This window comes from Paraburkholderia sp. UCT31, assembly GCF_014397655.1.
Taxonomy (GTDB): domain Bacteria; phylum Pseudomonadota; class Gammaproteobacteria; order Burkholderiales; family Burkholderiaceae; genus Paraburkholderia; species Paraburkholderia tuberum.
This window is the reverse complement of sequence record NZ_VZQP01000012.1, coordinates 57,672-113,918: the sequence shown is the minus strand read 5'-3', so window position 1 is coordinate 113,918 and position 56,247 is coordinate 57,672. Positions and strand designations below refer to the sequence as shown.

54 protein-coding genes and 2 pseudogenes (2 of these 56 running past the window's edge) are annotated in these 56,247 nt (G+C 65.6%); 42 read left to right on the top strand and 14 right to left on the bottom strand.

Annotation, left to right across the window (positions count from 1 at the left end):
• Positions 1-620, bottom strand: partial view of a precorrin-8X methylmutase gene (locus F6X40_RS12850; protein ID WP_090809844.1) — the 5' portion only. Its footprint begins 7 nt before the window's first position; 620 of the gene's 627 nt are visible here — the first part of the coding sequence; its start codon is at positions 618-620; its stop codon lies off the left edge, out of view.
• Entirely contained in the window at positions 613-2,052 is a 1,440-nt protein-coding gene (gene cobG / locus F6X40_RS12845; RefSeq protein ID WP_187628117.1) for a precorrin-3B synthase, read from the bottom strand. The genes F6X40_RS12850 and cobG overlap by 8 nt, the downstream gene beginning before the upstream one ends.
• A gap of 307 nt (positions 2,053-2,359) precedes the next feature.
• Here cobG and cbiE point away from each other — a divergent pair, with 307 nt between their 5' ends.
• From cbiE to cobM, 4 genes are read left to right on the top strand one after another with little or no spacing between them, the layout of a single operon-like run.
• Positions 2,360-3,583: a precorrin-6y C5,15-methyltransferase (decarboxylating) subunit CbiE gene (cbiE, locus tag F6X40_RS12840; RefSeq protein ID WP_187628116.1), complete on the top strand. Its 1,224-nt coding sequence runs from the start codon at positions 2,360-2,362 to the stop codon at positions 3,581-3,583.
• Positions 3,583-4,683 (top strand): cobalt-precorrin-5B (C(1))-methyltransferase, encoded by a 1,101-nt coding sequence (locus F6X40_RS12835; RefSeq protein ID WP_187628115.1) that lies wholly within the window; start codon positions 3,583-3,585, stop codon positions 4,681-4,683. The genes cbiE and F6X40_RS12835 overlap by 1 nt, the downstream gene beginning before the upstream one ends.
• Complete coding sequence (locus F6X40_RS12830) at positions 4,680-5,420, top strand: cobalt-precorrin-6A reductase (RefSeq protein ID WP_187628114.1); 741 nt, start codon at positions 4,680-4,682, stop codon at positions 5,418-5,420. The genes F6X40_RS12835 and F6X40_RS12830 overlap by 4 nt, the downstream gene beginning before the upstream one ends.
• Before the next feature lie 20 nt (positions 5,421-5,440).
• Positions 5,441-6,169: a precorrin-4 C(11)-methyltransferase gene (gene cobM, locus F6X40_RS12825; RefSeq protein ID WP_187628113.1), complete on the top strand. Its 729-nt coding sequence runs from the start codon at positions 5,441-5,443 to the stop codon at positions 6,167-6,169.
• A gap of 319 nt (positions 6,170-6,488) precedes the next feature.
• On the opposite strand, the gene F6X40_RS12820 is transcribed toward cobM, so the two are convergent.
• Complete coding sequence (locus F6X40_RS12820; RefSeq protein ID WP_187628112.1) at positions 6,489-7,982, bottom strand: MDR family MFS transporter; 1,494 nt, start codon at positions 7,980-7,982, stop codon at positions 6,489-6,491.
• Between the two features lie 205 nt (positions 7,983-8,187).
• Between F6X40_RS12820 and F6X40_RS12815 the strand changes: the two genes are divergently transcribed.
• The gene (locus F6X40_RS12815; protein WP_008923225.1) at positions 8,188-8,463 is read left to right on the top strand and encodes a DUF1488 domain-containing protein; all 276 of its coding nucleotides are present in this window, start codon (positions 8,188-8,190) and stop codon (positions 8,461-8,463) included.
• 319 nt (positions 8,464-8,782) lie between these two features.
• Positions 8,783-9,418 carry a carbonic anhydrase gene (locus tag F6X40_RS12810; protein ID WP_184062347.1) on the top strand — a complete coding sequence of 212 codons (636 nt, stop codon included), beginning with the start codon at positions 8,783-8,785 and terminating at the stop codon, positions 9,416-9,418.
• Positions 9,419-9,528: 110 nt separating this feature from the next.
• On the opposite strand, the gene F6X40_RS12805 is transcribed toward F6X40_RS12810, so the two are convergent.
• Complete coding sequence (locus F6X40_RS12805; RefSeq protein WP_187628111.1) at positions 9,529-9,810, bottom strand: PA14 domain-containing protein; 282 nt, start codon at positions 9,808-9,810, stop codon at positions 9,529-9,531.
• Positions 9,811-10,082: 272 nt separating this feature from the next.
• Here F6X40_RS12805 and F6X40_RS12800 point away from each other — a divergent pair, with 272 nt between their 5' ends.
• Positions 10,083-10,880, top strand: a complete 798-nt coding sequence (locus F6X40_RS12800; protein ID WP_187628110.1) for a DUF4148 domain-containing protein — start codon at positions 10,083-10,085, stop codon at positions 10,878-10,880.
• Positions 10,881-10,911: 31 nt separating this feature from the next.
• On the opposite strand, the gene surE is transcribed toward F6X40_RS12800, so the two are convergent.
• Positions 10,912-11,691 carry a 5'/3'-nucleotidase SurE gene (surE, locus tag F6X40_RS12795; protein ID WP_187628109.1) on the bottom strand — a complete coding sequence of 260 codons (780 nt, stop codon included), beginning with the start codon at positions 11,689-11,691 and terminating at the stop codon, positions 10,912-10,914.
• A 116-nt stretch (positions 11,692-11,807) separates the two neighbouring features.
• Between surE and F6X40_RS12790 the strand changes: the two genes are divergently transcribed.
• The 4 genes from F6X40_RS12790 (at position 11,808) to F6X40_RS12775 (ending at position 15,740) form a co-directional block, all read left to right on the top strand.
• Positions 11,808-12,983 carry an epoxide hydrolase family protein gene (locus tag F6X40_RS12790; protein ID WP_187628108.1) on the top strand — a complete coding sequence of 392 codons (1,176 nt, stop codon included), beginning with the start codon at positions 11,808-11,810 and terminating at the stop codon, positions 12,981-12,983.
• A gap of 263 nt (positions 12,984-13,246) precedes the next feature.
• Positions 13,247-14,206 carry an aldo/keto reductase gene (locus F6X40_RS12785; protein ID WP_187628107.1) on the top strand — a complete coding sequence of 320 codons (960 nt, stop codon included), beginning with the start codon at positions 13,247-13,249 and terminating at the stop codon, positions 14,204-14,206.
• Between the two features lie 172 nt (positions 14,207-14,378).
• Positions 14,379-15,323, top strand: coding sequence for a metallophosphoesterase family protein (locus F6X40_RS12780; RefSeq protein WP_184035353.1), 945 nt, complete (start codon positions 14,379-14,381; stop codon positions 15,321-15,323).
• A 36-nt stretch (positions 15,324-15,359) separates the two neighbouring features.
• On the top strand, positions 15,360-15,740 hold the full coding sequence (locus tag F6X40_RS12775; protein ID WP_184063319.1) for a cupredoxin family copper-binding protein: 381 nt from the start codon (positions 15,360-15,362) through the stop codon (positions 15,738-15,740).
• A 78-nt stretch (positions 15,741-15,818) separates the two neighbouring features.
• On the opposite strand, the gene F6X40_RS12770 is transcribed toward F6X40_RS12775, so the two are convergent.
• The 3 genes from F6X40_RS12770 to F6X40_RS12760 form a co-directional block, all read right to left on the bottom strand.
• Complete coding sequence (locus F6X40_RS12770) at positions 15,819-16,124, bottom strand: hypothetical protein (RefSeq protein WP_090809877.1); 306 nt, start codon at positions 16,122-16,124, stop codon at positions 15,819-15,821.
• Position 16,125: 1 nt separating this feature from the next.
• On the bottom strand, positions 16,126-16,872 hold the full coding sequence (locus F6X40_RS12765) for a hypothetical protein (protein WP_187628106.1): 747 nt from the start codon (positions 16,870-16,872) through the stop codon (positions 16,126-16,128).
• A gap of 254 nt (positions 16,873-17,126) precedes the next feature.
• Complete coding sequence (locus F6X40_RS12760) at positions 17,127-18,194, bottom strand: FUSC family protein (RefSeq protein ID WP_187628105.1); 1,068 nt, start codon at positions 18,192-18,194, stop codon at positions 17,127-17,129.
• A 574-nt stretch (positions 18,195-18,768) separates the two neighbouring features.
• Between F6X40_RS12760 and F6X40_RS12755 the strand changes: the two genes are divergently transcribed.
• Together F6X40_RS12755 and F6X40_RS12750 are read left to right on the top strand one after the other, a co-directional pair.
• Entirely contained in the window at positions 18,769-19,536 is a 768-nt protein-coding gene (locus F6X40_RS12755; protein ID WP_187628104.1) for a hypothetical protein, read from the top strand.
• Positions 19,493-20,689 (top strand): GGDEF domain-containing protein, encoded by a 1,197-nt coding sequence (locus tag F6X40_RS12750; RefSeq protein WP_222946056.1) that lies wholly within the window; start codon positions 19,493-19,495, stop codon positions 20,687-20,689. Before F6X40_RS12755 ends, F6X40_RS12750 begins: the two co-directional genes overlap by 44 nt.
• A gap of 12 nt (positions 20,690-20,701) precedes the next feature.
• On the opposite strand, the gene F6X40_RS12745 is transcribed toward F6X40_RS12750, so the two are convergent.
• The 3 genes from F6X40_RS12745 to F6X40_RS12735 all read right to left on the bottom strand — a co-directional run bounded on the left by F6X40_RS12745 (position 20,702) and on the right by F6X40_RS12735 (position 23,205).
• Positions 20,702-21,352 (bottom strand): glutathione S-transferase family protein, encoded by a 651-nt coding sequence (locus F6X40_RS12745; RefSeq protein ID WP_187628103.1) that lies wholly within the window; start codon positions 21,350-21,352, stop codon positions 20,702-20,704.
• Between the two features lie 165 nt (positions 21,353-21,517).
• The gene (locus F6X40_RS12740; RefSeq protein ID WP_184062327.1) at positions 21,518-22,993 is read right to left on the bottom strand and encodes a sodium:solute symporter; all 1,476 of its coding nucleotides are present in this window, start codon (positions 22,991-22,993) and stop codon (positions 21,518-21,520) included.
• Positions 22,990-23,205 (bottom strand): DUF3311 domain-containing protein, encoded by a 216-nt coding sequence (locus F6X40_RS12735; RefSeq protein WP_187628102.1) that lies wholly within the window; start codon positions 23,203-23,205, stop codon positions 22,990-22,992. Before F6X40_RS12735 ends, F6X40_RS12740 begins: the two co-directional genes overlap by 4 nt.
• A 348-nt stretch (positions 23,206-23,553) precedes the next feature.
• On the opposite strand from F6X40_RS12735, the gene F6X40_RS12730 reads away from it, so the two are divergent.
• Positions 23,554-24,231, top strand: coding sequence for a MarC family protein (locus tag F6X40_RS12730; protein ID WP_187628101.1), 678 nt, complete (start codon positions 23,554-23,556; stop codon positions 24,229-24,231).
• Here the strand turns inward: F6X40_RS12730 and F6X40_RS12725 are convergent.
• A complete protein-coding gene (locus tag F6X40_RS12725; protein WP_262421449.1) occupies positions 24,148-24,516 on the bottom strand; it encodes a hypothetical protein in 369 nt (122 codons plus the stop codon). The two genes, F6X40_RS12730 and F6X40_RS12725, sit on opposite strands and share 84 nt — an antisense overlap.
• A gap of 179 nt (positions 24,517-24,695) precedes the next feature.
• On the opposite strand from F6X40_RS12725, the gene F6X40_RS12720 reads away from it, so the two are divergent.
• A complete protein-coding gene (locus tag F6X40_RS12720; protein ID WP_090809892.1) occupies positions 24,696-24,941 on the top strand; it encodes a DUF6723 family protein in 246 nt (81 codons plus the stop codon).
• Positions 24,942-24,988: 47 nt separating this feature from the next.
• Here the strand turns inward: F6X40_RS12720 and F6X40_RS12715 are convergent.
• Positions 24,989-25,225 (bottom strand): annotated as a pseudogene (locus tag F6X40_RS12715) (hypothetical protein).
• 195 nt (positions 25,226-25,420) lie between these two features.
• On the opposite strand from F6X40_RS12715, the gene F6X40_RS12710 reads away from it, so the two are divergent.
• The 5 genes from F6X40_RS12710 to F6X40_RS12690 all read left to right on the top strand — a co-directional run bounded on the left by F6X40_RS12710 (position 25,421) and on the right by F6X40_RS12690 (position 29,551).
• The gene (locus F6X40_RS12710; RefSeq protein ID WP_187628100.1) at positions 25,421-25,747 is read left to right on the top strand and encodes a hypothetical protein; all 327 of its coding nucleotides are present in this window, start codon (positions 25,421-25,423) and stop codon (positions 25,745-25,747) included.
• Positions 25,748-25,807: 60 nt separating this feature from the next.
• Complete coding sequence (locus tag F6X40_RS12705) at positions 25,808-25,984, top strand: hypothetical protein (RefSeq protein ID WP_184047024.1); 177 nt, start codon at positions 25,808-25,810, stop codon at positions 25,982-25,984.
• A 53-nt stretch (positions 25,985-26,037) separates the two neighbouring features.
• Entirely contained in the window at positions 26,038-26,583 is a 546-nt protein-coding gene (locus tag F6X40_RS12700) for a cupin (RefSeq protein WP_187628099.1), read from the top strand.
• A 265-nt stretch (positions 26,584-26,848) separates the two neighbouring features.
• Positions 26,849-28,930, top strand: a complete 2,082-nt coding sequence (tkt, locus tag F6X40_RS12695; RefSeq protein WP_187628098.1) for a transketolase — start codon at positions 26,849-26,851, stop codon at positions 28,928-28,930.
• Between the two features lie 162 nt (positions 28,931-29,092).
• Entirely contained in the window at positions 29,093-29,551 is a 459-nt protein-coding gene (locus tag F6X40_RS12690) for a bacterioferritin (RefSeq protein ID WP_018425186.1), read from the top strand.
• On the opposite strand, the gene F6X40_RS12685 is transcribed toward F6X40_RS12690, so the two are convergent.
• On the bottom strand, positions 29,548-30,612 hold the full coding sequence (locus F6X40_RS12685) for a DMT family transporter (RefSeq protein WP_410452415.1): 1,065 nt from the start codon (positions 30,610-30,612) through the stop codon (positions 29,548-29,550). The two genes, F6X40_RS12690 and F6X40_RS12685, sit on opposite strands and share 4 nt — an antisense overlap.
• A 124-nt stretch (positions 30,613-30,736) precedes the next feature.
• Here F6X40_RS12685 and F6X40_RS12680 point away from each other — a divergent pair.
• The 22 genes and pseudogenes from F6X40_RS12680 to F6X40_RS12575 form a co-directional block, all read left to right on the top strand.
• A pseudogene (locus F6X40_RS12680) lies at positions 30,737-31,106 on the top strand (Chromate resistance protein ChrB); the annotation flags it as partial.
• The gene (locus tag F6X40_RS12675; protein ID WP_262421454.1) at positions 31,045-31,446 is read left to right on the top strand and encodes a porin; all 402 of its coding nucleotides are present in this window, start codon (positions 31,045-31,047) and stop codon (positions 31,444-31,446) included. The pseudogene F6X40_RS12680 and the gene F6X40_RS12675, both read left to right, overlap by 62 nt.
• Positions 31,447-32,452: 1,006 nt before the next feature.
• Positions 32,453-33,409: a sigma 54-interacting transcriptional regulator gene (locus F6X40_RS12670; RefSeq protein WP_187628097.1), complete on the top strand. Its 957-nt coding sequence runs from the start codon at positions 32,453-32,455 to the stop codon at positions 33,407-33,409.
• Between the two features lie 443 nt (positions 33,410-33,852).
• Entirely contained in the window at positions 33,853-34,113 is a 261-nt protein-coding gene (locus F6X40_RS12665; protein ID WP_187628096.1) for a hypothetical protein, read from the top strand.
• 105 nt (positions 34,114-34,218) lie between these two features.
• The gene (locus F6X40_RS12660; protein ID WP_187628095.1) at positions 34,219-35,967 is read left to right on the top strand and encodes a phage tail sheath family protein; all 1,749 of its coding nucleotides are present in this window, start codon (positions 34,219-34,221) and stop codon (positions 35,965-35,967) included.
• Between the two features lie 20 nt (positions 35,968-35,987).
• Positions 35,988-36,518 (top strand): phage tail protein, encoded by a 531-nt coding sequence (locus F6X40_RS12655; protein WP_262421446.1) that lies wholly within the window; start codon positions 35,988-35,990, stop codon positions 36,516-36,518.
• A gap of 32 nt (positions 36,519-36,550) precedes the next feature.
• On the top strand, positions 36,551-37,264 hold the full coding sequence (locus F6X40_RS12650) for a phage baseplate protein (protein ID WP_187628094.1): 714 nt from the start codon (positions 36,551-36,553) through the stop codon (positions 37,262-37,264).
• On the top strand, positions 37,261-38,334 hold the full coding sequence (locus F6X40_RS12645; RefSeq protein WP_187628093.1) for a hypothetical protein: 1,074 nt from the start codon (positions 37,261-37,263) through the stop codon (positions 38,332-38,334). Before F6X40_RS12650 ends, F6X40_RS12645 begins: the two co-directional genes overlap by 4 nt.
• Positions 38,331-39,569, top strand: a complete 1,239-nt coding sequence (locus F6X40_RS12640) for a DUF4255 domain-containing protein (RefSeq protein WP_187628092.1) — start codon at positions 38,331-38,333, stop codon at positions 39,567-39,569. Before F6X40_RS12645 ends, F6X40_RS12640 begins: the two co-directional genes overlap by 4 nt.
• Positions 39,566-41,614 (top strand): ATP-binding protein, encoded by a 2,049-nt coding sequence (locus F6X40_RS12635; protein ID WP_187628091.1) that lies wholly within the window; start codon positions 39,566-39,568, stop codon positions 41,612-41,614. Before F6X40_RS12640 ends, F6X40_RS12635 begins: the two co-directional genes overlap by 4 nt.
• Positions 41,611-41,889, top strand: a complete 279-nt coding sequence (locus F6X40_RS12630; RefSeq protein WP_187628090.1) for a hypothetical protein — start codon at positions 41,611-41,613, stop codon at positions 41,887-41,889. The genes F6X40_RS12635 and F6X40_RS12630 overlap by 4 nt, the downstream gene beginning before the upstream one ends.
• Positions 41,886-42,548, top strand: coding sequence for a hypothetical protein (locus F6X40_RS12625; protein ID WP_187628089.1), 663 nt, complete (start codon positions 41,886-41,888; stop codon positions 42,546-42,548). Before F6X40_RS12630 ends, F6X40_RS12625 begins: the two co-directional genes overlap by 4 nt.
• 11 nt (positions 42,549-42,559) lie before the next feature.
• Complete coding sequence (locus tag F6X40_RS12620) at positions 42,560-42,865, top strand: hypothetical protein (RefSeq protein ID WP_187628088.1); 306 nt, start codon at positions 42,560-42,562, stop codon at positions 42,863-42,865.
• Positions 42,866-42,871: 6 nt separating this feature from the next.
• The gene (locus tag F6X40_RS12615) at positions 42,872-44,029 is read left to right on the top strand and encodes a hypothetical protein (RefSeq protein ID WP_187628087.1); all 1,158 of its coding nucleotides are present in this window, start codon (positions 42,872-42,874) and stop codon (positions 44,027-44,029) included.
• Positions 44,026-44,553, top strand: coding sequence for a phage baseplate assembly protein V (locus tag F6X40_RS12610; protein WP_187628086.1), 528 nt, complete (start codon positions 44,026-44,028; stop codon positions 44,551-44,553). The genes F6X40_RS12615 and F6X40_RS12610 overlap by 4 nt, the downstream gene beginning before the upstream one ends.
• A gap of 34 nt (positions 44,554-44,587) precedes the next feature.
• On the top strand, positions 44,588-44,911 hold the full coding sequence (locus tag F6X40_RS12605; protein ID WP_187628085.1) for a hypothetical protein: 324 nt from the start codon (positions 44,588-44,590) through the stop codon (positions 44,909-44,911).
• Between the two features lie 3 nt (positions 44,912-44,914).
• Positions 44,915-45,271: a GPW/gp25 family protein gene (locus tag F6X40_RS12600; protein WP_187628084.1), complete on the top strand. Its 357-nt coding sequence runs from the start codon at positions 44,915-44,917 to the stop codon at positions 45,269-45,271.
• A gap of 1 nt (position 45,272) precedes the next feature.
• Entirely contained in the window at positions 45,273-48,140 is a 2,868-nt protein-coding gene (locus F6X40_RS12595) for a putative baseplate assembly protein (RefSeq protein ID WP_187628083.1), read from the top strand.
• Positions 48,137-51,265: a putative baseplate assembly protein gene (locus F6X40_RS12590; protein ID WP_187628082.1), complete on the top strand. Its 3,129-nt coding sequence runs from the start codon at positions 48,137-48,139 to the stop codon at positions 51,263-51,265. Before F6X40_RS12595 ends, F6X40_RS12590 begins: the two co-directional genes overlap by 4 nt.
• The gene (locus F6X40_RS12585) at positions 51,262-53,421 is read left to right on the top strand and encodes a hypothetical protein (RefSeq protein WP_187628081.1); all 2,160 of its coding nucleotides are present in this window, start codon (positions 51,262-51,264) and stop codon (positions 53,419-53,421) included. The genes F6X40_RS12590 and F6X40_RS12585 overlap by 4 nt, the downstream gene beginning before the upstream one ends.
• 48 nt (positions 53,422-53,469) lie before the next feature.
• On the top strand, positions 53,470-54,909 hold the full coding sequence (locus tag F6X40_RS12580) for a DUF6519 domain-containing protein (protein WP_187628080.1): 1,440 nt from the start codon (positions 53,470-53,472) through the stop codon (positions 54,907-54,909).
• 414 nt (positions 54,910-55,323) lie between these two features.
• A protein-coding gene (locus tag F6X40_RS12575) for a hypothetical protein (RefSeq protein ID WP_187628079.1) crosses the window boundary here: on the top strand, positions 55,324-56,247 show its 5' portion. Its footprint extends 132 nt past the window's final position; only the first 924 of its 1,056 coding nucleotides appear in the window; it begins with the start codon at positions 55,324-55,326; its stop codon lies off the right edge, out of view.

Genomic DNA, 56,247 nt, shown 5'->3' with positions numbered 1-56,247 from the left:
ACCTCCGTCGCAAGCGCGTTGACCGCGGCGGCGGCCATCGCGCTGCCGCCGCGCCGTCCGTGCACGACCACATAGGGGACGCCGCGGCTGTTTTGCGCGAGTGCCGCTTTCGATTCCGCCGCGCCGACGAAGCCGACCGGAAAGCCGAGAATCAGCGCCGGCTTCTGCGCGCCGGCATCGAGCATGTCGAGCAGATGAAACAGCGCGGTCGGCGCATTGCCGATCACGACGACGCTGCCCGCCAGATGCGGGCGCCACAATTCGAGCGCGGCGGCCGAGCGCGTGTTGCCGATTTCGCGCGCGAGCGCGGGCACGTCCGGGTGCGTGAGCGTGCAGATCACTTCGTTGTTCGCGGCCAGCCGCGCGCGCGTGATGCCTTGCGCGACCATGCCCGCATCGCACAGGATCGGCGCGCCTTGCGCGAGCGCGCGGCGGCCCGCGCTGCCGGCGCCGTCGGAGAACGCGAGGTCGTCGATCACGTCGACCATGCCGCACGCGTGGATCACGCGCACCGCGAGCTTTTCGAGGTCGGCGGGGATGCGCGCGAGGTCGGCCTCCGCGCGGATCGTCGCGAACGATTGGCGATAGATCTCCTGACCGTCGCGAATGTAATCAAGCATGTGGAGTACTCCGGGCGAGGCGCGCGAGCAGCGCGGCGGCCTCGTCGATCGTCAGTTGGGGCGCAACGCATTGGCCGAAGCCGGGGTGGCCGTCGCGTCGATAAAGGTCGTAGAGGCCGGGCGCGGCGGCGAGCAGCGTGTAGGGCGCGCGATGGGCGGCCGCGCAGGAGCGCGGACAGCCCGTCAGATGCACGTCGACGCCGGCGGGTAAGCGCTCGGCGAGTTGCAGCGCGTCGGTCTTGGTGTCGGCGAGGCCCTTCGCGCAGCCGGCCGAACCGGCGCAGGCGATCACGTGCGTGATGGCCTGCGCGGGATCGCACGCGAGACCGAGTGCGATCAGCTTCGCGAGCACGGCGGGCACCGCCGTCGTCGCGATGTCGGGCAGCAGCACGCTTTGCCATGGCGTCGCGTGCAACCTGCCGTTGCCGTGTTTTTGCGCGAGCGCAGCCAGGGCGCGCAGCGTGGCCGCATCGATCCGGCCGAGCGGTGGTTGGCCGCCGACATGCGACGTGCCGTCGCCGCGCTGCGCGTGCGCGCCGAGCCGCAGCGATGGGTCGGCGGCGATGTGTCGTTGCCAGTGGCTCAGCGATGCGTCGCGCGCGAGCGGGAAATCGACATAGCGCTGCGCGTGCAGCAGCAGCGCGTCGGCGCAATGCGTGGCGAGCAGGTCGCGCATGCGGGTCGCGTCGGCTGCGGCGAGGTCGAGGAACGTGTGCAGCAACGCGCGCAGGAGCGCGGGCACGCGCGACGGCGGCACCGCCGCGAGCGCGCCCGTGCCGTTGGAATCGCGATGGTCGCGCGGGTTCGAGTTCTCGCCTGCCGGAGCCGGGCACCCCGCGAGGCCGAACACGAAGCGCACGCCTTCTTCGTCAGCCGACGCCGCGAGCCACACGTCATGCGGATGATCGACCCGCGCAAGCTGTTCGCCGCCGTCGAGCAGCAGCGCGAATTTCGGCGACAACGCTACGAAACGCGCATCGCCTTGCAGCAGCGTCAGCAGTTCTCCGCACAGCGGCGTCGTGTCGATCAGCGCGTGCGGATCGCGGCCGGCGGCGGGGCTGATCATCACGTTGCGGACGTCGTCGGCGGAACTGAGCGCGCCGGCCGGTCCAAGCCCCGCGCCGATCAGCGCCGCGCTCAACGCCGCTTCGTGTCCGTTACGCACGCCGCGCAGTTGCAGATTCGCGCGATTGGTCAGCTCGGCGACGCCGTTCGCGTGCCGCGTGCTCGCATCGGCGATCGCGCGTGCCTGCGCCGCGCTCAGCACGCCGCCGGGCAGTTTGATGCGGCAGATGCCGCCGTCGCGCGCGGGGACGATGCGCAGCAACCCCGGACATGCCGAGGACCGCGGTGTCGTGACCGCGTGGGACGAAACGGTGGGAGGCGAAGCTCGATTCAAAGGGGCACCGGGTTTAGCGTCGCGCGACGGCATGGCTGCGTCCTCGCTGCATGCTGCCCGACGAGGGCCGGCGTGAACTGTGCGGCCGAAAGGCGCTTCGGGCTGACCGTGGGCAATGAAAGCGGCCATTATATCTTTACGCTGTGGCCGCAGCGCCTGTTTGCCGGCCATCGCGCGATGCCGGTGATCCCGGCAGCATGGCGCTCCGCCGCGAAGCCGCGGGCCGCATGGCGGCGGTATCATGCGGACTTTCGCAACCCGCGCTCCGAGCCTGCGCAAAGCCGCATGCGTGAGCCGGTGCAATTGCTAAAGAATCGACGCAACTGATGAGGATGGATGCATGCCGGCATGGCTGACCGTAGTGGGCATTGGCGACGACGGCTTCGCCGGTTTGGGGCGGCCCGCGCGGCGTGCGTTGCTGGGCGCGTCGGTCGTGTACGGCGGCGAGCGCCATCTGGCGATGCTGCCCGCGCGGCTCGCCGCGCGCCGTGCCGCATGGCCGCGTCCGTTCGATCTCGCGCCGTTGCTCGCCGAGCGTCCGCACGCGGTGTGCGTGCTCGCGAGCGGCGACCCGATGCTGTTCGGCGTCGGCGCGACGCTCGCGCGGCAGTTGCCGGCCGGCGAGTTGCGCGTGCTGCCGGCGCCGTCGTCGTTATCGCTCGCGGCCGCGCGGCTCGGCTGGCCGTTGCAGGATGTCGCGACCGTCTCGCTGGTCGGCCGACCGCTTGCCGCGCTGAATGCGCATCTGCGTGACGGCGCGCGCCTGTTCGTGCTGAGCGCGGACGGGCGCACGCCCGCGGCACTGGCGGCCTCGCTCGATGCGCGCGGTTTCGGCGCGACTGCCATGACCGTGCTCGAACATCTGGGCGGTGCACGCGAACGGCGTGCCGATGGCCGCGCGGATCAATGGCCGGCCGGCGAGATGGCCGCGCTCAATCTGATCGCGCTCGAGTGCCGCGCGTCGGCGCATGCGCCGCGTCTGCCGCTGACCTGCGGTTTGCCCGACGACGCCTTTATCCACGACGGCCAGTTGACCAAGCGCGACGTGCGCGTCATCACGCTCGCGCGCCTCGCGCCCGCGCCCGGCGAGTTGCTGTGGGACGTCGGCGCGGGCAGCGGTTCGATCGGAATCGAATGGATGCGCGCGCATCCCACGTGTCGCGCGATCGCGATCGAAGCGAACGAAGCGCGGCAGCGCTTCATCGAACAGAATCGCGATGCTTTGGGCGTGCCCGGGCTGCAACTCGTGGCCGGCCGCGCGCCCGACGCGTTGCGGGGACTGCCGGCGCCGCACGCGGTGTTCATCGGCGGGGGGGTGACGGAGCCCGACGTGCTCGACACCTGTTGGACACAACTGCGCGACGGCGGCCGGCTCGTCGCGAACGCGGTGACGCTGCAAGGCGAGGCGGTGCTCGCCGCATGGCGCGAGCGGCATGGCGGTACGCTGACGCGCATCGGGCTCGCTCACGCGCAACCGCTCGGCGGCTTCGATACGTGGCGTCAGGCGTTGCCGATCACACTGCTCGACGTGACCAAACCCGCCAAACCATCGGCCGATTCGTGATGCGCGACGAGACTCCCGAGCAGCCGGCGCCGCTGCGCAGCGGCTATACGACCGGCAGTTGCGCGACCGCGACGTCGCTCGCGGCCGCTCGTCTACTGCTGGCGGGCGAGGTCAGTGAGGTCGCGGAGATCGTGTTGCCGAAGGGCCAGCATGTGCCGATGCGGCTCACGTTCTGCCGGCTTGCCGCGCTGGACGGCGAGCGGATCGCCGAAGCCGGCACGATCAAGGACGCCGGCGACGATCCCGACGTGACCCACGGCGCGCTCGTGTTCGCGCGCGTGCGCCTCGTGCCCGGGCCCGGTGTGATCTTTCGCGCGGGGCCGGGCGTCGGCACGGTCACGCGCGCGGGGCTCACGCTGCCGGTCGGCGAACCGGCGATCAATCCGGTCCCGCGCCAGATGATCACGCAGCACCTCGTCGAACTCGCCGCGCGCCACGCGTATCGCGGCGGCTTCGAAGTGACGCTCGGCGTCGAAGGCGGCGAAGCGCTCGCGCTGAAAACGATGAACCCGCGACTCGGGATTGTCGGTGGGCTGTCGATACTCGGCACCACCGGCATCGTGCGGCCGTTTTCGTGCTCGGCGTATATCGCGTCGATCCATCAGGGCATCGACGTCGCGCGCGCGAACGGCTATACGCATGTGGCCGCCTGCACCGGCAACGCGAGCGAGGACGCGATGCGCGCGCACTACGGCCTGCCCGATATCGCGCTGATCGAAATGGGCGATTTTGTCGGCGCGGTGCTCAAGCATGTGAAGCGCGCGCCGGTCGAGCGACTGAGCATTTGCGGCGGCTTCGGCAAGCTCAGCAAGCTCGCGGCCGGCCATCTGGATCTGCATAGCCGCAACTCCAGCATCGATCTCGAACAACTCGCCGGCTGGGCTGCCGCGCATGGCGCCGACGCCGCGCTGCAAGCGGCGATGCGCGCGGCCAACACGAGCCAGCAGGCGCTCGCGTTCGCTCACGCGCGGCAGGTGCCGCTCGGCGATATCGTCTGTCAGCACGCGTTGGCCGTTGCTCGCGATATCGTGCCGCCGCAGGTCAGCGTCGAAATCTTCGCGATCGACCGGCAGGGCAACATCGTCGGAGTCGCGCGGTGACGCGCATCCTGCTGCTCGGCGGCACCGGCGACGCGCTGAAGATCGCGCGCCAACTCGGTCCCGCGCATGTGTACAGTCTCGCGGGACTCGGCAAGGTCCCCGACGACTTGAAGTGCGCGGTGCGCGTCGGCGGTTTCGGCGGCAGCGCGGGTCTGGCGCGTTACCTCGCGAGCGAAGCGATCGGCCTCGTGATCGACGCGACGCATCCGTACGCGGCGCGGATCAGCGCGAATGCCGTAGACGCGTGCCGCGTGGCGAAGGTGCCGTGCTGGGCGCTGCGGCGTCCAGCGTGGCAGCCGCAAGCCGGCGACGACTGGCGCATGGTCGATGACTGGAACGAACTGATCGACACGCTCGCGCCGTTCAGGCGGCCGCTTTTCACGCTCGGGCGCGAACCGCTCGCGCATCTCGACGAGATTGCGCCGCATCAATTCTGGACCGTGCGCGTGCTCGATTCGCATCCGGACACCGCGCGCTCGCGCGTCCTCGCGGCGCGCGGACCGTTCACGCTCGACGGCGAACGCGCGCTGTTCGCGCTGCAGGCGTTCGACGTCGTCGTCAGCAAGAACAGCGGCGGCGGCGCGACCGAGGCGAAGCTCGAGGTCGCGCGCGAGCGCGGCTTGCCGGTGATCATGCTGCGACGGCCGGTGTTGCCCGAGGTCGATCGCGAGTTCGCCAGCGTTGCCGATCTTCTCGATGCGTTGCCCGCGCAGGCGAATGCGGATTCGGGTAAGTGAGCAAATAATTGGAGTACTGAATGACAGTGTTTTTTATCGGCGCGGGTCCGGGCGACCCGGAACTGATCACGGTCAAAGGGCAGCGTCTCGTGCGCAGTTGTCCGGTGATCCTGTATGCGGGGTCGCTGGTGCCGGCCGCGGTGCTCGAAGGTCATAGCGCGCAACAGGTGATCAACACCGCGGAGCTCGATCTCGACCAGATCGTCGCGCTGCTCGCGGCGGCGCACGCGAAGGGCCAGCATGTCGCGCGCGTGCATTCGGGCGATCCGTCGCTGTACGGTGCGATCGGCGAGCAGATCCGCCGTTTGCGCGAGCTGGCCATTCCTTACGAAATCGTGCCCGGCGTGACCGCGACGGCCGCATGCGCGGCGGCGCTCGGCTGCGAGTTGACGCTGCCCGGCGTGTCGCAGACGCTGATCCTCACGCGCTACGCGAGCAAGACGTCGATGCCCGAAGGCGAGCAGTTGGGCGCTCTCGCGCGGCATCGCGCGACGCTGGCGATTCACCTCGGCGTGCGGCATCTCGCGTGCATCGTCGATGAGTTGCGGCCGCATTACGGCGGCGCGTGTCCGATCGCGGTGATCTATCGCGCGAGCTGGCCCGACGAGGAAAAGATCACTGGCACGCTCGACGATATCGTCGCGAAGGTGCAGGGCAGCGCGATCGAGCGCACCGCGCTGATTCTGGTCGGCCAGGTGCTGGCCGCCGAGGGGTTCGCCGATTCGACGCTGTATGCGAAGGGCAGTTGACGGCGCCGTGAAAGCCTTTCTGGCGTCAGGAAGCGGCGTGGATTGTCGATCATAATGTGACGCAGCGCGCGAGCCTGGCCGCCCGTCGGCTGGCAAAACGCGAAGCGCGAAAACGCGAAAATCCGCAAGTTCTGCACCGCCTCGCGGCGCGCAGACCGCCTGCGTCACCGATCTGCTGATCCCCATTTGCGAGAACTAACCATGATGCGTCGAAGCTGTGCCGCGCTGTCGAGCGCGGTGCGTGATTTCTTCGCGGCGACGCTGCCGGCGGGCGGCTCGTAGCGCTCGCGAACGCAAGTGGTTCGCGACGCCGCGCGACTCAGTCCTCGAGCGGCGACAAGGCCTTGAGTGGTGCCGGCTGGTCGTCGCCGAATCGGATCGTTGGGACCAGCGCGAGCAGCGCGACCACGAATAGCGCGATCACGAACATCGACACGAAGGTCAGATGCAGCGACTGGTGCAGCACGAGCCGGACCAGATCGCTGTCGCCGAGATCGGCGGCGCGGTTCTGCAGCAGCGCCTTCAGCTGATCCGACGTGACCGTCGCGACGCCCTGCGAATGACTGAGCCCGAAGTTCAGCACCGCGCCGAACAGCGTCGCGCCGAGCGTGCTGCCGAGATTGCGCGAAAACAGGTTCGACGCGGTCGCGCTGCCGCGTTCGTCCATCCTGACGATCTCCTGGATCAGCACGAGCGAACTGACGCTCGACGTCCCCATGCCAAAGCCCATGATCAGCGACGCGAACCCGGCGACGAGCGGCGACGCGCCCGGCGACAGCAACAGCAGCAGCACCGCGCCGAGCGGCACGAACGCGCTGCCGCAGATCAGGATGCGCCGCAAGCCGAGCCGGTGAAACGACTTCGCCGCGAACGTCGCGCCGGTGGGCCAGCCGACCATCATCATCGTCAGCGCGAGGCCGGCCACCACGGGCGAACGATGCAGCACGCCCTGCACGTACATCGGCAGGAACGTGGTCGCGCCCATCAGGATCATGCCGGCCAGCACCGTCGCGCTGTTGCATGCGGCGATCGGGCGGCGGCTCCATAGCGCGAACGAGATCATCGGTTCGGCCGCGCGACGCTCCTGCAGCACGAACAGCAGCACGCACAGCACGAAGACGCCGCCTGCGAACGAGGCTGGTGCCAAGGCGTCGTCGCCGGCGTAGGTCAGCGCCATCATCAGCGCTGCGATCGCGGCCATGAACAGCGCGGCGCCGGCGAAGTCGATGGACGGCCGCGCGTGCCGTTCCGATTCGCGCAGGAACGCGATGAAGCCCGCCGCCGACGCGAGCCCGATCGGCACGTTCATCCAGAAGATCCACGCCCACGACAGGTTGTGAATGATGAAGCCGCCGACCATCGGACCCACGACCGCCGAAATCGCCCACACGCTCGCGAGATAACCCTGCACCTTGCCGCGTTCGCGCGCCGGGTACAGATCGGCGACGACGGTCAGCGTGACCGGCTGGATCGCGCCCGCGCCGATCCCCTGGATCAGGCGGAACACGATCATCGCCGGCATCGACCACGCGAAGCCGGCGAGCACCGAGCCGACGAGGAAGATCGCGATGCCCGCGAGGATCACGGGCTTGCGCCCATAGAGGTCGGCGAGCTTGCCGAACACCACGGTCATTGCGGTCTGCGTCAGCAGGAACGACGAGAACACCCAACTGTATAAATGCAGGTCGCCGAGTTGCGAGACGATCTGCGGCATCGCGGTCGACACGATGGTCGCTTCGATCGCGACCATCGCCATCGAGGCCATCACGGCGGCGATCACGAGCGGGCGCGAAGATTGAATATTGCGGGACATGAAGGGCGTAGTATCGATATGTTGAATGCGTCGACAGCCCGGAGGAGGCCTTGCTGCGACGCATCGGCGCGGCCGCGCGTGGCGGCCGCTCAGGAGTATGCACCTTGCGCAGAATGCGTGCTCGCGCCCGGGCAGCCGGCGAGCCGGCCGGATTGGGCACGACCGTTGCGTATTCGGATTTCCCTTTGACACACGGAGGACAATCATGAGGATCGAATTCACCGGACGCCGGGAAGTGGTGGCTGCTGCGCGCGTCGCCTACGAGGCCAATGTGGACGGGAAGGACGTATGGTGCAGCGTGTCGCTCGACGCGCTCAATGACCATTTCGGCAATGGCAGCCTCGGCAACGGCGCCCCGTCTGCTCACGATCTGGTGGGAGCGTTCGAGGCGAACCGCGCCCGCATTGAAAATGCTACGCGGCGGGTGCTCGAACGCAACGGGGGACGGTCCGTGGAGCTCGAGACGCGCGACTTCGATTAAGCGACCCGCTTGCTTGTATCGGGTCAAGCGATTCGTGCCGCGGTGGAAAGGACTCTTCCATCGCGGCGACTATATCCGCGATGTCGGCGCGGCTACCGTATCGACGCACACACCGCTTAACGCGTGTGAGCGAGAGAGTTGGACCCGGCTGCCGGCAACCGGGTCTTTTTTTATGGCGCGTGCGAGCACGCCATTATTTCGCTGGCAATTCGCCGCAGGAGCGTGCGACGATTAGCACGGTGATTCGCGCGACGATTGAAAGGCTGCGGTATAGTCGCGGCAACTTTAAATCCGTCTCTTCGATTCTCTGGAGAATATCGTGCAGGAAATCATCGAAGGTCTGATCCGCTTTCAACGCGAGGTCTTTCCACAGCAAAGCGCGCTCTTCAAGCGTTTGTCGACCGCGCAGAATCCCAGCACGCTCTTCGTGACGTGTTCGGACAGCCGCGTGGTGCCGGAATTGCTGACGCAGACCGAACCGGGGTCGCTGTTCGTGATCCGCAATGCGGGCAACATCGTGCCGTCGTACGGTCCGGAGCCGGGCGGCGTGTCGGCGACCGTCGAATATGCGATTGCCGTGCTCGGCGTGACCGACATCGTGATCTGCGGCCATTCGAACTGCGGCGCGATGACGGCGATCTCGTGCTGCACGAATCTGGAGCACATGCCGGCGGTCGCGAGCTGGCTGCGTCACGCGGATGCGGCGAAGGCGATCAACGCGTCGCGCCACTACGGCTCGGATGCGGAGCGTCTCGAGGCGCTGGTCAAGGACAACGTGATCGCGCAGCTCAGCAACATCCGCACGCATCCGTCGGTGGCGGTCGGACTCGTGAACAAGACGCTGCGGCTGCATGGCTGGATCTTCAATATCGAAAGCGGTGAAATGCTTGCGCTCGATGGCAAGACCGGTAACTTCTTGCCGCTTGCGGATAATCGGGAAATTTGTGCGGGTTAAAGCGGCATTAAAACGGGTTTTTAGTTTGAAGGATTAACACTCGGCTTGCTAAAAGCCGGCGCGGCGGCGCGGTTTCAACCCCACCGCGCCGCCCGCCACAACCACCTCTATCAGCTCGACGTCACCAGCGAATCCGACGGCACGATCTTCAACACACCAGGGCTCTTCGCAGCCGGGTTCGACCACAGCAGATGCATGCTCGCCGCGCCCGTGCCGTGCACGTACTCGACCTTGATCGACGCGCTCTGGTTCGCGGCGAGATGGACCTTCCCGGTCGCGCTGCCTGGCGTCGTGCTCGTCTTGTCGATCACCTTCACGCCGTCGATCCACAGACGCGCGACGTTGTCGCTGTTGATCGTCGGCAGTTCGATCGGCGTCGCGATGCGCCGCAAGCCGGAGGAAGGGCCGCTCGTCTGAGCTGCGCTTGCGTCGCTGAAAACAGGGTCGAAGGCGGCGCCGGAAGAATCGCTTGGGACTCCGATTAAGGCGCGCGTTTGAACGGAAGAATACCCGTCGATTTCGGACACATCCCCGACCAGATCCGCCGATTCGTCGGTTGTTGGGTCTAAAAGGGAAAACACTGTCATTCGTATGGACCAAACTTTGACCAATGGGTCGGTCGATCGGTTGGAATGGGGAGCGTGCCTTGTATAGCGAACCGAGAATGATCGTGTTGATGGGCCTCGTCTTCGGCGCGGTGACGATTGGGGCCTATGTGTCACAGCTGGACAACGACTGGTCGTCCGGTCGGGACGTGAGTCTCGTCGCCGACGGCGGACGGGGTGTCAGCGCGACGGCGGCGGCGGGGCAGAGCGAAGGCCGGCCCGGCGCGGCGACGGTCGCGCCGGCAACGCGCCGCCATGCGCTGCGCGACGACGTGGCGGCCTTGCGGGCTCAGCCGGCCGCGTCGATTGGAGCGCAGGCGGGCGATGCTCTGGCCATCGCGGCGCTACAGTTCGCGCGGGAGTCGAACAAGGCGCAGCAACAGCAGCTCCCGCACCCGCAGCCGCAGCCGCAGCCGACGAGTTTGCCGCCGCAGCCTGCGGTGACTTCGAACCGGACCCAGGCGCCACCCACGGCAAAGACCGGGCACGCACACCATAGCCGCGTTGCGTCGGGTACCACGACGAAACCTCGCTCAGCGCAAAGTGTTGCGACGACATCGGGTAGTCATGCGCGGGGCGGCAGCCACCGGAAAAGTTCTACTGCCGAGCGGTCTGGGAAGAAAGCGGCCAGCGTCGTGCCAGAGGCGCGGCCGTTGCCGCAATATGCAACGCAAGGCGTCGAGTCGCCATGGTCGATGTCGCGCGCGGGGCTGACCAGCCAGTCCGCAAATCAAGCGGTCGCCAGCAACGGCCCCAAAACCCGCGCCGAAGTAGAGGCCGAACTCGTGCGCGCGCGTGAGAACGGCACGATGCCCGCGTTCGGCAGACCCGAGCCATCGGGACCTGGGGCGCACTGAAGCGGGCCTCGCGCCGTGTCCCCGGCAACCGTTAGATCAACGACGCGGCGAGCCGCGCGAAGGTGGCTTCGTCGGTGCGATCGAACGCAAGCGGCGTGACCGATACGAGCCCCGCCGCGACGGTTGCCGTTTCGCTGTCGGCATCGTTCTCGCGCGGGCCACGATCGAAGCGCAGCCAGTGATACGCGATGCCGCGCGGATCGACTTCCGGCAGCACCTCGATGTCCCTGACGAGCCCGACGCCCTGGCGCGTCGGCGTCAGCGGACCTGCGTCGGCGGCATCGACGTCGGGAAAGTTGATGTTCAGGCAGGTCGGCGCCGCATGCTCGATCGCGAGCAATTGACGGATCACGCCGGGTGCGAGCGTGCGCGCGGTGTCCCAGCGCACGCGCTCGCGATCGCTGAACGCCTGGCTCAGCGCGAACGACGGCAGCCCGAGCAGCAGACCCGTCATCGCCGCGCCGACCGTGCCCGAGAACATCGTTTCGATGCCGAGGTTGCCGCCGCGATTGACGCCGGACAGCACCAGCGACGGCGGCGCCTCGCGCATCAGATGACGCACGCCCATCACGACGCAATCGCCGGGCGTGCCGGTCACGCCGAAACGGCGTTCGCCCTGGCGGCTCACGCGCAGCGGCGAATGCAGGCTGATGGAATGCGACGTACCGCTCTGGTCGTGCTCGGGCGCGACCACCCAGACTTCGTGCGCGAGCTCGGCGGCCACGGCTTCGAGCACGGCGAGGCCGGGCGCGTCGATACCGTCGTCGTTCGTCAGCAGCACTCGCGGCAGCTTGGATTCGTAAGCGGACATCGCGTCAATCTCCTGTGGCTCGGTGAATGAATCGTAGGGAAGGGACGCCCATTATCGGGCTTTCGTCGGACGCGCGTACGATGACGGTGAGCCGCCAATGACCCAGGACGACCCCCATGCAGATCGACCCGTTTGAGATTGCGATCGCCGATCAGGACATCGACGATCTGCGCCGCCGCATCCACGCCACCCGCTGGGCGCCCGCGACGCCCGCGCCCGCCTGGCAGCAGGGCGCCGACCAGGCCTGGCTGCGCGAACTCGCGACCTATTGGGCCGGGCAATTCGACTGGCGCGCGGCCGAACGCAGGTTGAACCAGCTGCCGCAATTTCTCGCCGACGTGAACGGCCAGACCGTGCACTTCGCGCATCGGCGCGCCGCCAGTGTCGCGCCCGGCTTTCGGGCTTATCCGCTGTTGATCACGCACGGCTGGCCCGGTTCCTTCTTCGAGTTTCACGCGCTGCTCGATCAGTTGTGCGATCCGGTCGCGTTCGGCGCCGATCCCGCCGACGCCTTCGACGTCGTCGCGCCGTCGCTGCCGGGCTTCGCGTTTTCGCCTGCGCCCGCGCAGGCCGGCATGTCCGCGTTCCAGGTCGCGGACCTGTGGGTGTTACTGATGCGCGGGCTCGGCTACGAGCGCTTCGGCGCGCAGGGCGGCGATCTTGGCGCGGGCGTGTCGATCGCGTTGGCCGCGCATCATCCGCGTGTGGTCGACGGCATCCATCTGAACTTCCTGCCGAGTTCCTATGAGCCCGCGATCGGGGCGGCGCAGCGGGAGCTGACGCCGGCCGAGCAGGACTATCTGCGCGAGAAGAACGACTGGGCCGCACTCGAAGGCGGTTACGCGCATCAGCACGGCACCAAACCGCTGACGGTCGCCGCGTCGCTGAACGATTCGCCGGTGGGACTCGCCGCATGGATCGGCGAGAAGTTTCGCGCGTGGAGCGATTGCGGCGGCGAGGTGGAAAGCGTGTTCTCGAAAGACGATCTGCTGACCAATATCTCGCTGTACTGGTTCACGCAGTGCATCGGCCCGGCGATGCAGACGTATTGGGAAAACCGCCTGCAGCCGATGCGTTTCTCCGACGGCGAGCGCATCGACACACCAGTCGGCTTCGCGCTGTTTCCGAAGGAGATCAATCATCCGCCGCGAAGCTGGCTCGAACGAACCTTCAACGTCGCGCAGTGGAGCGAAATGCCAGCCGGCGGGCACTTCGCGGCGATGGAGAAACCCGCGTTGCTCGCGGCCGAGATTCGAAAGTTCTTCAGGCCGTTGCGGCAGAAAGCGCGCTAGGCCGCGTCGATCACTAACGGCGAAGGCGGCTCATGCCACCTTTTTTATTCATTCGGCGCGCGTCGAACGCCTCGGCGCGGCCGCAACGGACACGCTATTCATCGACGACAGCCAGGCCAGCGTGGACGGCGCGCTCGCGGCCGGTTTTCAGTGCTTCCGGTGCGTCGACGCGGCGAGCTTGTCGATCGAACTCGCGCGGCGCGGTGTGTTATAGCAGTTGCGATGACGGTCGAACTTTCATGCACGAGGGCACCATACACGCTATGGCACATTCGTCGAACCACGATCACCGCCGCCGTTTTCTGCGCACGGCGCTCGGGCTGCCGGCGGCGCTTACGTTGTCGCGCGTCACGTCGGCGCAAACCGAGGCGCACGCGCAATCCGGCACCACCTTACCCCGCATGAGCCGCCGCGCGATCCCGTCCACCGGCGAAGCGCTGCCGGTGATCGGCTGCGGCACGTGGCGCACCTTCGACGTCGGCGACGATGCCGCCGCCCGCGCCCAACTCGCCGAGGTGCTGCGCATCCTGTTCGAAGCGGGCGGCTCAGTGATCGATTCCTCGCCGATGTACGGTTCGTCAGAAGCGGTCGCGGGCGCGCTGCTCACGCAGCTCGACGCGCATCGCAAGGCGTTCGTCGCCACCAAGGTCTGGACCGAGGGACGCGAAGCCGGCATCGCGCAGATGGAGGAATCGCTGCGGCGTTTTCAGCAGCCGCATGTCGATCTGATGCAGATCCACAATCTGCTCGACTGGCGCACGCAGCTCGCGACCTTGCGCGACTGGAAAGCGCGCGACCGGATTCGCTATCTCGGCATCACGCATTACACGTCGAGCGCGTTCGACGAAGTCGCGGCGGTGATGCGCAGCGAGAAGCCCGACTTCGTGCAGATCAACTACGCCGCCGACGATCGCGCGGCCGAGCAGCGCATCCTGCCGCTCGCGGCCGATCTCGGCATCGGCGTCGTGATCAATCAGCCGTTCGGCGGCGGCGGTTTGCTCGCGCGCGTGATGAAAATGCCGTTGCCCGCATGGGCCGGCGAAATCGGCTGCACGAGCTGGGCGCAGATTCTGTTGAAATTCGTGCTCGCGCAACCGTCGGTGACGGTCGTGATTCCGGGCACCGGGCGGCCGCAATACATGGCGGACAACGTACGCGCGGGATCGGGACCGCTACCCGACGACGCGATGCGCGCGCGGATCATCGCGGCGGTCGGCGGCTGACTTGATGCGCAATCCAGGGCGCAATCCGCCACGGCGATTACTTGCCGCTTGCTATTCGCATACAGGTGCCGCCTCCCACCAACGCCGCACGACACGGGAATAAATCCCGCCACACGCCAGTCATGCCTCACGAACCGGGTTCGGTTCGGCGAATCCTTATCGTGAGGTCATCATGTCGTCACATCATTCATTCGATCCGGCGCGTCGCGGCGCGCTGAAGTGTCTTGCGTTCGGTGGCCTCGGCACCGTGTTCATGCTGTCGGGCGGCGTGCTGACGCCGGTCGAACTCGCGCTCGCGGCCGACGCGAACACCGCGACGCCAGCGGCTGGCACGCCGCTTTTCCTGCAGATCAGCGACACGCATATCGGCTTCAACAAGGAGGCGAATCCCGACGTCGCGGGCACGCTGAAACAGACGATCGATTACGTCAACGCGATGCCGGCGCGTCCGCCGCTCGCGATTCACACCGGCGACATCACGCATCTGTCGAAGCCCGCGGAATTCGATCTGGCCGCGCAGCTGATGTCGGGACTGAAGATCACCGAGCTGCACACGGTCCCCGGCGAGCATGACGTCACCGACGGCCCCGGCACGGAGTACTTCAGCCGCTTCGGCAAGGCTTCGGACAACCGCGGCTATTACAGCTTCGATCACCAGGGCGTGCATTTCGTCGGGCTCGTCAACGTGATGCATTTCAAGCCGAACGGCCTCGGCGGTCTCGGCGACGAGCAGCTCGAATGGCTCGAAAACGATCTGAAAGGCCGCTCGTCGAGCACCCCGGTCGTGGTGTTCGCGCACATGCCGATGTGGACCATCTACGAGCCGTGGGGCTGGGGCACGGGCGACGCGGGACAGGCGATGAGCTATCTGAAGCGCTTCGGTTCCGTGACGGTGTTGAACGGCCACATTCATCAGATCGTGACGAAGGTCGAGGGCAACGTGACGTTCCATACCGCGCGCTCGACCGCCTATCCGCAGCCGAGCGCCGGCCAGGGCGATGGCCCTGGGCCGCTGAAGGTCGCGAGCGACCAGCTGCCGAAGATGCTCGGCGTGACGAGCGTCAGCATCGCGCGTCATCCGCTGAAGGCGACGCTCGACGACACGACGCTCGCCTGACGACACGCGCTACTTTTACGCTTGAGGAGATCAATGATGCTAACCAGGATGATGGGCCGCGCGCTCGCGATTCTGCTCGGCAGTGTCGCGATTCTGGCGGTGTCGGGGGGGCCCGGTTTTGCGCAAACGACGATGCCGATGCAGGTGCAGAAACAGACCGTCGCGTCGACGCCTAACGCGATCGTCATCAAGAACTTCATGTTCTCGCCGATGGAACTGACCATCAAGGCGGGCACGACGGTCACATGGAAGAATCTCGACGGCGAGCCGCACAGCGTGGTCAACGACGCGGGCCTGTTCCGCTCTGCCGCGCTCGATCAGGACGACACCTATCAGTTCAAATTCGATAAACCGGGCGTGTACAAGATCTTTTGCGGCATCCATCCGAACATGAAGGCGACCATTACCGTGCAGTGATCCGATTGTCGCCAAGCCCTTGCTCGGCAAGGGCAGTTCGGATTTTGCTCCGAACTCAACCCTGGATCGCGAGCACTGTTATTCCGTAGGCGGCTTGGCCTGTCCCCAGTCGACGGGGTGGTGCAGCGAAATCTGCAGACGATCGCGCAATTCGGGATGGACAGACGCTTGGTTGAGAACAGCCATGCCTCCGATTTGACGCAAGGTTTCGTCCGTGATCGGCGCGCGGCAATCGTCCGAACCCAGAGGCACAGTCATTGCCATTCCGCGCGCGATCTGCCGATCTATTGCCCCCTCGACTTCCTCGCGCGACACGGTACATACCTGGATTTCACAGGCATCCTCGTTATAAAAAATCACGGTGGCACGCTGGCGCTTTGTCATCTCAGAAACCTCTGCAGCTCTGGTAATTTTGAAATGCCGTCTGTTTGCACATGGCATAAGCACGGGGGTCTTGGGTCATCGCTCGTACGAAGTTGCATTGCTCCAAATCAAATTCGTACTCGGCAAAACAATTTGCCTCATGCACTTCACTGACGCCACGCGCGGCCAGTTCCTGCACATCGCCGAACTGCGGATCTTCAGTGTACTCAAACGGCCGCTCATTGCCGAGTGGCGTTGATACTGGCGTAGCGATGGTTCCGTCCGGCAGCACGTCGCCGGGGCGGGCATACCAGATCGCCAGGCCATCTTCGGCTGGCAGCCGCGGCAATTTGGGGCGCTCGAACGAGCGCGCGGCACGCACTACGGGCAGTGCGCCTCGCACGAGCTGTGACGGCGTGATGGTTGGGTAGTACGGCCGGATCTGCTGCTGGATGGGTGCGCTCCCTCCGCGCGAGGTCCGGAGCGTGGGCGCGACCGCAATCACATCGCCGCGCTCGACGGCGGTCTGTAGCGTGCGGGCGATCTGCTCCGGAGCAGCGCCGCTCGCATATGCGCGGCCCGGCGAATTGCGCATGAACTCGGCGAGCTGCGCTAGCTGGCGCGTGTTGTGTGTAAGCTCCCATGAACTTGCCGAGATAATGAGACGGCGCCCGGTATCCACCTCGTCGCTAAAGACGTTGCCGCGATATTCCTGCCGAGTATGGAGCGTGCAGCTCCGGTGGTTTCCGACTTTGAAATCGATCGCCATCTGTCTTCCATGTACATGTCAGATCCGCCAGCGAACCTATCATGGCGTCGAATTGCGTACCGCAAGAAGAATGAGTCGCTGAGGCCGCCGCGAATGCGAGAGCAAGCCTTGGCCGGTACGGGAGGGCACCGCTCGACGAATTCCTGCACCCTGGAACATCGTGGAAAACTGTCAACACAGGTAGTGCGCGACTGGAAGTTGTCCATCGTGCATCGTGTTGCGGCCCTGGTAGTTCTGACTGTGCGGAACGCCGCTCACGCGGTATGCAGCTCGCTCAACCGGCACAGCAGAATCCCATAGCCGGTCAGATGCCCGAGGTACACGCTCGTAAACACGTCCGACGCGGGCAGGTCCTCGGTCAGCTGACGCAGGTCCTCCAAATGCAGCGGCGGCGCCTCGAGCGGCGGGCGCTCGACGCGCAGGTCCGCCGCCTCGGCCAGTTGCCGGTGCGCGTTGACGAGCCGCGCGAGCCGCGCGAGAAACATTTCGCGCCACGCGGCGTCGAGCGCGGCGAACTGATCGTGAAACGTGTCCATCGTTTCAAGAAAATTGACCAGCGAATCGAAGGTCTCCTGATAGCTCGCGAACACCGGCAGCCGTGCCGCGTTGCGCTTCAGATGTGGCGACACCCACGCCTGCTCGAGGTCGGTCTTCAGCAGCAGGTGCGCCTGCTTCAGGTTCGTGCTCAGCGTGCGCAGCCTGGAGGCCGCCGGCTTGATCTGCGCTTTGTCGAGCTGTCCCGCGGCCAGCTGCGCGACGACATCGGTGGCCTGTTCGTTGCCGTCGTTGACGAGCGTGTTCGCCCAGTAGCCGTGATCGGGCGGAAACGCGATCTGCTGGATGACGAAGCCGAGCAACATGCCGAGTACCACGCCAATCAGGCGCTGTTCGAGCAGCGGAAGATGTTCGCCGGTATAGAGCACGAGCGTGATCGGCACCGTGATGCTGGTCATCTGGAACAGCGACGGCCGCAGCGCGACGATGCCGAAGATCACGACCGGCAGCAGCGCCGCGCCCATCCACAGGTGCGGCGCGGTCAGCCAGATCAGCAGCGTGCCGATCGGCATCGCCACCACGTTCGAAAACACCCGCTTGTAGAAGTAGCTTCGAGCCGCCGAAATCGAGCTACCGAGCGCCAGCGTCAGCATCGTCGAACCGGCGAGCGGCACGGCCGCGTCGGGAAAGCCGAGCAGGTATGGGATGCCGAAACCGATCCACAGGCCGAGCGTCAGCTTCGTGTACTTGGCGGTTTCCGACAGAGAAAAGCGCGCGAGCGCGCGGTGCAACGGCGTGAGTGGCTGGTGCTGATACCTGTTCGACATAATTTTTATGCTGAGCGATGACGTTGGGCCGGGCACCGTTGGGCCCGGCACGGCGCGGCGTTCGCGACATGCGCGCACGTGACCTTATCATCCGGAGCGGACGGCTTCGGGAATTCGCACGGCAGCAGGTTCGCGGAATGCTGCTCGAAGCGCGCGGCGCGCGCAGTCCAACGCGGGTTTCAAGCGGCGGTTTCGGCGTCGCGCGCGCGTTCGTCGCCAGGCCCGCTTGTTGCATGCGAAACGGCGACCGCGTTGGCGCGTTTCGCAGAATCCGCGTCGCATCGGGCGTAGCGGCCTACGGCAGGTGCACGGCTGACTGTCGGGCTCTGTGCCGGGTTGGAGTTTTTACCGGCTTTGCACGCTTTTTTGCCAACTCACACGGCATCAGGCAGCGTCGTTTGAAGCACCGCCGAAGCGAGGCGGAAACGCAACGCTGCTATGTTGTCGGCCGTTCGCGACAGGATTACATTCATTGAGCATTGCGTGCAGCGGCAGCCTGCGAGTTCGGTTTGCGCGCCGGCTCGTCAGCGCGCCAGTTTGTCTGCAAGAAGTGGCATACCCGGAGCGTATTGCGATGGCTACCGATCCCGACGATATCGACTTGCGTCATTCCACAACGGACGGCCGGGCCTCCTTCGAACCCGACGGCCCTGACGAATCGGGCGTGCCGCCCCCGCGCTTCGGCCGCCTCGCCCTGTGCCTCGCGGCGGCCGGCGCGCTGACCTTCGGTGTGATCGGCACCGTCGCCTACGGCGTCTGGTTCAACCAGGATCAGCAGACGTACGCGGATGCCATTGCGGGCGCGCGCCGGGCGCTCGGCTCATCGGCATCGGCCCGGGTGCCGACGGTGGCCGTCGCGCACGCGCCGGAGGAGGCCGCCGCGCCCTTCGCCATGCCGTCAGCCAGGCAGCCCGCCGCGCCAGACGTCGCGCTCGAAGCGGCCGGCGCGAGCGGCGGCTTCGAGGACACCAACCCGGCTGTGTGGTCCGGGCAGATCCACGCGAGTACGCCTGCCCCGAATCTCACCGCCACGCTGGCCGATACGCCGGTCGATACCTCGGCGGATATGTCGGCGGATATGTCGGCCAACCCACCCACAGCCCCCATTGTTCCCACGCCACCGCCGGGCTACACGCGGCACGTCGCCAATGCCGCCAATTCCACCGCGAAGCCCGCGGCCGGTCACGACGCGAAAGAAACGCGGCTCGCACAGCAGGAGCGGCGCGCGCCGTCGCAGCACAAGGGCAGTCTGTTTGCGCGGATCGGACAGTTCTTTCGACGCGTGAGCTATCGTCAACATGACAACGGCCGACGGCAACAAGATACCTACTCCCATCCCTGAGCACGCGGTCGTCGGGCCAGCGGGGCGAGCGGGGCTGCGCGGCGCCGCACGCGCGCGCGTGCCGGTGTGGCGCTTCCGGCCGGGGCCCGCGAGCGTCGCCGTGGCCGCGCTGTTGTGTCTGCTGTTCGGCCTGCTGTATGTAGCGATGCAGATCCGCACGGTGTTTTCCGATCAGTTGAAGCAGGAGTACGCGGGTCTCGTGCTCGAAGCCGCCGGGCGCGTCGACAGCGCGCGCGAACAGTTGGCCGCGTGGCAGCGTATGGCCGACACCCCGGCGAGTCACGACGCGTCGTTCGTGCCGGCCTATGACGCGGCGCGCGCCGAACTCGCGCGGCGTTTCGCGGCGCTCGCGGCGCTCGTCAACGCGAGTCCGTCGCCGGCGCCGCCCATTCCGTCGATGTCACCGACACAGGCGACGCCCGAAGCCGTCGCGGCGGCGCTCGGCAGCGTATCGGCCTATTGGCGCGCGCAGCGCGACGCGTCGAGCGCCGACGTGCGGCTGCGCGTCGCGCACGTCGCGCGCACGCTGATCGCGCTCGCCGCGCTGCTGTTCTGCATGCTGATCACGGCGCTCGGCATGTACGCGAAGCGCAACCGCCAGCTCGCGGGGCAGTCGCACGAGTTCGAGCTGGCGTCGCTGCACGATTCGCTGACGGGCCTGTCGAACCGCCGCAAGCTGCTGGCCGCGCTCGACTCTGCCGCCAGGCACGCGCGGACCGCGGCCGTCGAGCGGCGTCTCGCCGTGCTGTATATCGACCTCGATGGCTTCAAGCAGGTCAACGATTCGTTCGGGCATCGCACCGGCGACGAATTTCTCGCCGCGGTATCCGCCCGGTTTCGCGCGTCGGTGCGCAAAGGCGATCTGGTCGCGCGCATTGGCGGCGACGAGTTCGCGGTGCTGGTGCGCACCTTTGCGGGCGATGACGAGCTCGCCGAGATCGCGCGCCGGCTGATGGCCTGCGTGGTCGACACCGACGCACAGATGGGAATCGGCGGCGTGCGCGCGAGCGTGGGCATCGCGAGTTATCCCGACGACGTCGAGGATCACCGCCGTCTGGTCGCCGCCGCCGATGCCGCGATGTATCAGGTCAAGCGCGACGGCAAGAACGGCTTCGCGTTCGCGGCGCAGACGGGCAGGGAAGCGACGTTGTGAACCGCCTGAACGTCACTGGCCTTCGTTGCGCCACTCCGTCAGCTTTTCGCGCTCGTTGAGTTCGATGAACGCCGGCCGTGCGCGCAGCCTGCGGATATAGCTCGCGAGATGCGGCCAGCCCACCGTCGCGGGGTTAGGCATGTTGCGGGTCCAGCGCATCAGCACGAGCGCGAGCAGATCGGCGGTGCTGAGCTTGCCGCCCGCGAGGTATGCGTGGCCGTCGGCGAAATGCCCGTCGAGCCGCGCACACGCTTGTTCGATGCGGCGTTGCGCGAGCGCGCGCACCGCCTCGGCGCCCGCGGGGTCGCCGTCGCTGCCGGCGTAGAACCAGTCGCGCATCGCGGGCAGCAGCGTATTCGCGAGGTAGATCATCCATTCGAGCCATTCCGCGCGTGCGGCCGAGCCGGGCGCGGGCGCGAGGTCGGCCTCGGCGTGGCGCTCGGCGAGCAGCATCAGCAGCGCGGCCGATTCATGCCGCGGCACGCCATCGACGACCAGCGTGGGCACGCGCCCGGCCGGATTCAGACGCAGATACTCGGGATCGTGCTGCTGGCCCGCGTCGATATCGACGAGGCGCGCTTCGAACGGCACGCCCATTTCGAGCAGCATCCAGTGCACGGGCATGCTGGCCGCGCCGGGCGAGTAGTAGAGAACGTAGGACATTCGGGGCTCCGTGGATCGTTGAGAGCGCGGTCGAGCCGTGAACAGAAAGAATCAGGGGCTGTCGCCGAAACGAACAGCCCCTTCAGATGCGTCAGGCGCCAGCGTACGCAAATGCGGGCGCTTCGAAACATCAAGCCTCGAATCACGCCCGCGGCCAGGTCTCTTTCAATGCGCCGACGCGTGCTTCTCCTGCTCGGCTGCGCTCGGCTGCGTCACCGCGCTGACGATCACGAACACGATCACGTTGACCGCGAGCGCAAGGAAGCCGATGTTGACGTCCTTCAGCGCATCGGGCAGGAACGGCATCAGTTGACCGACGCTCCAGTGCAGCGTCGTGGTCAGTGTGACCACCGCGACACCCGCGACGATGCCGCAGAACGCGCCTTGCCTGGTCGCGCGGTTGTGCGGGAACAGGCTGCAGAGCACGGCCGGGAACAATTGCGTGACGAAGCTGTAGCCCATCAGCAGCAGCGCGACGATGGTTTCGCCGCCGTTCAGCGTGAAGGTGACCGCGACCAGCGCCACGACCGGTACGAGGAAGCGCGCGATCACCGCGACCGACGCATCCGACGCGTTGCGGTTCACCATGCCGCGATACACGTCGTTGGCGAGCAGCGTCGACGCCGAGGTCAGGATCATCGAGCCCGGCACCAGCGCGGTCAGGATACCGGCCGCGCCGATCACGCCGACGAACCACGGATCGAACGTCTGCAGCGACAGGCGGAACAACGACAGGTCGATGTCGGCGCCCTTCAGGCCCGGCACGCGCAGCGTCGCCGCGAAGCCGACGAAGAACACGAACAGCAGGATCAGTTGATAGAGCGGCAGAATCGCGGCATTGCGGCGGAAGATTCGCTCGTCCTTCGCCGTGAAGATCGAACCGAACGTGTGCGGCCACATGAAGAAGCCGAGCGCGGTCAGCAGCACCGTCGACTGGAACCACACGACGCTCGAACCGCGCGCCGGGAAGGTCAGGAAGCCGGGACGGGCGGCGTCGATCGTGCGGAACATCGCGCCGATGCCGCCGTAGTAATGCAGCGGCAGATAGATGCCGAGGAACAGCACGATCGCGAGAATCAGCAGATCCTTGGCCACCGAGTTCCAGGCGGAGCCGCGCACGCCCGACACGATCACGTAAGAGGTCACGACGATCGCGCCGATCCAGATCGCCGCCGTCGACGAGATCGCACCGTACGACGCGGTCGAGACGATGATGCCGAGGCCCTTCAATTGCAGCACCAGGTACGGGATCAGCGCGGCCACGCCGACCAGCGCGACCAGCGTGCCGAGCGCCGGGCTCTCGTATTTGCGCGTCAAGAAGTGCGGCTGCGAGACCAGGCGGTGCGTCTTCGCGTAGCGCCAGATCGGCGGCAGCATCCAGTACGACAGGATGTACGCGAGCGTGCCGTACGCGAGGATGTAGTAGACCGGCGCCCCCTTGCCGTACGCGAAGCCGCTGCCGCCGAGGAACGTGAAGGTCGTATAGATTTCGCCGGCCATCAGCAGGAACACGAACGCGGTGCCGAAGCTGCGGCCGCCCACGCTCCACTGCTCGAGGCTCATGTCGTGGCCGCGCCTTGCGCGCACGCCGAGGAACAGCGCGAATAGCGTAACGGCGGCGATGATGACGAGTGCGCTCATGGGCGAACCTCCTCGCCATCGGCGACGACGTGTCGGTTGGACGGATCGAGGTTGTAGATGATCGCCATGATGATCGCGCTCAACACCACCCACATGACGATCCAGGCCAGCACGAACGGCATGCCGAGCACGATCGGCTCGACACGATTGACAAACGAAACGCCGACCAGGATGCCGACGAACGGCAACGCGGCAAGTACACGAAGCAGCATGTGGACAACTCCTCGAACCAGTAGGTATGTGTCGTTGAAATTCCGGCTTCGCTGAGGACTGTATGCCGGATCCTTCGGTCCCGTAAAGCAGGTCAAAATAAATGTCGGAGTTTCGACCGCTGCAATTGCATCTTTCCAGCCCGGATTGCTGCAGTGCAAAGCGGGACGCGCCGTGGCGCGCAAGGTGTCGCGCGGCTTTTCTGCAGGCCGACTGGCGCGCCGCGATATGATCTGCGAGCATTGCAGCATTTTCCGGACCGCGCGATTCCAGCCGGGTTATGACCGGCGGCGCGCCCAGGCGCGAACTCGCGCGAGCACACGCAGACAAGCAGGCACACGGACACGCACATGGTCGAAAGTCTGATCTCGGACATCATGTTTGGCTTTATCGGCTTAATCAGCATCATCAATCCGTTCAGCGGCGCGTTTGTGTTTCTGGACCGGACCGCGTCGTTGACCCTCGACGAGCGCACCGTACTCGCCCGCAAGATCGCGATCAACGCCGCCGTTGTGCTGCTGGTGGCATTCTTCATCGGCACGCCGATCCTGCATTTCTTTGGTATCTCGATGGAGGCGCTGCGCATCGGCGGCGGGCTCGCGCTTGCCGTGGGCGGCTGGCAAATGCTCAATGCGCCGGACACGCCGGCGGTCGAGCAGACGGAAGTCAAGCGCGTCGACGCCGAAACCGCGAAATCGCGCGCGTTCTTTCCTCTGACCGTGCCGCTGACCACTGGCCCCGGCTCGATCGCGACCGCGATCGCGCTGTCGGCGAATCGCACGCACAAGCTGTCGGCGTTCGTGATGTCGGGCATCGCGTCGGTCGCCATCACGTTCGCGGTGGCCGTCTGCGTGTATCTGATCTACAGCCGCGCGACGATCCTCGCGCGCTATCTCGGCGTCGATGGCACCAAGGTCGCGTTGCGGGTGTCGGCGTTCCTGCTGCTATGCATCGGCGTGCAGATCATTCTGACCGGCGTGTCCGAATTCCTGATTCCGATCGCGACGATGCGCCCGCCGGCGGGCTAGCGCCGCATGCCGGCGCCATGCATGCTGTGGCGGCGGCGCCGCCGGTGGATCGCCTTCGGGTGGTTCGTGCGGAACGTCGACCGGATCGTCCGGGATCGGATCGGGGTCGATCTTCGGCGGCGGCGTGTTCGGCGCGATGTCGGGGTCGACTTCGGGCGGCATCGGCGCATGCGGATGCAGCGGCAGTGGCAGCGACTGCAACGAAATTTGCGCGTGGGTTGGCGCGTTCAGGTCGAATGTGCCGATTGCACCGGGCGCTTGCCGGCTCGTATCAGGTAAATCCATCAGTCCTCTCCACATAGTCTTGGTTCAGAGGCGCAATGCTCGTGCCGCATGCCGACGGATGTCGTTCGCGTGGAACGCCAATTGCTGGAACCCGGCACGCGCGCCGCATCGCGATGACTGCGCGCGCCCGGCTCACACATTGGACATCGCCCACGCAAAGCACTGGACGAGGAGCGCATATGGCGCGACACAAGGCCGACGTTGCCGACGACGACTTCGAGATTTTCGCCAGCTATCACGGAACAGGTGACGGCCGATACATAGGTGGGCTGAAGGTTGTGAGGAAAGCGGACAGGCGGATTCTGTTCCCGTTCGAGGGCGCACCGCAGATCGGCCCCTATGCGACCGCCGACGAAGCACGCCGCGCCGCGATTGCGTACGGCCGCAAGCTCGTCGCGGCCGATCGTGCCGCGCCCGAAGGCTGAGCGGGCGCAGCCGGCTTGGCCGTGCTTCCGTGAGAGGCGCAGAGCCATCAAGGCAGACCGCCGAGCGACGGTGAAATCGTGCTGCCGCGCGCGGGATCGTCCGGATGTTCGTCGGGCACGGTAGGGCGCGCCGACAGCGGCGGATGATCGCGATAGCAGGTGTCGACCGAACCGTCGACGAGGCAGTTCTGGAACGCATCGGCTCGCTCTTTTGCGCGAACGTGTACAGCGTGCGCTCGACCTGCACCTCGGGTATCGGATACGCGAATTGTCGTAATGCTCATGAGGTTCTCCTTCGGGGGCGCTTTTTTACAAAGCGAACGTGCCGCGCTACCGCCTTCGAGATCGCAATGGCCGTGCCTGTTGCGCTGCGCGCGGACTTCTCCGGCAAGGCTCGAATGTTGCTGCATGAACCAGATGCCCGTTCGAGATGGCGCGTGATGACGCGAATCGACGGCAGAACAAACGAGGAGGGCGCGATGCAAGATCCCCAATCGACCGACACCCCGCAGCAGAGCGCGACGCCAGGCGGCGAGCAGTCCGCGAGGCCAGATAACCGCGCCGCGCCCACGATGTCCGACGAAGTCAAAGCCCGCAACAAGCCGAGCGGTACGCACTACGTCGAGCCGAGTCCGCTCGGCATCGAACCGGTCGTGCAGACCGGCGTGGACCAAGCGACCAATCCGCCACGGTCGAGCGAGCGGCCGCGCCAGGGCGCCGAAGTGCCGCTCGGCAGCGGCGAGCACGCCGAGCCGCCGGGCGGCGGCGGGCGCGAATCGCATCACAAGCAGCCGGGCGAGCAATGACGCGGCGCGTTGCGTGCCAGCCGTGCATCCAATCCGTCAGCACCCAACCGGAGAAAGCGCATGCAACCGGACAATCCAACCCAATCGATGAACCCCGGCGACGAAGCGCCGCCCAACACGCCGGGCGCTGGCGAAGACCTGTGCGCCGCCTGCCACGGCACGGGCAAGGTCGAGGGCGCTCGCTGCGCGGTGTGCGGCGGCACGGGCAAGGTGCTGCAGGGCATCGGCGGAGGCTAGCCGGCTGCTGGTCCGCAGGTTCGCGGCAACCGCATCACAAGCCAGGAGCAACCATGTTCAACGAGTCCAGGCACGGCTTCGACGCCGCGCAGACCGAATACGAAGCGTTCATGCTGGAGCCGCACGACTGGGTGCCGAACAACGGCAAGCTGCCGGTCGTGCTGTACCGGCGCGCGCTGTCGCCCGGCAGCGGCAATCTGCCCGCCGCGTTCGAAATCCTCTTCGAGCGCAATGCATGGCCCGCGCAGTGGCGCAACGGCATCTTCGACTTCCATCACTTTCACGCGACCGCGCACGAGGTGCTCGGCGTGACAGACGCGAGCGCCGAGGTGATCGTCGGCGGACCGGGCGGACGCGTGGTGACGGTGCACGCGGGCGACGTGCTGCTGCTGCCGGCCGGCACCGGCCATTGTCTGCAATCGTTCGAGCGGCATTTTCAGGTGGTGGGGGGCTATCCGTTAGGGCAGCAATGGGACATTCGCCGCGAAGCGCTGACGCCGCAGGAACTCACCGAGATGCTGGCGTTGCCGTTTCCGCCGCTCGATCCGATCGACGGCAAGCATGGTCCCGTCATCGAGTTTTGGCTGCAGTCGGCCTGAACTTCGTCGTTCGCGAAGCAACCGACCTGCCGCGGCGTGGCGTGCAGAGTTGCGCGGTTAGGCGCATCATCTGTGGGCTTTGCCGCGATTTTCCCGCGCGCTTTCGGCGCTGACGCTGGCACGTGGGCGGTTCCACGTGCGGCTTGGCGTCCTTATCGACATGCCCGGACGCGCGCGATTCCATGTCGACACGATGCGCCGATCCGTCCGCGCGCTCCGCGGCGCGCGTCGGCCGTCTTCCGAATTGCCGAACAAGGAGCGTCCCATGCAAAACGATTCCGCCCTCGATCAGTTGTGCATCAACACGATCCGCACGCTGTCGATGGACGCCGTGCAGAAAGCCAATTCCGGCCACCCCGGCACGCCGATGGCGCTCGCGCCGGTCGCCTATCACCTGTGGCAACACCATCTGCGTTACGACCCTGACGAGCCGCTGTGGCCGAATCGCGACCGCTTCGTGCTGTCGGCCGGGCATGCGTCAATGCTGCTGTATTCGCTGCTGCATCTGGCCAACGTGAAAGCCGTCGACGAACACGGCAAGCCGACCGGCGCGCCGGCCGTGTCGCTCGACGACATCGAGCATTTCCGCCAGATCGACAGCAATACGCCGGGCCACCCCGAGTACCGGATGACGACCGGCGTCGAGACCACCACGGGACCGCTTGGGCAAGGGCTCGGCAATAGCGTCGGCATGGCGATGGCCGCGCGCTGGTACGAGAGCCACTTCAATCGCTCGGACGCGCCGCTGTTCGACTACCGCGTGTACGCGATTTGCGGCGACGGCGACATGATGGAAGGCATCTCGCACGAAGCGGCCTCGCTCGCGGGGCATCTGAAGCTGTCGAACTTGATCTGGATTTACGACAGCAACCGCGTGACGATCGAAGGCCATACGGACCTCGCGTATAGCGACGATGTGGCAAGCCGCTTTCACGGCTACAACTGGCACACGCTGCACGTCGGCGATGCGAACGACACCGCCGCGCTGGAAAAGGCGCTGGTCGAAGCAAAGAGCGTGACCGACCGGCCGACGCTGATCGTGGTCCACAGCATCATCGGTTGGGGGGCGCCGAACAAGCAGGACACCGCGTCCGCGCATGGCGAAGCGCTCGGCGTCGAGGAAGTCGCGCTCGCCAAGAAATTCTACGGCTGGCCCGAGGACAGGTTCTTCTACGTGCCCGAGGGCGTGCACGAGCGCTTCGCGCAGGGCATCGGCGCGCGCGGCAAGGCGGCGCGCGAACAATGGCAGTCGAAGTTCGACAGCTACAAAAAGCAGTATGCGGAGCTCGCGCGCGAATTCGCGCAGATCGAGGCGCACGAATTGCCGCAGGGCTGGGACAGCGACATCCCGAGCTTCAACGCGGACCCGAAGGGCATCGCGACACGCGAATCGTCGGGCAAGGTGCTCAATGCGATTGCCGCGCGTGTGCCGTGGATGATCGGCGGCGCGGCGGACCTGTCGCCGTCGACGAAAACCAACCTGAAGTTCGAAGGCGCCGGCAGCTTCCAGGCGGATAACTATGCCGGCCGCAATCTGCACTTCGGCATTCGCGAGCATGCGATGGGCGCGGTGGTCAACGGTCTTGCGCTATCGAATCTGCGCGCGTACGGCTCGACGTTCCTGATCTTCAGCGACTACATGAAGCCGCCGATCCGCCTGTCCGCGATCATGGAAGTGCCGGCCATCTTTGTGTTCACGCACGATTCGATCGGCCTCGGCGAAGACGGTCCGACACATCAGCCGATCGAGCAGCTCGCGTCGCTGCGCGGCGTGCCCGGCCTAACGGTGCTGCGTCCCGGCGACGCGAACGAAGCGGCCGAGGCATGGCGTGTTGCGCTGACGCAGCCGCATCGGCCGGCGTGCATCGTCTTGTCGCGCCAGCCGCTGCCGACGCTCGACCGGAGCCGCTATGCGCCCGCGAGCGGCGTCAGGCACGGTGCGTATGTGCTCGCCGATGCGCCCGCTGGCAAGAAGCCCGAGGTGATCCTGATGGCGACCGGCAGCGAGCTATCGATCTGCGCCGACGTGTACGAGAAGCTGAAGAGCGAGGGCATCGCGGCGCGCGTCGTGTCGATGCCGTCGTGGGACATCTTCGAGCGCGAGGACAGCGCGTATCAGGAGTCGGTGCTGCCTGCGGACGTCGAGGCGCGCGTCGCGGTCGAGCAGGCTGCGTCGCTCGGCTGGGATCGGTATACAGGACGGCTCGGTGCGCAGGTCGTCATGCATACGTTCGGCGCGTCGGCGCCGATCGCGGATCTGAAGAAGAAATTCGGTTTCACGCCGGAAGCCGTGTATCAGGCGGCGAAGCAGCAGATCGAGCGGGTGAAGAAGGGGAAGGGCACTTGAGCGTGCGGCGCTCGACGACGTCGTGAACGCTTGATGCGAAAAGGGGTGGGCCGGCGGGATCTATCCGTTTCGATCAGGCATGCGGCCACGGTTTGCGGCCGCTTGCCGGCCTACTCGGTCGCGAGGCCGGACGCCTCGCCGCGCCATGAAAGGAGACTTCAAATGGCCGAGATCAATAAGGAAGACGTTGTTGCGGTGCTGAACCGGATTCTCGAATCCGAGTTGGCCGGCGTCGTCCGATATACGCACTATTCGTTCCTTGTGTTCGGATTCGGACGCATTCCGATCAGGTCGTGGTTGCGCGCGCAGGCCGATGAATCGTTGTTGCACGCACAGCAGGCCGGCGAATGGATCACGACTCTGGGTGCCTATCCGTCGCTTGCGATCGGTCCTCTGCTCGACTCGCACACCTTCGATATCTCTTCGATCCTCCGCGAGTCGTTGCAAGCCGAGAATCTTGCGTTGCAGTTGTATCGCGACCTGCTGGCGCTCGTCGAGGACCGCTCGGTTGCACTCGAGGAATTCGCCCGTCAGATGATCCACGTCGAGGAGATGCACGCGGGCGAAGTCGACAAGATGCTGCGCCGCCCTGGGGAAATGACGACGTCGGAGGACAGCTAGTGCTGATGCCGATGATGGATATCGGGGAAATGCGCGTGCGAATGTGTAATAGGCAGATGCACGTGAGCGTGCGTGTGCGGATCTTCACCGGCATAAGGAAACTCATGCGCGTGCTGATGGTGCTCGTCATGGCGATGCCGGTGCGTGTGTTCCAGAAACTCATGGCTGTGCTCATGCTCATGCCGCTCGCGCACATGTAGCCAGATACCCAGCGCCATCAGGGCGGCGGCAATCCAGAAAGACAGATTGGGTAGCGCGGGCCATATGATCAGCGAAAGCATGACACCGAACAGCGGCGCAACGGAAAAGTACGCGCCTGTACGCGCCGTACCGAGATGGCGAAGTGCAACAACGAACAGCACGAGGCTGATGCCGTAACCGCCAAGCCCGGTCAGCATCGCTGTCGCCATGGTTCCTGCTGACGGAAGCGAAGCGCCCGCCGCGATCGCAATGCCGAGATTCACGGGACCGGCCACCATCCCTTTGAGACACGCGATCACCATCGCGTCGTTCGCCGAGACCTTGCGCGTCAGGTTGTTGTCGATTGCCCAGCACAGACACGCGCCGACGATCAGTAACGCACCCACCGGCACGCCTGACTGTCCCGGATGCCACGACAGAAGCACGCCGCCCGCAACGATCGCCACCATCCCGAGAAAAACCTGAATGTCGACATTTTCCCGGAAGACCACCCAGGCAATCACTGCGGTCAACACACCCTCAAGGTTGAGCAATAACGAACTCGTTGCCGCTGGTGTGGTGGACAGGCCCAGCATCAGCAATGCGGGGCCGGCGACGCCACCCATCGCTATCGCCCCGATCAGCCAAGGCAACTCGCCTTTGGTGATGCGGTGGTCCGCGGCGGACTGAAGTCCGCGCGATCGGAAGGCACGCCACGCGATGCCGACCCCAAGCCCCAGGCCGCTACCGAGATAAAACAGTCCTGCGAGCATGAAGGGGTTGACTGAGCCGAGCAGCGCCTTGGCCAACGGTGTCGCGGCGCCGAACAGCGCCGCGGCGATTAAGGCGGTGAATATCGCGCCGTATCCTGATCTCACCACTCCAACCTCTTGTCCGCAGCAGAAGGGACAGTTTACAGACCATCGCTGGGGTGCCGGACGAAATTCGCCGAGCGCAGCAAAAGTTAGCTTGTAGACGACGTTACCGCGACGTAACGTCATCTACATGAACGCACTTTCGACGTGGTCGCTAACTGGTGTTGACGCTTCCGACAGAGAACGCTACCGCGCGCATGCGTTACTGGCGTGCGCTCAAGGCCCGTGGCTGCAATGTCCTTCGGGACGGCATTTATCTGCTGCCGTACACGCAGGAGGGCGAACCCGCGTTGCGCGAACTTTCGGTCGCGATCGGCGAAAGCGGCGGCACTGCGCATCTGCTGCGCGCGCCCAGCCTGGACGCATCACAGGAGGCCGAATTCCGCGCCTTGTTCGATCGTACCGACGAGTACGTCGGCCTCATCCGCGCGCTCGCCGATGCGCGGAATACGGTTTCTGGCCAGTCCGCCGCCGGTCGTCACCGACACGCGGCTCGACTATCGTGGCGGCCACAGCCTGCGCGTCGACAACTACGAGATCAACGGGCGCTACAACTTCACGCCGGTGCTGATCGCGGGAGTCGGCTACATCTTCACCGATGGCCATGGTTATACCGGCAGCGGCGCGACGTCGTTCGCAACCGGCGACCGGCCGAGATGGCATCAGGTGGACGCGGGCATCAGCTACCTGCTGTCGAAGCGCACCGATCTGCATATGTCGATGGTCTATCAGCGTCTGGCCGGCGATGCGAGCACGGTTGCAATCAACTTCTTCGGACCGGCGGGCGCAGGGCGTAACAGTCAGATCGCGGTGCTGGCGGGGCTGCGGCATCGGTTTTAAGAGGGATTGCGGACCTGAATAGGAAGATTGGCTTCGCGCCGGAAGCTCTGCATGAGGCGGCAAAGCAGCAGATCGGGCGGGTGAGGAAGGGGGGCTTGAGGTCACGCGCTCGAAATAATTGCGGGAGCCCTTGATCGCCTCGACCGATGTTTCCAATCAACGCGCGGGTGTCCGGATTCGGCGAATGTTTGGCCGAGGCGCACGGATAAACGTGCGTTGCCGGAATCAAACCAGAATCGTGTCGAATTATTTTTCATTCGCCGTTAATCCCGGCTCGGGTCTGCCGACGAAAATGCACTGATGGAGTCACAACGGGCGCCCTCAAAGAGCGCTTTCCGCTAAAAGAACAGCCCCGATACTGCGTGGATGACGAAGTGTTTTTTCGTCGACCTGCCGGACTGTCATAAAACGATTCGCAATGCCTGCGGCCTTAAACCCGCGATCAAATAAGGACATCAAAAGATGGGGCAAAAATTTCGACAGAAATGTACTGTGAAAACCTGAATTCGGGCTCGCGAAGTCTTCCATGAGTGCATGGAAACGATACCAGTTCTGCCATGAAAAGCGTTTGAACCGGCAGTCCGTAGACGACCGCGGCCACAAAGGGAGAGCTTGGCGGATGCTCGCTAACAGTGTTTGCATGTATGTTTAAAATGCGTACAAAACATGGCAAGCAATTGCGTGAAGAACGATAAATTCGCGCGTGACGACAAACTTGAAAAAGAGGTGAGCAGCTTCGTTTACGGGATAGATATTTTCGCTCTATCGAATTTGTCGAGAAGGCTCGACTCGCTGGATAACCGGGAGTTTGCGTACTAGACTGATTTTTGCCTCCGCATTGTCGAATGCAGGTTCCGGCGGATGCAACGAAGACGAAAACACGGACCGGCTGTCCGTGTAAAGTTCCGGGCCAAAATAATTCGCGCTAACTCGTGCGTTTCGCGCCGGTCGATTTGATCGTGCGGCAATGCGGATCGGGCGAGCCCAATAGCGGGAGCGACCTCCGATGATTGGACAATCGCCAGCCTTTGTCGATATGGTAAGGCGCATCGAGAGAATCGCGCGGTGCGAGGCGCCTGTGCTGATCGAAGGAGAAACCGGTACCGGCAAGGAACTCGCGGCGCGCGCGATCCATTATGGTGGAAGCCGGCGTGACGGCCCGTTCGTGCCGGTCAATTGCGGCGCAGTGCCAGGCGACCTTGTGGAAAACGAACTTTTCGGCCACAAGCGGGGGGCGTTCACCGACGCCAACGTCGAACAGATCGGCCTTGTCGCCCACGCCCGTCACGGCACCCTGTTTCTCGACGAAATCGACGCGTTGTCGCTCAAGGCGCAAGTGGCTTTGTTGCGCTTCCTGCAGGATCAGCACTACCGACCATTGGGCGGCTCCGAAAGCATCAGGGCAGACGTCCGGCTGATCGCCGCGGCGAATTGCGATCTGTCGGCGTTGGTCGCGTGCGGCGGGTTTCGGCTCGACCTGCTATTCCGCCTGCGGATCATGTTCGTGACACTGCCGCCGCTGCGCGATCGGTGTGGCGATGTCCCTTTGCTGGTCCAGGCGTTTCTTGGCCAGTGCAGTGAACGGTTCGGGCTCGGCGACAAGCAGATCCATCCCGAGACGCTCGACTGGATGAACCGCTACCGTTGGCCCGGCAACGTGCGTGAGCTCGAGAACCTCATCTATCGCGAGTACCTGCTATCCGACGCCGTCACCATCCAGGTCGACGCACCGATCGGGATCGGCGGCAAAGCGCTCGACGGCAACGCCGGGCTTGCGCCGTCCATGCATGTCGAAGACTTTCGCACCGCCAAGACCCGCGCCATCGCGGAGTTCGAATCGCGCTATCTGGCGAGCGCGCTCAGCGCGGCCGGAGGCAACGTGACGCGAGCGGCGCGCCTCGTCGGCAAGGAGCGGCGAGCATTCGGCAAGCTGCTCAAGAAGCACGGCATCGAACGCTTGTAGTGCGTGATCGGGGCATCAGCGACCCGGTGCATCAGCGTGCGCGACGCGCGCGTCAGTCTTCACCACGGCGATCCAGGCGAAGCGCAGGCCGGACATGGCCCTGCTCGGCCTTGGGGGCGCCATTCCTGATTGCGCAATTCCTCGACAGAGTTGGCACGATGCGTGGTGCGGACCAACCCGCCGGCCGTGCGTCTGCGGGGTGGCGCGAGCTGCGCCGGAGCGTGGCTGGTCCCGACTGGGTCAATCGCAGCGCACAGTGCGTTCCATTTGCCCCACCGCAAACCACCCAGCGCGTCACCGGCACGCCGTCTGTTTCGTGCGGGAGAAACCCGCACGGGCGTCAGGCCGGCATCGCGATGCAAGAGCCCGATCGGTCGCCTCGACGGCCCATCTTTTGCTTAGGTTGCTCGGCCGCGCCAAAGACACCCGAAGGCGGCTAACGAGTGGAACCAGACGAAGCGATTCTCCGATGCCTGTGTCACGCGATTCTGCGCTATCTGGCTCGACACCCGGACGCAGCGGACACCGTTTGCGGAATCGCGAACTGGTGGCTGCCTGAATCAGAGCGTGACGTCAGCGAACGCATGATCGAGCGTGCGCTCGATCGTCTGGTCGAGGCCGGGCGGGTGACGAAATACGTGCTGGTCGATGGCTCCGTACTGTACGCGCATCGCGTGGCGAAACAGGACGGCAAAGCGCGCTGAAGACCGGGGCGAAGCACATCTGCGGGTGCTGTGGCGCGCTGGCGTCGCCTGTTCGATGGGCTCGCGGTAGGAGCAGAGCTAACCGCATTTTGCTGGGAGTGATCCATGCCTGTTACGTTGACTTACCCAGGTGTCTACATCGAAGAGGTGCCGAGCGGAGTGCACACCATCACGGGCGTTGCGACATCGATCGCTGCCTTTGTCGGCCAGACGCCAAAGGGGCCTGTGGAAGATCCGACCCATGTCTATTGCTACGGCGATTTCGAAGCGGCGTTCGGCGGCCTGAACGTCTCGATGATGCTCGGGTTTGCCGTGCGCGACTTCTTCGTGAACGGTGGCAGCGAAGCGATCATCGTCCGGCTCGTCGGAGGCGCTACGCCGACCGCAGCACCCGCGCCGGGTCCAGCACCCGCACCGGGCCCGGCACCCGCACCGGGACCGGCACCCGCGCCAGCCCCTGCGCCCGCGCCAGCCCCTGGGCCAGCCCCTGCGCCCGCGCCCGCGCCGCCGCCAACCCCGGTCGCCGCGCAGATTGCGCTCAAAGGGACATCCGCCGATCTGTTACTGGAAGCCGCGAGCGTCGGCAGTTGGGGCAACACGCTGAGCGCGATGGTCGACTACACGATGTTGCCGGTCTCGGACCCGACGAAGCGCAAGACCTTCAATCTGACGATCGTGCAGAACACCACGGTGCCGACCGCGTCGTCGAACTCGTCCAGTGCGACGACAGTCATCGCTCAGGAGAAGTTTCTCAACCTGTCCATCGACCCGGCCAGTCCCAACTACATCAAGAACGTGCTGGTTGACCAGTCGTCGCTCGTGCGTCTGGCGTCATCGATGACCGATCCGCTACCGGTGCCGCTGCCCGTGCCGTCCGACACGATCAAGGGTCCGGCAATCGCCGATGGCAAGGGCAGTGACGGAGGGCCACTGCAGGATATCGATGTGACGGGAGAGGGAATCGACAATTTCCAGCAAGACAAGCGCGGCCTCTATGCGCTCGCAAAGGCGGATATCTTCAATCTGCTTTGCATTCCGCCATTCGCACAAGGTACGACGCTGTCCGCAGATGTCGTGACACAGGCGGTCGCCTATTGCGAGCAGCGCCGCGCGATGATGATCGTCGATCCGCCGCACTCGTGGGGCAAAGCGCAGACGGCGCTGGACGCCGCGAGCGATCTCGCCACGAACATCGGCGCATTCAGTCGCAACGCGGCGATCTTCTTCCCGCGCTTCATGCAGCCGAATCCGCTGATGAACAACCAGATGCAGGAGTTCGTGCCGTGCGGCGCGATAGCCGGCGTGTTTGCCCGCACCGATGGCCAGCGCGGCGTATGGAAAGCGCCCGCCGGCGTCGAGGCGACGCTGGTCGGCGTGCCGCAGCTCACCGTGCCGCTGCATGACGGCGAAAACGGCAGCCTTAACCCGCTGGGCGTGAACTGTCTGCGTACCTTCCCAGTGATCGGCCGGGTCGTGTGGGGCGCGCGCACCACCAAGGGCGCGGACATCGTGGCGGACGACTACAAATACATACCGGTACGACGGCTCGCGCTCTACATCGAAGAAAGCCTGTATCGCGGGACGCAGTGGGTGGTCTTCGAGCCGAACGACGAACCGCTGTGGTCGCAGATCCGACTAAACGTCGGGGCTTTCATGCAGACCCTGTTCCGGCAAAGCGCATTCCAGGGGCAAAAGCCGACCGACGCGTACTTCGTGAAGTGCGACAGCGAATCCACGACGCAAAACGATATCAACCTGGGCGTCGTGAACATCATTGTCGGCTTTGCGCCGCTCAAGCCCGCGGAATTCGTGGTCATTCAGTTGCAGCAGATCGCTGGGCAGATCCAGGTCTAAACCAACCCTCGACGGAGACAATGATGGCCGAGTTCACCGTGAATGCCCAGCGCTTCGATCCGTACAAGAACTTCAAGTTTCGAATCAAGTGGGACGCGAAATACGTGGCGGGTATCAGCAAGATGGGCGCCCTCAAGCGCACGACGGAAGTCGTCAAGCATCGCGAAGGGGGCGATCCGAGCAGCAGCCGCAAATCGCCCGGTAAGAATGAATTCGAAGCGGTCACGCTCGAGCGAGGCGTCACGCACGACACCGAATTCGAGAAATGGGCCAACAAGATCTGGCAGTACGGCGCGGGGCTCGGCATGGAGGTGTCGCTGCAGGACTTTCGCAAGGATCTCATCATCGAGGTCTATAACGAAGCGGGACAGTTGGCGATCTCCTACAAGCTCTATCGCTGCTGGGTTTCGGAATATCAGGCGCTGCCCGACTTCGACGCGAACGCCAACGCGGTCGCGATCCAGCATATCAAGCTGGAGAACGAGGGATGGGAGCGCGACTTGAGCGTAACCGAGCCGAAGGAGCCGACGTTCACCGTGCCTTCACCGTGAACGGAGCAATCATGCGGCGTCTCGATACGTTCGTGCTGATCGACGCGTGGGACCGCGGGCATATGCTGCCGGCCGACGCGTGGGCGCTCTGGCTGCTCGGCAAGGCGCTGGCGCAGGAGGGCAGGTCGGCCGACGATCTGTGCTACTGGCCGGTCGGCGTGCGCGACCGTGAACTGTTGCGCCTGCGCGAGGCGCAGTTTGGCGCGCGCCTCGAAGGACTGGCCGGATGTCCGCGCTGCGGCGCCGACGCGGAGTTCGAGTTGCCGGCCGACGCGCTGATCGCTGCGCCGTCGGGCATCGGCGCGGCGCAGTTCGATATCGAGGGTCTGCGAGTCGAATGCCGGCCGGTGAATACCGACGATCTGCTCGCGATCGACGCGGGCGCCGACGTCGAAAGCGTGGCCGATGCGTTGTTCGATCGCTGCGTGGTGGTTACCGGGCAGGACGGCGTGAGACTCTGCGCAGGCAGCGTGCCGTCTGCCGTGCGGGTTGCGGTGAACGATTATCTCGAACGGGCAGACCCGCAAGCCGACCTGCGCCTGCATATCCAGTGTCCCGCGTGCGGGCACGAATGGCAGGCGGGTTTCGACATCGTTTCGTTTCTTTGGAAGGAGGTGTCCGACCGGGTGCGGCGGCTGCTGGGTGAGGTGCATGAGCTCGCCTCGGCATACGGATGGAGCGAGGCGGAGATCCTGGCGCTCCGGCCTTCCCGGCGGCAGTACTACCTCGGGATGCTGACGTCATGAGCGATTTCCTGTTCAACCTGGCGGCGCGCACGCTGGGCAAGGCTGAAGTCGTCAGGCCGCGGCTCGCGCCGATGTTTGCTGCTGGACGCGCCGCCCCATTCGAGATGGCCGACGAGCCCGATGAGCAAAGCGTGCCGAGCGGGCGGGCACTGGCTGATCCTGAGCCGTATGCGATTCGCGCAAAAGATCGGGCACGCGAAGCCGAAGCTGGGGCGCAAGCGACGCAGGATGCTCGTTCCGATCGCGCCGCGCCGGTGGACTTGCACGAGGCGCTGCCGCTGGTGTCGGGTGACGAACCCAGCGTGGATGAGACGCGGCCCGGCGCGATGCCGTTATCGATGCGCGAGCTCCCCCGCGCCATGCCGGAAAGCGTTGAGCCGGAACCCGTCGATGGCGTGCCGTATCCCTCGGCCGATCGACATGACGGGGCTGCGCCTGCGGGACCATCGCAGCCGGTCGTCCGCCGCTTGCAGGAGCAGTACGCCGCGACGGAGCCGATGGCACTGCCATTACCCGGTCGGAACTCCACCAGCCCGTTTGCGAGGCCATCGGCGGACGCGGATAGCGATGGCGTTGCGTACGATCCGTCCCGGCACGACGGTGCCGCATCAAAATCGACCCACTTGCCGGTCGCGGCCCGATCTGACCACGGGCACGGTCGCGACGCACCAGATTCACGCGGCCGTGCGCTATCGCTTGACGAACGCGCGAGCGAAGACGACGCCGTCCCCGTCCCCGTCACTCGTTCCATTGAGACGAACCCGGCCTTCGAGTCGCCGCCCGACCCGTACCGCGCGACATCGCACCAGAAACCGTTCGTCCCTCTGGCGCGACGCTCGGCGGATTCCGTGCCGCCTCAGCAACGCACGGCGCCGGTGCGGGATCGACCAGGCGCGGCGATGCGCTCGCAGAAAAGCGCGGAGCAGACGGTCCACGTCACTATCGGGCGCGTTGAAATCCGCGCGACGCCGGCGCCGACGAACCTCGGGACGAAGACCGCACGCAGTTCGCATGAGCCGACGTCGCTGGACCGGTACCTGAAAAATCGCGCGGCTGGGAGCGGATCGTGAGCGCGAACGCGATTGCCGCTGTCACCGCCGCATTGCGCAATTTGCTGTCGGACGGCGTGAAGGTGGAAGCCGGCCTCGAGGACACAGTCGTCACCACGCTGCCGATGGACCGTGCCCGCGATGCGAGCGGCAGCGGTAACCAACTGAACGTTTTCCTGTATCAGGCGACGCCCAATGCCGCATGGCGCAACCTGGCGATGCCCACTCAGGTTCAGTCACTCGAAACCGGCTTTCCGCCGCTTGCGCTGAACCTGTACTACCTGATTACCGCATGGGGCCGCGACAACGACGCGCAAAGTCCCTTCAGCCATTTTCTGCTGGGCCGCGCGATGAGCGTGATGCACGACCACCCACTCCTCGGCAGCGACGAGATCCGGCTCGCGTTGCCAGGCAACGATGCCTACCTTCAGGTGGAGCGCATTCGCTTTTCCTTGCAGCCGTTGTCCGTCGAAGACATCTTCAAGCTCTGGTCCGGATTTCAGACGCAGTACCGGCTCTCCGCTTCCTACGAGGCGTCGGTCGTGCTGATCGAGAGCACGCGGGCGGCGCGTACGCCGTTACCGGTGCTGACACGGGGGACCGGCGACGTCGGGCCCGTCGCAATGGCGCGGATGGACCCCGGGCTGCCGACACTTCGGTCCGTGACGCCGCCCAACCAGCAGTCCGCCGCGGTGATCGACGATGTCGTGACGATTTCGGGCAGCTTGCTGGTCGGCGACAAGGTCGAGGTCGTATTCGCCCATGCGGCGCTGCAGGATCCCATCCGTGTTCCGGCCGGCCCGAACGCGACGGCCACGCGCATCGACGTGCAACTCGATACGACGCAGTTTCCGTGGGTAGCGGGTTGGTACGCGGTGACGGTGGAGATCACCACGACGCCGGACCAGCCCGATCCACCGGTGCACTCGACCAATGCGCTGCCGATGGCGCTGGCACCTGCGATGACGAACACGATGCCGCTGAAGGCAGCGATTTCGCCCAACGGCACAGCGACCGTCAAGCTGAAATGTGCGCCGGATGTGCAGCCGGGACAACGCGTCGCGCTGCTGCTCGGCGATCAGGAAATCCCGTCTGCGGCGCGCACGGACCCGGGTGCGAGTCTGTCGTTCCCGGTGTCGCCGGCGGTTGCCGGGACGTACCTGATGCGGCTGCGCGTCGACGGCGTCGATAGCCTGCTGGTCGACCGCACGGTAACGCCGCCGGTGTACCGCAATCACAAGGTGATTTTCAAATGAACGCGCCGGCAAGCTGGCATGAAACCAATGCGGCATGGCTGTCCGCCGCGCTGGCATGGCTGCGCGTACGTTTGACCATGCTGGCGCAGGCCGTGGGCGAGACGCAGAACGTGCGCGGCGGAGACACGCAAGAGCCGGGACTGGCTGACGGCGAGGCGCTGCGCGAGGCCGAAGCCCGGCTCGCCGCGTGCGAGCTCGACGCCACCGGTCCGCTGCCTTCGCTGCTGACGTTGAGCCGCCATTTCGAGCTGTCGCCGTTCGAACAGAGCGTGCTGCTTCTGTGCGCCGGGATGGAGCTGGACACTCGCATCGCGGACCTGTGCGCGCGGGCACAGTATCCGGCGAGGCGTCCGTATCCGACCTTCGCGCTCGCCATGTCGCTATTCGACGATGCCGCCTGGGATCTGATGTCTCCCGAGCGCCCATTGCGCTACTGGCAACTGATCGTCGCCGCCGACGCCAGCGAGCCTTTCATCACGCGGGCCCTAGGGGTCGACGAGCGCATCGTGTCCTTTATCAAGGGCCTCAACTTCCTCGACGAACGGCTCGCCCGGTTCGTCGTGCCGGTGACGGATGCCGGCGTCTGGACCGATGCGCAGCCGTCGCAGAAAGCGGCGCTGACGCGCGTCAGCGATGCGTTGAAGTATGCGATGCAGGGCGGCGCGTTACCCGTCATCCAGTTGCTCGGCGCGGCGGGTGCCGACAAGCTCGCGCTTGCGCACGGGGTCGCGGAGCATCTCGGATGCCGCCTGTACAGGCTGGTCGCGGAGACCCTGCCCGAGCACGCCGGCGAACTCGAACAACTGGCGCGGCTGTGGTATCGCGAAGCCATGCTGTGGCCGGTCGCGCTCTACATCGAATTGCCGGATCGGGAAGGCGTCGACGAAGCGAAGCTTCACTCGACGCTGCGCCGCTTCCTGTCTCGTTGCGATGGACCGTGCTTCATCGACACGCGCGAGCCGGTGTCGTCGGTGGGCCGGCAGTCGGTCGAAGTCGACGTGGCCAGGCCGACGCCCGCCGAGCAGCGCAAGCTCTGGAGCATGGCATTGCCTGGCCGCGATGAGCATCTGGGCAATGCGCTCGCCGCGCAGTTCGATGTGAAAGCCGGGCAGATCGGCCGCATCGCGGCGCAGACGCTCGCGCGCAATCCGCAGGCCGACGACGAACAGCTAGGCGTGGAACTCTGGCAAGCCTGCAGCGAGAGCGCCCGTCCGGCGTTGAACCGGCTCGCGGCGCGCATCGATGCGCGCGCGGGCTGGGACGATCTGGTCCTGCCGCACGAGCAACTCGAGCTGTTGCGGCAGATCAGCGCTCAGGTCCGGCAGCGAGCCGTGGTCTACGAGGACTGGGGCTTCGCGCGCAAGATGAATCGTGGTTTAGGCATCAGCGCCCTGTTCAGCGGCGATAGCGGCACGGGCAAAACCATGGCCGCCGAAGTGATCGCCAATGATCTTCGTTTGAGCCTCTACCGGATCGATCTCTCTGCGGTGGTCAGCAAGTACATCGGCGAAACCGAAGCGAACCTGCGCCGCCTGTTCGACGCCGCCGAAGACGGTGGCGCGATCCTGCTTTTCGACGAATGCGATGCGTTGTTCGGCAAGCGCAGCGAGGTGAAGGACAGTCACGACCGATACGCGAACATCGAGATCAACTATCTGCTGCAGCGGCTTGAGAGCTATCGCGGACTGGCCATTCTCGCGACCAATATGCGCGCGGCGCTCGACACCGCATTCACGCGGCGCCTTCGCTTCGTCGTCCATTTTCCCTTTCCGGCCATGGCGGAACGCAAAGCGATCTGGCAGAAGGTGTTTCCTCGGGAAACGCCGTGCCGGCAGCTCGATTTCGAACGGCTCGCATGGCTCACGCTGTCGGGCGGCAACATCCACAGCGCCGCATTGAGCGCCGCATTCCTGGCGGCGCGTGCCGGCGAACCCGTGACGATGGAGCGGATCATGGCCGCGGTGCGAACCGAGCTGACGAAGCTCGGCCGGCCTGTCAACGAAGGCGAGCTGCGCATCGCGGGTAGCCTGGGAGCCAGGGGATGAAGATCGTATTGCATATTGAACGCCTCGTGCTGGAAGAGCTGAGTCTCGGTCCGCCCGGCGGCGCGGTGCTCGCGGAGGCCATGCTGGCCGAACTCGGCCGGCTGCTCGCCGCCGGGGGGCTCGCGGCGAACTGGCGCAGCGGCGGGGCGTCGCCGTATCTGCGCGGCCCGACGCTGACCTTGCCGCCGACCGAACCGTCAGGGCGCCACGTTGATGCGCTGGGTGCGCGAATCGCGGCGTCGGTCCACGCATGCATCGGCGGAGGGACGCGATGAGCGCTTACCCAATGGGCCCACGGCTGCTGAAAGGAGCGATCGTCGGCATCGATCTGTTCAATCCGCTCGCGAGCGTCATCATGTTCCAGTACAACCCCGAGACCTTGACGCGTACGCTGCAGGCGCAGGGGATGGGCGGCGAACAGGGCGACCGCGACGAAGTGATGCGCCTGAAGGGCGCACCCGTCGAGACCATCAAGGTCGATATCGAGATCGATGCGACAGACCAGTTGGAAAGCGGCGACAGCATCGCGCTCTCGATGGGTATCTACCCGCAGCTTTCGCAGCTCGAAATGCTGATCTATCCAAAGAGCGCACAGGTCATCGCCAATACCGTTCTGCTCGCGACCGGCACGATCGAAATCATTCCGCCGATGGCACCGTTCACGCTGTTCATCTGGGGCGTCAAGCGCGTTCTGCCGGTGCGCCTGACCGATTTCAGCATCAGCGAGGAAGCCCACGACGAGCATTTGAATCCGCTCCGCGCGAAAGCGTCGCTAGGTCTGCGCGTGCTCAGCTATAACGACCTGTCGATCACCAACCCGGGCTATCACCTGTTTCTCACGCATCAGATCGTCAAGGAGACGATGGCCACCATCGCCAGCGTGAACAACATCGGCGCGGTGCTCGGCGGCAATACGAGCATTTCGCTCACGTGACGGAGCGCGCCATGTTCGACTACACGAGTCGCTACTATTCGCTCGCCACGGCGGTCTACGCCACGAGCGACGGGCGCCAGCTCCCCTATGTGACGCGGCGTTTTCTGCCGCAGGGCGGCAACCTCGTGCTGCTTGCACAGGTCGGCGTCACGCAGGGGGACCGTCTCGATCTGATCGCCGCGCGCACGCTCGGCGTCGCGACGCAATACTGGCAGATCTGCGACGCCAATAGCGCGATGAACCCGTTCGATCTGACGGGCGATGCCGCGGTCGGCACGTTGGTGCGCGTGCCGATGCCGCAAACGCCGCAGGGGTGACGAGCCATGGACGTCATGTCGAGCGCCGCCAGTCTGCTGGGTACGCGGCTCACCCTCTGGCTGGGTCCGACGATCGCGGTGCCGGCGCCCGCTCCGATCGTCGAGGCGCTGTCGCACGTGGAGGTCACATTGAGCGACGGCCCGCGCGACGGCTTCCAACTGGTCTTCACGGTGGGCCGTACCGGCGCTCTGGCGCTCGACTACACGCTGATGGGCAACCCCTTGCTCAGACCTTCGACGCGCGTCGTCGTGCAGGTGTGGCTCGGCGTGTTTCCGCAGGTGCTGATCGACGGCATCATCATGGACACCCATCTCGAACCGAGCGACCAGCCCGGCGCGTCGACGCTCACTGTGATAGGCGAAGACGTGCGCGTGATGATGGACATACGGCAGACCGCGCTCAGCTACCCCGCGGAAAGCGTTTATTCGATCATCCAGCAGACGCTGCTGACCTACATGATGTACCTGGGCACGCCACCAATCATCCTGCCCGCCGACCCGAGCATTGCTCCGCCGACCGAACAGATTCCCGTCAAGACCGATACCGACTTGAGCTATCTGCTGCAACTCGCGCGCGACTATTGCTGCGTGTTCTACGTGGAGCCGACCCCCGTGCCGATGGTGAACCAGGCGTACTGGGGACCGCTCGATCTGACGTCGCAGCCGCAGACGGTGCTATCGGTGAACATGGGGCCGGAAACGAACGCGAAAATCGATTTTCGCTACGACTCACGCAAACCGTCGCTGGTGGCCGGTTCGGTCATTGACAAAACGACGGGGCTGCCGATCCCGCTCGTGACCATGACTCCGACGCTGCCACCGCTCGCCGCGCTGCCGGCGCTCGCCGTGCAGCCGCAAACCCTGCGCACCGTGATGGCGGCGGACATGAGCGGCCTGTCCTATGCCGAAGCGCTCCTGCGCGCGCAGGCGCTGACCAATCGCGCGAGTCACGCTGTCCTCGCGACGGGCGAGCTCGACATGCTGCGCTACGGAACCATTCTGCGGCCACGGCGACTCGTGAGCGTGCGCGGAGCGGGCTATATGCACGACGGCTTCTATTACGTGCAGAGCGTGACGCACAGCATCGGCAAAGGCGAGTACAAGCAGCGCTTCACGTTGACCCGCGAGGGATTCGGTTCTCTGACACCGGTGGTGCCGACATGAACGACAACAATCGCTATTACGGTAAGTATCGAGGGGTCGTCGTCAATTCCGCGACCCCTGAGACCAATGGGCGCCTCACTGCAACCGTCACCGTCGGCGGCACACCGGTGATCGTCGCGGCCGAAGTTTGTACGCCATTCGCCGGGCTGAACATGGGCTTTTACGGCATGCCTCCGCCTAAGGCCGGGGTGTGGATCGAATTCGAGGAGGGCGATCTCAACAGGCCGATCTGGACAGGCTGCTGGTGGCCGGAGGGGCAATTGTCGGCGTCGCTCGGCACGCAGATCGATCTGACGCAGTTGCCGCTCGCGATGCAGTCGGCGGCCGGCAACCGGGTCGTCATCAATACGCTTGGCGACAAATGCATCACGCTCGAAACCGCGCTCGCCGAACTGGGCCCGCGGATCGTGCTGGCGCTCGACAGTGTCACGTTGTCCTTCGGGCCGATGGTGTCCATCGAGTTGTCGACGACAGGCGTCAAGATCTGCGGCGAGGCGTTGACCGTCTCGCCCGTGCCGGTATGAAGCGGCGTCGCCGCCGCTCGAAAGGAGACGCACGATGCCCGGCTACCTGATGCACGAAGGCGTGATCGTTACCTGCACTCATCTGGGCCCGGCAACGCCGGTTGGGGCGAGCACGAAAGTATCGGTGAGCGGCTGCGCCGTTATCACGCAAATCACGACGTATGGTGTGACCGGCTGCCAGTTGCCGACGGTGACGACGGGCGCTCCGCCATGCGTCAGCGGGAGTTGGCTCGCCGCCGCGCAGCAGGTCTTCGCCGATGGTGCGCCGGTGGTGTTGACCGACAGCACGTCGACCTGCGAACCAACCCAGACGCCGCTCCTCCTCGGCGTCACGCAACTTCTGGTCAAGGGGTGCTAGGCGATGAACATCGCGTATCCGTTTCGCTATGACCCGCTCGGGCGCACCGCGCAGGCGCTGGATGCCGACCATGTGCGCGACCTCATCGAGCAGATGTTGTTCACCAATCCCGGCGAACGGGTCAACCTGCCGGATCTCGGCTCGGGCTTGCAGCAAATGGTGTTCGCGCCAAACAGCGCCGAGCTCGCGGCGGCGCTGCAGTTCACGGTGCAAGCATCGTTGCAACGCTGGCTGGGCGATCTGATCGACATCCGCTCGCTGGTCGTGACCGCCACGGAAGCAAGCTTGACGGTGAACGTGCAGTACATGATCCGCGGTACGACGCAAACCACCAACGCGCAGTTCGTGAGGGCGATCTGACATGGCCACGCTCAAGCCCGCCTTGGAGGACGACCGTCAGCGGCGCGTCGACGCGCGCCACAAAGGGCTGAACGGTATCGACTACATCGAGGTCGGCGACGATCCGCGCAAGCTGCGGGTCGTGTTCTTTCTCGATGCGCCCGACGCGCTCGAAGCCTCCCACTGCACGATAGAAGGCGGCGAGCGCGTTCGCGCCATTCGCGTGCTCAGCGTGCGCGAGTCCGCCGGGGACCACGAACCGGAGCCACGATCCGCAACCCTGACGCTGGACCGCGCCGGCGATTTTTCGACCTATACGCTCGTGATCAGGGGCGTAGCTGGTTTCGATCCGCACTATTTGCGCTGTGGTTTCAGTTTCTGGGTGAGCGAGCCGAAGGAACTCGACTGCGTGAGCGCGCCCGTCAGCGTAATCGCGGCTCGCGCCGAACCGGAGATCGACTATCTGTCGAAGGACTATGCGAGCTTCCGGCAACTGATCGTCAACCGGCTGGGGCTGATCATGCCGGAATGGAGCGAGAGCCACGAGCCGGACGAAGGTATCGCGCTGGTCGAGATACTCGCGTACGTCGGCGATTATCTGAGCTACTACCAGGACGCGGTCGCAACCGAGGCCTATCTCGGCACGGCGCGCCGGCGCCTCTCCGTGCGCCGCCATGCGCGCCTGCTCGACTATGCGATGCACGAAGGCTGCAACGCACGCACCTGGATCTGCATCGACAGCAGCGCGGATCTGCCGCCACTGGCGGCCGCGGATTGCCGTTTCGTCACGGACTGCCATTCGTTGCTGCCCGATCCGTCGCCGGTATTGAGTCCAGCGGCGCTCGAGAACGTACCCGCGGACGCTTATCAGGCGTTCGCACCGGCTGATAGCGCCCCGTTGCTGGTGCGCGCGGCTCACAGTCTGATCAGCTTCTATGCGTGGGGCGCGAGCCAATATGTGTTGCCGCCCGGCGCGACAGCGGCGACGCTGGTCGACGGATGGCAGGACAGCGGTGCGGTGAAACCGAAGCCCGGGGACCCGACTGTCAACACGGGCGATCCCGGCAGCCAACCTGGGCAAGCTGCGCAGAACGGCAAAGGCGTCACCGGCGAAGCGGGCCAGCACGTCTTTGCCCATCCTCGAGAAGAATCCCACGGAAATGCGCCAAAGCCGCCGCAACGCATGCGCAAGCTTGCGCATCTGAAGCCGGGCGCCTTCCTGTTCATCGAGGAAGTCTGCAGTCCGATCACCGGACTGGAGGAGGACGCCGATCCGGCACATCGCCAGGTGGTGCGTCTGACACACGTGAACCCGACGATCGATCCTCTCTATGAGCAGCCTGTCGTGAACGTCGAATGGGAGCCGGCCGACGCGCTCACGTTCGCGCTCGTGGTGGCGGCCATCGGGCCCGCACCCGAGTGCCGCTACCTCGGACCCCGGCGAGCCTATGCGGTGTCCCGAGACATCATGGTGGCCCGTGCGAACGTATGGCTGATCGACGCGGGCACCTACGTCGAAGAAGATGTCGAGGATCAGGTGCCCGCGATCGTCATCCTGCAAGGATGTGAAGACTTCGGCGAGCCTGCCCAGGCGGACATCGTGCCCGGCCGGTTCGGTCCGGCGCTGCAACGCTCAGCGCTTACGTTTCGCGTACCGCCGGGCGCGAGCCTGCCCGCATCGGCGCTGCTGGCACAGGATCCACGCGAAGCCGGACCGCAAGTCGTTGTGTCGTCGATACCGGGCTTGCCGGATGGTTCCGGCGCACTGTTTTCGTTCGACGACCTCGCAGCGCCGCAAGCACTGCTGACGCGGTTGAAAAATCGCGACCCGGCAACCAGTGCGCTACTCGACCGCTTGTCCCACGCGACGCGTGCGGCGATCCGCAAGTACGACGGCGCCACGCCGCCTCCCGCGCTAGTGCAGCTGCTGCAGGCTCAGCTCGCCGCCATCGTCACGCCGTGGTCGGTGCAGCCCGATCTGCTGTCGAGCGGTCCGGACGACCGCGACTATGTCGTCGACATCGACGATGACGGCCGTGCGCAACTGCGCTTTGGCGATGGGCAGAACGGTATGCAGCCGACGGCCGGCACTGCGTTTCGCATTGCCTACCGGGTCGGCACAGGGCCGCAGGGCAATGTCGGCGCTGAGACGATCATCCATTTGCAGTGCCGGACGATCGCCGCGTTGCCGACGATCCGGCGCGTGTGGAATCCGTTCCCTGCCGTTGGCGGGACTGCGCCGCAGACGCTCGACGATGTCCGCACCAACGCCCCTACGGCGTTCCTGGACACGATCGAGCGGGCGGTCACCGCCGACGACTATGCGACGCTGGCGATGCGCGCTCCGCAAGTGCGCCGCGCTGCGGCGAGCTTGCGCTGGACCGGAACAGGCTATGCCGCAAGAGTGGCGATTGCGCCGTACGGCGGCGAGCAGGTCGCGATCGCGATGCTGAACGATGTCGCCCGCTTTCTTGAACGGTATCGGCGCGTCGGGCACATGCTGGAGGTGTGCGCAGCCACCTATGTTTCACTGGACATCGAATTGGAGGTCCACATCGCGCCGGATTATCTGCGCGGCCATGTCGAGGCCGCGCTCCTCGACGCGTTCGGCACCGGCCCCGCGCGCCGCGCGGGGCTTGGTCTCTTCGCGCCGGATAACCTCGGCTTCGGCGAGGACGTCTATCTGAGCCGGATCGTTGCTGCCGCGCAGGCGGTCGAGGGTGTCGTGCGAGTGGTCGTCATGCGCTTCGAGCGGATGTTCGTGCCGTCGCACGATGCGCTGAGGAGCGGTGTGTTGCCGCTCGCATCGCAGGAAATCGCCCGGCTCGACAACGACCCGAACTTTCCCGAGCATGGCCGGATCCGGTTCCGGATGAGAGGCGGTCGATGAACTCTTCCTGCGATTGCACGGCATACCAGGGCGACGCGTCCAGCACGCTGAACACGATCACGAATCGCCCGGGATTGAGCGCGATCGGTTACCGCATCGGCACCTGGTCGACGTTCGTGGAGGTGATGAAAGGGCGGCTCGGCTATTTCTACAGTCAGTTGCCAACCGTGCCGGATGGTCCGGTCGGGGTCCCGTCCGCGCCGCCGATGACCCGCGAGCCCAGTGATCCGGCCATCGCGCTGCTGGACGCCTGGGCCATGGTGGCGGACGTCCTGACGTTCTACCAGGAACGCATCGCCAACGAAGGCTATGTGCGCACCGCGACCGAACAACGCTCGCTGCAGGAACTGGCGCGCATGGTCGGATATGTGCCGAGGCCGGGCGTCGCGGCGTCCGCGACGGTTGCCTATACGGTCCAGGATCAGGGCTCCGATAGCGATGTCGCGGTGCCGGCCGGCAGCGGCCTGATGTCGATGCCGTCGGCGGGTGAAGTGCCGCGCGTATTCGAAACGGACACGCCGCTCGTGGCGCGCGCCAGCCGGACCTCGCTCGCGCCGCTCACGACGAGGGCACAGCAAGTCACGGAGCAGGCCAAGGCAATCTATGTCAGCGGCACTTCCACACGGCTCAAGGCCAATGATCCGCTGCTGATCGTGAACGGCTCGTCGCAAACCCTGCGGCGCATCGAGTCGATCGATGTCGACGTGCCCAACAAGCGGATCACGCTGACGCTCCAATCCGTCGTTGCTCCAGCGTCCGGCGCTGGCGTGGTCGCGACTTCCGAAGCTGCTGCGCCCACCGGATCGTCGCCGGCTTCCGATGCCGTTGCGCCTGCGGGATCGCCCCCGGGTGCCAATCCGCTCTCGCCCACGGGGTCGTCCCCAGCGTCCAGCGCCATTGCGTCCCCGGCGACGGCTCCGACCGCCAACACTCTTACGTCCATCAAGTCGGGCACGGTGCCCGTCACCGTCACCGAGGTTGCCGAGGCGCTCACGCGTTCGTTTTCGAAGGCACTGACGCGCCCGCCGGCGAAGCACCCAGTCAGCGCGGCGGCGCTGCCGCAAAGCCTGTCGCAGACGATGCAGCCGGACACCGACACCACGCGGCAAATGCTCGTGAAGTTTTCGCCCGCGCTGTATGGATCGCTCGACACGGCACTGCGCAACACCGACATCGCACCAACACCGGACGTCCAGGTCTACGCGTTCAACGTGCAGGCCGCGCCGTTCGGCAGCAGCGCGCCGAAGCACACCGTGATCAGGCGTGCGGAGAACGCCCGGGTGGACGGCACCATCACCCAGGTCGAATGGGAATTCGGGGTGCGCCCGGTCATCAGCGCGAATGAACGGTTGCGCGACAATGAGAATGACCTGCCGCCCGCCTGGGAATCGCCCGACGTGATTTACCTGGACGCCGCCTACGACAGGATCGTCCCGGACAGTTGGGTGGTCGTCTGCGGCGTCGACGACAACAACGAACCGAAAGTGCCCGTGATCAGCAAGGTCCAGGAGGTGCACAACGAGTCCCGGGCCGATTACGGTATTTCGGCGAAGACGACGCGCATCCGGCTCGCGAGCCCGCCCTGGTTCGATGCCAGCGAGCCGTCGTTCAAGACGGTGATCCGTGGAAGCGTGGTCTACGCGCTGAGCGAGAAGCTTGTTCTCGCAAATGAGCCGGTGACGACGCCGGTTTCTGGCGCGACCATCGAACTGGACGATCTGCACGAGGACTTGACGCCGGGCCGATGGCTCGTGGTGACGGGTACGCGCACCGATGTTCCCGGTACGACGGGCGTCCCCGGCGCGGAGCTCGTCATGCTGGCGAGCGCGAAGCATGCGGTGGAAACCGTCGCCGATGCCGCCGGTACCAGCTCCACCGATACCGCCAGCTCCACCCCGTCGGCGCTGCTTCCAGGCGGGCGTCTGCGAACCACCCTGACTCTGGCCGCGCCGCTCGCCTACACATATGGGCGCGATAGCCTCAGCGTGGCGGGCAACGTGACCACCGCGAGCCACGGTGAAACGCATACCGAGATTCTCGGCAGCGGCGACGGCCGCGCGGCGCAGCGCAGCTTCGTATTGCGGCGCTCGCCGCTGACCCATGTCTCGGCCCCGACGCCATCGGGCATCGCGAGCACGTTGCGGGTCAGCGTGAACGGCGTGGCCTGGCAAGAGGTCACGAGCTTCCGCGGCGCGGGTCCGAACGATCACGTCTTCGTGGCGGACACATTGGCCGATGGAACGACGCGAGTGACTTTCGGCAATGGTACCCAGGGGGCGAATCTGCCGTCCGGCGTCGAGAACATCCAGGCAACCTACCGCACTGGCATCGGTTCGGATGCCAACGCGCAGACCGGACAACTCAGCCAGCTCGTCTCCCGGCCGCTGGGCGTGATGAGCGTGGTGAATCCGATCGCCGCGAGCGGGGGCGCCAATCCGGACGGTCCCGACGACATCCGCCGCAACATGGGGCGGGGCCTGGCGTCGCTCGACCGGTTGGTATCGGTGGCCGACTTCGGCGACTTCAGCCGCAACTTCGCTGGCGTCGCCAAAGCGAGCGCGCGTCGCCTGCCGGTGGGCGGCGCGTGGCTCGTCCATGTGACGATCGCCGCCGCGGGCGACGCGCAGCTGGTCGACGGCGACGCGGTGCTGCTGAACCTGCGCGCCGCGCTCGCCCAGTTCGGCGATCCGCACCTGCCTGTACGGGTCGCGCCGCGCGATGTCGTGCTGCTGGTCATCAGCGCGCGCGTGCGCGTCGCGCAAGGCAGTCAGTGGACCGACATTGCACCGCTCGTCAGAGCCGCGCTGCTCGATACGTTCAGCTTCGACAAGCGCGAGCTCGGGCAATCCGCGGCCCTGAGCGAAGTACTGGCGTCGATCCAGAGCGTTGCGGGCGTCGAATATGCGGACGTCGATGTGTTCGACCGGGTCGCGCCGGACACGCTCTTCGCTGACCTCGCGCGGATCGGTGGCACGCCGCCCGCGGCGCCCCGTCAATCGATCGAGGCGCGACTCGCGCGGTGCCGTCGCGGCACCGACGGTGCGAGCTCGGTGCGCGCGGCGCAGATCGCTTATCTGAGCGCGGACGTGCCGGGCACGCTGACACTGACGGAGATCGCCGCATGAGCACCCCTTTCGACGACCGCCTGTATAACCTGCTGCCGAGCATCTACCGGCAATGCGACAGTGAAGTGGGCGAGCCGCTGCGCGCGCTGCTCGCGGTGATCGCGGAGCAGGTGAACGCAGTCGAGCAGGACATGACGGCCCTGTACGACAACTGGTTCATCGAGACCTGCGCCGATTGGGTCGTGCCGTATATCGGCGAGCTGATCGGCTACCGGGCGCTGCACACCGCTGCCGTGCCCGCGGCGCAATCCGCGCCGCGCGCCGCCGGCCGCGCACGGATACTGTACCCGCGGCGGGATGTCGCCAATACACTGCGTTATCGTCGTCGCAAAGGCGCATTGTCGCTGCTGGACGATCTCGCGACGACAGTGTCGGGTTGGCCCGCTCACGCGGTCGAATTCGCCGGACTCATCGCGGCGACCCAGTCGCTCAAACATCCGCGGCCCGGACGCGGCGGGACCGCTGACGTGCGCCATGCTCACACGATGGAGCGGGTGAATTCCGTCTCCGATATCACGGCGCATCTGGTGGATCTGCGTCGACCGCAATCGCGCTATCGCACCGGCCGCTACAGCATCGCGGCGCTCGGTCTGTTCGTCTGGCGGCTGCGCTCGTACCCGGTCATCCGCAGCAAGGCCTATTGCGTCGAAGAGGTGGCGCCCGAATGCTTTACGTTCAGCGTGCTCGGCAATGACTGCCCGCTGTTCGACGCGGCGGCCGATCCCGGTTCCGCCCGTGCGCAGGCCGCCGCGGCGCGACCGGTCATGTTGCGGCGCGCCGACGTCGCGATGCCCGACGGGCGCGTCGAGCCGCGCTACTACGGCGCCGGGCGCAGCTTCGCGCTATGGACGGACAGTGAGGCGAACGCACCCATTGCGGTGGACAAACTCGTCGTCGCCGATCTTTCGGCATGGCTTGCCGAACCGCGCAGCGGCACCGTCGCGATCGATCCAGAGACGGGGCGCGTTGCCTTTGCGCGCGGCGAGGCGCCCGAGCATGGCCTCGTGGTGTCGTATCACTATGGCTTCCCGGCCGACATTGGCGGCGGTGCTTATGTGCGCCCCATGCCGTCGTGGGTGCCTCCGCGTGCATCGACGACGGCGGGCATCGCGCCGGTTGCGCGCTATGGCGTGGGCAGCGATGGCGACTTCCACACGTTGCAGGAAGCCTTGCACGCGTGGCACAAAGACAAGCCAGCCTGCGCGATCATCGAATTGATGGCCAATGAGGTCTACGGCGACGCGGTAAGGATCGTGCTTGAAGCTGCCCAGAGTCTCGAGATCCGGGCCGCGGCTGAAATATGTCCTGTGATCCGGCTGCTCGACCTGCAAGCGAACCGTCCCGATTTCATGGCGATTTCCGGCGAGGCACGATCGCGTCTCGTGCTGGACGGCCTGCTCGTGACGGGGCGTGGCTTGCAGATCAAAGGGGAATTGTCGCAACTGACCATCCGCCATTGCACGCTGGTACCGGGCTGGGACGTCGACCGCCCGGTCAACCCCAACGAGGCGCAGACCTCGCCGAGTCTGTCGCTCGTCAAGACACGCACGCGGGTGAACATCGAACACTCGATTCTCGGGCCGATGGTCATTACCTCGGACGATCCGGAACAGGAGCCGCTGCAAGTGTCGATCTCGGACAGCATCGTCGACGCGAGGGTGGCGCGTCATGAGGCGCTCGGTGCGTCGGATGGCGGCTTTGCTCACGCGGTGCTGACGATCGCGCGCTGCACGGTGTTCGGCATCGTACGGGTCAACGCGGTGAGTCTTGCGGAAAACTGCATTTTCAACGACGGAATCGAAGTCGAGCGAATTCATCTGGGCTGCGTGCGCTTTTGCTACGTGCCCGCGCGTGCCCGCACGCCGCGCCGCTACGAATGCCAGCCCGACACCGCCGTGGCGAAACTGCGCGGCGACGAGCGCGAAAGCGCGCGGCGCAGGCTCATCCCGATGTTCAACAGCACGCGCTATGGGACCCCCACTTATTGCCAGCTTGCGCAAGGGTGCGCGCCTGAAATTGCGCAAGGCGCCGACGACGAATCCGAAATGGGCGTCTTCCACGACCTGTACCAGCCTCAGCGCATGGCGAATCTGCTCGCCCGCCTTGACGAATACGTGCCGGCGGATGCGGACGCCGGGATCATCATTGCCATTTAGCGAAAGTGCGCAACAGGCCGGATGCGGAACGCACGAACGGAGGCCATTATGAAAAACGTCGACATTTCACGGGACAGCTTCGATCCCGGCAATGGATTCAGCCGCGTGGTCTGGCAGCAGGGCCGCGTCCAGCTCGACGCGGACCTGAACGAGCAGGCTTCCATCATGCTGCATACGCTGCGCACGATGATGGTCGACCTCACCGGGCGGCACGGCGGCCCCGTGGCGGCGTGCGGCTTTCGCGTGCTGCTCACGGAGGAGGATCTGGTCGAGGAAGTGGTCGCGCAAGATCGCGACGAGGTCGTCGTCCTGTTGCGGCAGCTCGAGCGAACCGACCTGATCATCTCGAAAGGCCGTTACTACGTGGACGGCATTCTGTGCGAGAACCCCCGGTTTCTCCATTACTCGCAGCACGCAGGCGGCGAACATCGCGGGCGCGGCATTGAAGCGGCGGGCTGTTATCTCGTATATCTCGATGTGTGGGAGCGTGAAGTCACGGCGCTAGAGGACCAAGCCATCAGCGAAGTCGCGTTGGGCGGCGCGGATACGGCTGCGCGTCTGCGAGTGGTCTGGCAGGTGCGAACGGTCACCCTGCGCGAGCGCGCCCGTGGCTTCATGAACATGAATCCGCCGTGGCCGGAGCTCGTGAGCGGCTGGCAACACCGTCACCGCGGCGCGTTGCGGGTGCGCGCCCGGGAAGTCGATTCGCAATCCGCCGCCGCCATGGGTGAAGCGCGCGCGACTTACCGCGGACCCGAGAACCAGTTGTATCGCGTAGAGATTCACCAGGGCGGGAAGGCCGGCGACCGGCCGCGTGCGAGCTTCAAGTTTTCCCGCGACAACGGCGTGGTGGCCTTTCGCGTGGAAAACCTGACGGACGATGGCCAGACCGTAACGTTGCGCGAATGGGCGCGCGACGACACGCTGGCGGTCGCGGTGGGCCAGGTTGTCGAACTGGTCGACGAGGAGCGCTTGCAGCATGGCGGTGCGGGGGCTTTACCGAAGGTGGTGTGGGTCGACCCGACGAGCCGGCAGATCAAGGTCGACGCGCCGTTGCGAAAGCATGGCTCGCGCGAGGGCGAGGGCTTGATCCTGCGGCGCTGGGATCAGCTGCCCGGCGAGCCGCGCAGGGGCGGTCTCGAACTGGTGGACGGCGCCGCGCAGATCGTCGAGGAAGAGTGGCTTACACTCGAAGACGGCATCGAGATCATGTTCGAGCGCGCGCCCACGCACGTGTATCGCAGCGGCGATTATTGGCTGATCGCGGCGCGTGTGGCGACGGGCGATGTGATCTGGCCGCAGCACGACGGAGAACCCGCGGCTTTGCCACCACACGGCGTCGAACATCATTACGCGCCGCTGGCGCTCATCGAAGTGGGTGCCGACGGCGAGGGCGTGAAGATGATTCTGCCCTTGACGCGTACTTTCGGCAGGGACGCCGTCGAGTCCATCCCCGATGAAGTATTCGTGTTCGGCGGGAACAGCTGAGCGGAGCGCGATATCGTGAACGACGAAAAGCGATGCAGAGGGTGCGGGCGTTGGCCCAGGATCGCTCAGGTCGAAGGGGCGATCGACGAGTGCAACCAGCCGCAAAACGCCAACGTGTTGCGCTGTGCGTGGCGCAAGCAGCAGGTTATCTCGTCGCAGCAGTCGCAGCAGGCATCGGCTGAACCGCACGAAACGCCGGACCTGCCGCGTTCCGGTGAGCCGTCGCAACGAACGGAACCTCTGAAGTCCCGGGAGCCGCCTGAGGAGCCTGGCGATGCTGAAGCACGCCGGCGTGCCGAGGCGCCTGAACATAAGGAAACACGCGGGCACACAGAGTCGCCCGAACATGCGCAAACACGGCACCACACCGAGCCATCGAAGTCACCCGGCCCGGTCGAGTCGACGAACTCCGATATGACCATCGTCGCGCCGACGCCGACCGGGTCACCGCCGCTGCCGGAACCCGCAGGACCGCATCCCGCGGTGAGATTGTCCGAAGAACTGGCCGAGCGGTTGAAAAGCGTCCAGGCGGAGGGCGAGCGGGTCGTCCAGCACTTGCAAAGCGAGATCGCGAAACACAAGCAGGCGTTCGAAGAACAGCGCAAGTCCGCGGAACAGGCGCGGATTGCCGCACACGACGCCGCGACCCTGCATGCCGCGCTCAAGGACAACATGCGCGGACTCGAAAGCGAGTTCGACACGACACGCCAACACAACACGAAGTTGCTCGCCGGACAGGCCGCGCTGCGACAGGAGAACGAAACGCTGCGGACCCAATTCGCGCGGGCCAAGGCGGAGATCGAGAGCGCCGGTCGTGATATCGAGCAGCGTGTGATTGCCGCGCTGCGCAAGCGCCAGATGCTGTTGGTCGGCATGGGCGCGGCGGTCGGACTGATGATGGGCGGCGTCGGCGGATGGCTGGCGCATCGCCCGCCGCCCCCCGTCTATCGAAAGACCGACGCGCTGGTCATGCAGATCGAAAGCTGTCTGCAGAACGGGGAGTGGACGTGTGCGAACAACGCGGCATCGGGGCTGCTCGTGCTCGACAGCGGCAACGCCGTTGCGCTCGCGGCGCAGCGTGAGGTTCAGGTGGCGCTGGCGCAGGCTGACAAGGAGCGCCGTCTTGGCGTCGAGGCCGAGCGCCTCGCGGCGGCGGCGAGAGCGCAACGTACGCCGCCACGACAGGAGCAGCCGGTCTGTCCAACCGCGACCACTCCGCCGCCGGCCGCATCGAATGACGCGATCCGCGCCGCGCTCCTCCAGCAGCACAAGCAATTCGGCTCGATGCTGATCGGTGCCGCGGACGCTCAGCTCGCGCGGGGCGGCCTCGATTGCGCG

What these genes read in the sequence shown, in the direction of transcription:
- cobG (WP_187628117.1), bottom strand. Translation starts at nt 2,052, where the DNA reads ATGCCGTCGCGCGACGCTAAACCCGGTGCCCCTTTGAATCGAGCTTCG.
- cbiE (WP_187628116.1), top strand. Translation starts at nt 2,360, where the DNA reads ATGCCGGCATGGCTGACCGTAGTGGGCATTGGCGACGACGGCTTCGCC.
- F6X40_RS12835 (WP_187628115.1), top strand. Translation starts at nt 3,583, where the DNA reads ATGCGCGACGAGACTCCCGAGCAGCCGGCGCCGCTGCGCAGCGGCTAT.
- cobM (WP_187628113.1), top strand. Translation starts at nt 5,441, where the DNA reads ATGACAGTGTTTTTTATCGGCGCGGGTCCGGGCGACCCGGAACTGATC.
- F6X40_RS12820 (WP_187628112.1), bottom strand. Translation starts at nt 7,982, where the DNA reads ATGTCCCGCAATATTCAATCTTCGCGCCCGCTCGTGATCGCCGCCGTG.
- F6X40_RS12815 (WP_008923225.1), top strand. Translation starts at nt 8,188, where the DNA reads ATGAGGATCGAATTCACCGGACGCCGGGAAGTGGTGGCTGCTGCGCGC.
- F6X40_RS12800 (WP_187628110.1), top strand. Translation starts at nt 10,083, where the DNA reads ATGATCGTGTTGATGGGCCTCGTCTTCGGCGCGGTGACGATTGGGGCC.
- surE (WP_187628109.1), bottom strand. Translation starts at nt 11,691, where the DNA reads ATGTCCGCTTACGAATCCAAGCTGCCGCGAGTGCTGCTGACGAACGAC.
- F6X40_RS12790 (WP_187628108.1), top strand. Translation starts at nt 11,808, where the DNA reads ATGCAGATCGACCCGTTTGAGATTGCGATCGCCGATCAGGACATCGAC.
- F6X40_RS12785 (WP_187628107.1), top strand. Translation starts at nt 13,247, where the DNA reads ATGGCACATTCGTCGAACCACGATCACCGCCGCCGTTTTCTGCGCACG.
- F6X40_RS12780 (WP_184035353.1), top strand. Translation starts at nt 14,379, where the DNA reads ATGTCGTCACATCATTCATTCGATCCGGCGCGTCGCGGCGCGCTGAAG.
- F6X40_RS12775 (WP_184063319.1), top strand. Translation starts at nt 15,360, where the DNA reads ATGCTAACCAGGATGATGGGCCGCGCGCTCGCGATTCTGCTCGGCAGT.
- F6X40_RS12770 (WP_090809877.1), bottom strand. Translation starts at nt 16,124, where the DNA reads ATGACAAAGCGCCAGCGTGCCACCGTGATTTTTTATAACGAGGATGCC.
- F6X40_RS12765 (WP_187628106.1), bottom strand. Translation starts at nt 16,872, where the DNA reads ATGGCGATCGATTTCAAAGTCGGAAACCACCGGAGCTGCACGCTCCAT.
- F6X40_RS12760 (WP_187628105.1), bottom strand. Translation starts at nt 18,194, where the DNA reads ATGTCGAACAGGTATCAGCACCAGCCACTCACGCCGTTGCACCGCGCG.
- F6X40_RS12755 (WP_187628104.1), top strand. Translation starts at nt 18,769, where the DNA reads ATGGCTACCGATCCCGACGATATCGACTTGCGTCATTCCACAACGGAC.
- F6X40_RS12750 (WP_222946056.1), top strand. Translation starts at nt 19,493, where the DNA reads ATGACAACGGCCGACGGCAACAAGATACCTACTCCCATCCCTGAGCAC.
- F6X40_RS12745 (WP_187628103.1), bottom strand. Translation starts at nt 21,352, where the DNA reads ATGTCCTACGTTCTCTACTACTCGCCCGGCGCGGCCAGCATGCCCGTG.
- F6X40_RS12740 (WP_184062327.1), bottom strand. Translation starts at nt 22,993, where the DNA reads ATGAGCGCACTCGTCATCATCGCCGCCGTTACGCTATTCGCGCTGTTC.
- F6X40_RS12735 (WP_187628102.1), bottom strand. Translation starts at nt 23,205, where the DNA reads ATGCTGCTTCGTGTACTTGCCGCGTTGCCGTTCGTCGGCATCCTGGTC.
- F6X40_RS12730 (WP_187628101.1), top strand. Translation starts at nt 23,554, where the DNA reads ATGGTCGAAAGTCTGATCTCGGACATCATGTTTGGCTTTATCGGCTTA.
- F6X40_RS12725 (WP_262421449.1), bottom strand. Translation starts at nt 24,516, where the DNA reads ATGGATTTACCTGATACGAGCCGGCAAGCGCCCGGTGCAATCGGCACA.
- F6X40_RS12720 (WP_090809892.1), top strand. Translation starts at nt 24,696, where the DNA reads ATGGCGCGACACAAGGCCGACGTTGCCGACGACGACTTCGAGATTTTC.
- F6X40_RS12710 (WP_187628100.1), top strand. Translation starts at nt 25,421, where the DNA reads ATGCAAGATCCCCAATCGACCGACACCCCGCAGCAGAGCGCGACGCCA.
- F6X40_RS12705 (WP_184047024.1), top strand. Translation starts at nt 25,808, where the DNA reads ATGCAACCGGACAATCCAACCCAATCGATGAACCCCGGCGACGAAGCG.
- F6X40_RS12700 (WP_187628099.1), top strand. Translation starts at nt 26,038, where the DNA reads ATGTTCAACGAGTCCAGGCACGGCTTCGACGCCGCGCAGACCGAATAC.
- tkt (WP_187628098.1), top strand. Translation starts at nt 26,849, where the DNA reads ATGCAAAACGATTCCGCCCTCGATCAGTTGTGCATCAACACGATCCGC.
- F6X40_RS12690 (WP_018425186.1), top strand. Translation starts at nt 29,093, where the DNA reads ATGGCCGAGATCAATAAGGAAGACGTTGTTGCGGTGCTGAACCGGATT.
- F6X40_RS12675 (WP_262421454.1), top strand. Translation starts at nt 31,045, where the DNA reads ATGCGCGGAATACGGTTTCTGGCCAGTCCGCCGCCGGTCGTCACCGAC.
- F6X40_RS12670 (WP_187628097.1), top strand. Translation starts at nt 32,453, where the DNA reads ATGATTGGACAATCGCCAGCCTTTGTCGATATGGTAAGGCGCATCGAG.
- F6X40_RS12660 (WP_187628095.1), top strand. Translation starts at nt 34,219, where the DNA reads ATGCCTGTTACGTTGACTTACCCAGGTGTCTACATCGAAGAGGTGCCG.
- F6X40_RS12655 (WP_262421446.1), top strand. Translation starts at nt 35,988, where the DNA reads ATGATGGCCGAGTTCACCGTGAATGCCCAGCGCTTCGATCCGTACAAG.
- F6X40_RS12645 (WP_187628093.1), top strand. Translation starts at nt 37,261, where the DNA reads ATGAGCGATTTCCTGTTCAACCTGGCGGCGCGCACGCTGGGCAAGGCT.
- F6X40_RS12635 (WP_187628091.1), top strand. Translation starts at nt 39,566, where the DNA reads ATGAACGCGCCGGCAAGCTGGCATGAAACCAATGCGGCATGGCTGTCC.
- F6X40_RS12630 (WP_187628090.1), top strand. Translation starts at nt 41,611, where the DNA reads ATGAAGATCGTATTGCATATTGAACGCCTCGTGCTGGAAGAGCTGAGT.
- F6X40_RS12625 (WP_187628089.1), top strand. Translation starts at nt 41,886, where the DNA reads ATGAGCGCTTACCCAATGGGCCCACGGCTGCTGAAAGGAGCGATCGTC.
- F6X40_RS12620 (WP_187628088.1), top strand. Translation starts at nt 42,560, where the DNA reads ATGTTCGACTACACGAGTCGCTACTATTCGCTCGCCACGGCGGTCTAC.
- F6X40_RS12615 (WP_187628087.1), top strand. Translation starts at nt 42,872, where the DNA reads ATGGACGTCATGTCGAGCGCCGCCAGTCTGCTGGGTACGCGGCTCACC.
- F6X40_RS12610 (WP_187628086.1), top strand. Translation starts at nt 44,026, where the DNA reads ATGAACGACAACAATCGCTATTACGGTAAGTATCGAGGGGTCGTCGTC.
- F6X40_RS12605 (WP_187628085.1), top strand. Translation starts at nt 44,588, where the DNA reads ATGCCCGGCTACCTGATGCACGAAGGCGTGATCGTTACCTGCACTCAT.
- F6X40_RS12600 (WP_187628084.1), top strand. Translation starts at nt 44,915, where the DNA reads ATGAACATCGCGTATCCGTTTCGCTATGACCCGCTCGGGCGCACCGCG.
- F6X40_RS12595 (WP_187628083.1), top strand. Translation starts at nt 45,273, where the DNA reads ATGGCCACGCTCAAGCCCGCCTTGGAGGACGACCGTCAGCGGCGCGTC.
- F6X40_RS12590 (WP_187628082.1), top strand. Translation starts at nt 48,137, where the DNA reads ATGAACTCTTCCTGCGATTGCACGGCATACCAGGGCGACGCGTCCAGC.
- F6X40_RS12585 (WP_187628081.1), top strand. Translation starts at nt 51,262, where the DNA reads ATGAGCACCCCTTTCGACGACCGCCTGTATAACCTGCTGCCGAGCATC.
- F6X40_RS12580 (WP_187628080.1), top strand. Translation starts at nt 53,470, where the DNA reads ATGAAAAACGTCGACATTTCACGGGACAGCTTCGATCCCGGCAATGGA.